Consider the following 57,671-nt stretch of genomic DNA (forward strand, 5'->3'; position numbering starts at 1 on the left):
TATTTTTCTTGGCAAGAAAAACATACTATGGTGCTTTTGCCGTGATAGCAATTGTATCCTTTATCATTGTTGACACTGCCGCTAGGGATCGTTCTGGGAATCTGAAGTTATCGAGAAGGAGATGGAAGCCGGATACCACCATTACAGGTCAAACCAAAATCGATACTACCGGGAAACAAGATACCTTGAAATACCCCCTGAAGGACAGACGCGGCCCCATTTTAACGGATCCGGCGTCCAGGGGAGGTATTGATCTGAAAGACCCTGCAAACATCAACAAAACAGTAGAATACGATCCCGTTACGAAGCAATATACCGTTACCGAAAAAATCGGGAACCAGTATTACCGTAACCCTACCTACATGAACTTCGACGAGTTCTATAAATTACAATCCAAACAAAGCGAACAGGATTACTGGCAAAAAAGAGCCAGCGCCCTCGGTAACCTCAACCAACGCAGCAACGGCCCCGCCCTGTATAATGGCAACAACCTTTTCGACCGCCTCTTTGGTGGCAGCAAAGTAGATATACGCCCCCAGGGTAGCCTGGACCTTACCTTCGGCTACCAGGGCCAGAATATCAAAAACCCCGTACTGGTGGAACAAGCCAGGAAAAACGGCGGGTTCAATTTTGATATGGGCATCAATATGAACGTAGTCGGTAAAATCGGGGATAAACTGAAACTCATCACCAACTACAACACCCAATCCCAGTTTGATTTTGAAAACCAGGTAAAACTCGAATATACCGGCTATCCGGACGAAATCATCAAGAAAATTGAAGCCGGCAACGTGAGCTTCCCCCTGCGTAGCTCCCTCATTTCCGGGATCCAATCCCTCTTCGGGGTAAAAACCCAGTTGCAGTTTGGACGCTTAACCGTTACCAGCGTACTCTCTAACCAAAAATCACAGAAACAAAACCTCATGCTCAAAGGTGGTACCCAGGTACAGGACTACAACCTCCGGGCAGATGAGTATGAAGATAACCGCCACTTCCTGCTGGCGCAGTTTTTCCGGGATACGTTCAACTATGCCATGTCTAACCTGCCTGTTATCAGGTCACTCACCAATATCACCCGCCTCGAAGTATGGGTAACCAACAAAACCGGGGCTACCACACAAACGCGTGATATCGTGGGTTTGATGGACCTGGCAGAACAAGATCCCTACAATAAAACAGCCATCCACGTTAATACAAGTTCCAAACTCCCGGATAGAGGAACGAACGACCTCTATTCCAATTTGATCCGGGACCCGATGAGCCGGAATACCGGAACAGTTGTCAGCCGATTGCTCGCCCTGGGCCTGCAACCGGTTTCTGAGTTTGAAAAAACATTTGCCCGTAAACTCGATTCTACCGAATATATCTACAACAAACAACTGGGTTTCATCTCCCTGAATCAACAATTACAACCCGATGAGGTACTGGCAGTTGCTTACCAGTATACCTACAACGGCAGGGTATACCAGGTAGGTGAATTTTCGCAGGATGTACCGCCAGACCAGAACAACAGCGCCAACCAGCCCGTGTTGTTCCTCAAATTATTGAAAGCTACATCTGCCCGTCCTACTTTGCCAATCTGGGACCTGATGATGAAAAATATTTACGCCACCGGTGCCTTCCAGGTAAATAAGGAAGACTTCCGCATGGACGTATATTATAAAGATCCCGGTGCAGAAGGCCGCCCACCAAGTGATAAACGATATATCCCCGATGCAAAAGGGGATTATGCCGGCGCACCTATTATCACCATCCTGGGACTGGATCGCTTAAATAATCAATTGGATCCACAACCCGATGGCGTATTCGATTACGTGGAAGGCTACACGATTAATTCCCTCACTGGTAAAATCATGTTCCCCACGCTGGAACCATTCTCCGGCGGACTGAAAAAAGCCTTCGGCGGAGATGCAACACTGGAAAAACAATATCTCTATAATGTACTGTATGACTCCATCAAAGTGGTAGCCCAGCAGTTTCCACAACTTAACCGGTATGTAATACGGGGTTCGTATAAATCGGCCAGCTCCTCAGAAATTAACCTCGGCTCTGGTACAACTATCCCACCAGGTTCCGTGACGGTTACCGCCGGCGGCCAGCAATTGAGGGAAAATGTGGATTATATCATTGACTATAACCTGGGCCGGCTGAAAATTATTAACGGTGGCGTATTGAATTCCGGGGTACCTATTAATGTACAGTTTGAAAATAACTCCCTCTTCGGACAGCAGGTCCGTAATTATTTCGGTACCCGCTTCGATTATATGGTCAACGATAAACTAAGTTTAGGCGGTACCGTAGTACGCATGAGTGAACGCCCCTACTACCAAAAAGTGAATTATGGGGAAGATCCGATCAAAAATACCATGGTGGGCCTGGATGCAAACTATGCTTCTGAATGGAAAGGACTGAACCGCTTCCTGGATAAATTGCCTAACTATACCAGTACTTCTCCGGCCAATATATTATTTACTGGTGAGGTAGCCCGCTTGTTCCCAGGTCATAGTAAGCTGGTGAATCAACCTGGCAGCAGGCAGGGAACCGCTTATATCGATGACTTTGAAGGGGTGAAAAGTGGATATGATCTTAAATTCCCGGCTACCAGCTGGGCACTGGCCTCTACGCCAAAAGGTGCTACTGATGCCACCGGCAAAGTGATGTTCCCGGAAGCAGAATTGAATAATGTGCTGGATTACGGAAAAAACAGGGCAAAATTGGCCTGGTATATCATTGAGCCTACCCTGCAGTTGCCGAAATCACCGAACCTGCCAAATGGTATTACCATCGATGATCAATCAGATCCCCGCTCCAGGTTAGTGTATCAAAAAGAAGTATTCAAAAACCGGTCTACCGATTTCGGGCAAAGCCAATTAAGCACCCTTGATCTCGCCTACTATCCTACAGAAAGGGGCCCGTATAACTTTACCAACAGTCCGCTCATGATGAATGGCAACGGATTACTGGCCCGGCCGCAAACCCGTTGGGGTGGTATCATGAGAGCTATTGATAACAGCGACTTTGAAACTGCCAACATCGAATACATCGAGTTCTGGATACAGGATCCTTTCATCAAACAGCCTAACAGCGGCGGTGGTTCCCTGTACTTTAACCTCGGTAACGTATCAGAAGATATCCTTAAAGATTCCAAGAAATTCTTTGAAAATGGAATGCCTGACCCGCGCCAGGATCCAAATAAGATCGATTCTTCCAAATGGGGGCGTCAACCTAAATTCCAGCAACAAATTACCCAGGCGTTCGATAACGATCCGAACATCCGCAGCTACCAGGACGTAGGGTACGATGGTCTGAAATCACAGGATGAAGGTGCTTTTTATCAGACGTATATGGATACACTCCGGATGAATTTCGGCGGTAGCCCCGTATATAACCAGGCGCTGAAAGATCCGGCCAACGATGATTATAAACATTATCGCGATCCTTCGTATAATGGCATGAACATCCTGCAACGCTATAAAAATTATAGTAACCCGGAAGGTAACTCGCCGGTATCTGATCCTAAATCTGTGTTTTCTTCTGCTGCCACCAATATCCCTGAATCAGAAGACCTGAACAGGGATAATACCATGAATGAAACAGAAGAATATTTCCAATACCGGGTGGACCTCAAGCCTAATATGCAGGTAGGCTCCAACTTTATTGTGGATAAGATAGAGGCAGATGTTACCTTACCGAATAACCAGAAAACCACTGAAACCTGGTACCAGTTTAAAGTACCGTTGAACCAGTTCAACGCTAAAGTGGGTAAAATCCCCGACTTTAAATCCATTCGCTTTATGCGTATGTTCCTGACCGGGTTTACAGATTCTGTCATTGTACGTTTTGCCAAACTGGAACTGGTACGTAACCAATGGCGCCGTTATATGTATGAGCTGCGCCCGGGCGATCCAATTCCTTTGGACAACTCTACCACCTTTAATTCTGCCGCTGTTAATATTGAAGAAAACTCTTCCCGCGCACCTATTCCTTATGTGTTGCCGCCAGGAGTAGTAAGACAAAATACCATCAGCACCAATAATACCACGCTGCAGTTGAACGAGCAGTCATTATCTGTACAGGTATGTAACCTGAAAGATGGTGAAATCCGCGCCTTGTATAAAACGCTGAACATGGATCTGCGCCAGTATAAAAAGCTGCAGATGTATATCCACGCAGAAGCTGTAGGTGCTGCCACTGCGCTGAAAGACGGACAAATGCAGGCGGTGATCCGTATCGGTAGCGACTTCGTTAGCAACTATTATGAATACCGCATCCCGCTGAAAGTAACAGATTGGAACGGTCCTAAAACAGCATTTGACATCTGGCCGGAACGTAATAACCTGGACCTGCTCATGTCACAACTCAGTGCGCTGAAACAGAAACGTAATATGTGCGACTCCTGTACGCCGCTGTTACCTTATCCACAAAATCCGGTAGCCGACCAGTATGGTAACTATATGTCTGTAGTGGGTAACCCTAGTTTGGGAGATGCCCGTACAATGATGATCGGTATCCTCAACCCTAAAGATGACGGGCAACCACATTGCGCCGAAGTATGGCTGGATGAATTACGCCTGGCAGACTTTGATGAAAAAGGTGGTTATGCCGCGTTGGCAAGGGTAGATGTGCAGTTATCCGATTTAGGTACTATCTCCGTCTCCGGTAATATGCATACTGCCGGTTTCGGAAATATTGATCAGCGTGTGAATGAGAGGTTCAGGGATAACTTCCTGCAATACGACGCAGCCGCCAACCTGGATCTTGGAAAACTGCTGCCTAAGAAAATGGCTATTTCCATTCCCGTATATGCCGGTTATTCACAGTCGGCCAGCAACCCGGAATATGATCCGTACGACCTGGATATTAAACTGAAAGATAAAATAGCTTTGGCCAGAAACCGCCGGGAAAGAGATTCTATCCGGAAAGATGCGCAGGACTTCACTTCTATCAAAAGTCTGAACTTTACCAACGTCCGGAAATTAAATCTTGGAGGCGGTGGTAAACGACATCTGTGGGATATAGAAAACTTTGATCTCAGTTATTCCTTCTCACAAATTCTGCGGCATAATCCGCTGATTCTAAACGACCAGCTCACGAAACATCGGGGAGGGCTGGGGTATAACTTTGCCGGCCAACCGCATTACCTGGAGCCGTTTAAGAAACTGATCAAATCCAAAACGCATTGGCTCGATCTGATCCGCGACTTCAATATCAACTATGTGCCGTCTATTCTCAGCTTCCGGGCAGATATATCCAGGCAGTTTGGCGTCACGCGGGTACGTAATGTGGGTGGGGATGTGAAGTACCAGTTGCCGGAAACCTACAATAAATACTTTACATTCGACCGCTATTATACCGTGAAATGGGACCTGACGAGGAGTATTAACTTTGAGTTCAACGCTGTAAATAATGCACGTATAGATGAGCCTAACGGCCGTATTAATGATGCTGCGAAGAAAGATACTGTACGCAGGAATTTCTTCAAAGGCGGACGTAATACCAATTACATGCATAACGCCAACTTCACGTATACACTGCCTACTTCCAAATTCCCGGCGCTGAGCTGGACCAACGTATCGTTTGGTTACAGCACGGAATACCGGTGGACAGGCGCTTCGCAGCTGGCATTGTATCTCGGTAACGCGATAGAAAACTCCCAGCAGAAAACGCTGACAGCAGAATTTAAATTTGTGGAGTTGTATAATAAGTCGAAGTTCCTGCGGCAAATCAATACCCGCAAATCGCCGAATAATAACAATAATCAAAACAATAAAACAGCCGCTAATCAGCAGAATCAGGCCGCCCAGGAAGAAATAAATCCATGGGTAAAAGGAGCCCTGAAAACACTGATGATGTTGAAACGGGTTGGATTTAATTACAACGAAAACGCAGGCACCCGCTTACCTGGTTATATCGACAGTACCAAGATTATAGGTATGAACTGGGCAACCATGGCACCTGGCCTTAACTTCGTATTCGGTTATCAACCAGATAGGAAGTGGCTGGACAAATTTGCACAGAAAGGACTCATTACACCGGATACCCTGTTTAATATCCAGGCGCAACAACAGTTTACGCAAAGATGGGATTTACAGGCCCAGCTGGAACCTGTAAACGACCTTCGTATAGATATCAATATGACGAAGTCGTTTACCAAAACACATACAGAACTGTTCAAGAATCTGACAGATCCCAGCAACTTCCAGCACCTGAGTCCATACGATGCCGGTGGTTTTGAAATCACGTATATCGCTATCAAAACAATGTTTGGTAAAATCAATGCAACAGATGGTATTTCACAAACCTTCCGCAACTTTGAATCTTACCGTAACGCCATCTCCAAAAGATTAGGTGCCGCCAATCCTTATAATAAGGATCCGGGCGTACCATCCGGAGATCCGAAAGATCCTACTTACGCTTATGGTTATACCCGGTATGCGCAAGACGTGTTGATTCCTGCATTCCTGGCGGCATATACAGGTACTACACCGGATAAGATTGCCCTGTTGAAGCAAGGAAATGATAATGTGAAAAGTAATCCTTTCAGTAATTATTTCCCCAAACCAAACTGGAATATCACTTATAATGGATTGACCAAACTGGAACCGTTTAAATCTTTCCTGACCAACTTCACTGTACGTCATGCTTATACGGGTTCGCTCAGTATGAACTCTTATAATACCTCCATGTACTTTGAAGATCCGCGCCTCACCGGATTCCCGGCATTCAGAGATACAGTATCCGGCAACTACTTCCCGTATTTCCTGGTGCCGAACCTCACGCTGACCGAGTCGTTCTCGCCGTTGTTAGGAGTGGACCTCACATTTGTGAATAGTTTGAATGCGCGCGTGGAGTTCAGGAAAAGCCGTTCGCTCAGTTTGAGTCTGATCGACTATCAACTAACGGAAGTACGTTCCAGCGAGATTATTATCGGTGCCGGCTATCGTGTAAGAGGTGTACAAATGCCATTCTCTTTCAACAGGAATGGTGGCAAGAAAATGCAGAATGATATGAACTTCAGGCTGGACCTGAGCTTCAGAGATGATAAAACTGCCAATAACCGGTTAGATGCCGATCTGTCTATTCCAACCAGCGGACAGAAGGTAATTGGTATATCGCCGTCTATTGATTATGTAGTGAATAACCGGTTGAATCTTCGTTTCTTCTACGACCGGAGACAAACCATACCGGTGATCTCTACTTCGTACCCGATTACCAGTACCAGTGGTGGTATTACATTTAGGTTTGTATTGTCGCAATAGCTGCAATGATAAATAATAAATCACGGGACTTGCATATAGATAGTGAATACAGTAGCTAATATTCACGAATATCTATATACAAGTCCCGTAATTCGTAAGGCGTAATTCATAATTATTTCCTAGGTTTGCGGCGTGAAAGGGTTCGCGATCATATGCATATTTATGGGGTTATTGCTGCAGAATTTCAGCAAAAGCCTTATTGTGATGCAGTTTACAGTGAACCAGTCTTATATTGCCAGCACGCTTTGTGAGAATAAGAACAAGCCGCAAATGCACTGTAACGGTCGTTGCCATCTTAAAAAAGAGCTGAACCGCGACGCCGAGCAAGACCGCAACAATAGCAACAGTAAAGATAAATATGAGGTGATGTTTGTAGAAGCCCTTCAGGCGTTTCATACTGCACCACTGCCCAACCAGGTTACTTTCCTTTCTTTTTATAAGGACCCCTGCTCAAATTCTTCCCTATCTTCCGTTTTCCATCCTCCCCAGTCAGTAGTTTCCTGACATTTCTTTATATATCTGACTAATACTGTTTGCGCACAGCGAACAGGAAACCATTCTACTACATGAAACAATGTTGTTTACTCATCATTGCGTGTATGGCTGCGTATAGCAGTAAGGCACAGCAATTACATGGGCGTGTGGCGGATGTGCAAACCAAGGAAGCTTTACCTGGCGTGAATGTAAGACTGCTGCATGTAGCGGCGGGCTGCCATACCAATGTGCAGGGAAAGTATGAACTGTTGGCCACCGGCACAGACTCTATAGAAATATCTTATATCGGTTATATTACCCGGCAGATACCGGCTGCAGAAGCGGCGCATATGCCGGTGATTTATCTGCAACAGCGGTCTACCAATCTCAATGAAATTGTGGTCTCTACATCCAGGGATAAACAGGAACGCACCGAAGTGCCCGTAGCGATCAGCACCATTTCGGCCCAGACATTAAGCGATACCAAAGCAACATTGCTGAACCAGGTATTGAATAAAGTAAGCGGCGTATATATGGTAGACCTGGGGAATGAACAGCACACCATGACTATCCGTCAGCCTATTGGCTATAAAAGCTTGTTTTTATACCTGGAAGATGGGATACCTATCAGAACAATCGGCGACTTCAATCATAATGCGCTCATTGAAATTAATATGGCCGCGCTGAGGAACATTGAAGTGATCCGTGGCCCCGCTTCTTCTTTATACGGCAGTGAAGCCGTAGGAGGTGCCGTGAATTTTATTACCGCTTCGCCTACATTGGTGCCTACCGCTAAAGTACAGTTGGAAGGCAGTAATTGGGGCTATAAACGTACGGATTTCAGTGTATCCAATACCGTGAAAAAAACTGGTTTTGCCGTGAGTGGTTACTATGCCAATCAAAGCCATGGATACATGGATCACAGCGACTTTCATAAGCTGGCGCTCACTGCAAAAGTAGATTACCAGGTCAACGAAAAAACGAAATGGACCAATGCCGCAACGCTGATCAATTATAAAACGGATCAAACCGGCGGATTGGACAGCACACATTTCTTTGCTAAAGACTATCGCAATTTCCAAACGTTTACTTACCGGGAAGTGAAAGCATTACGTGTTCGCAGCACCCTGGATCACGACTGGAGCAATAGCAGTCATACTACTTTTACCGCCTTCTTCCGTAATAATACCATCGGGCAAAATCCTTTTTATGCGATCAGGGATGTGAGAGGCACCCAAAAAGCAGATGGACAAATCAACAGCGACGGGTTTAACAGTTATGGCATTATTGTGCAGCATAAGAAGCAATTTCATTGGAAGGATGCGGCGCTAATAGCTGGGGTGAGCGCTGATTACAGCCCGGCTACCTATATCGCCAATTATATTGCTATTACGAAAGATGCAGCAGGCTACTATGCCAATTATCGGCAAACAGATTCCGTGCTTACCGACTATCGCGTGGGGCTGCTGAACAGTGCCGCCTATACGCAATTTGAATTTTCTCCTATGGCAAATATGCGCGTAGTGGCAGCTTTGCGCTATGATCGCATGGACTATAATTTCGAAAATCATTTGAAGCCCTCCGCGTACACCGGCGCACCCAGTGAGCGAAATAACTTCAATGCGCTTACCCCTAAACTGGGGCTTACGTATAACCTTGGTAATAATCGGGGCTTATACGCCAACTATAGCGTGGGATTTGCACCTCCTAATATTTCAGAATTATATACCGGCGTAAAAGTGCCAGTGTTGAAATCTGCCACTTACCAGAACTATGAAGCCGGCGGCTGGTTTGGTTTTGCCAACCATAAAGGTTATGCAGACCTGAGTGTGTATCGCATGAATGGCAGCAATGAAATTATCAGTGTGAGAAATGCAGATGGTATGTATGAAAACAGGAATACCGGTGCCACTACGCATAGTGGCATAGAGTGGAATGTGAAGTATGCACCTGTGAATAGTTTACTCATACGAACCAGTGGTACATATGCTGAACATATTTTCAAAGCTTATGCAGATGGGAATAAAGTATACAGCAATAACCAGATGAATGGTGCGCCTAAATGGATCACCAATACAGAAATTACCTGGAAGCCTGCTGTATTAAAGGGTTTCAGGCTGGGAGCAGAATGGCAGCATATCAGTAAATATTTTATGGATGCCGCCAACACATCACTGTACAATGGCTATGATTTATTTAATGCCCGTGCCGGATATGCATTTAAAGGGTTTGAATGTTGGCTGAACTGCCTGAATATAGGAGACCAGTTATATGCTACCACCGCAGAGAAATCTGCTTATGGAAAAACTTACCGCGTAGGCCCACGGCAAACATTCAATTTTGGCGTGGCTTATACATTTACCGGGAAAAATTAAGGTCATGAAATTATTGCTAACTACGTTGCTGTTGTTAATGCTCTGGTCTTGTCACCGTAACGAGGTACAGCCGGAAGCGGTAGTAGTGGTCTCTCACACGGGCCGCGACGCCTCCTGTCCTTATGTAACGAGGGATGCTGCGATGCGTCCGGTAATTAGCTGGGTAGAGAAAGATAGTAGTACTGATACGGGTTTGATGTATTATGCGGTGTCTAACGATAACGGGCATACGTTTTCTGAACCGGTGGTGATTCCCACTACAACCGGCGTTTTTCCGCATGATGAAAACCTTCCTAAATTGTTGTTTAAGCCGGGAGGCAATATGATCGCGATGTTTGGCGTAGAAGCCAACGATCCGCGTAATAAGTATGCCGGAAAGGTGATGTATACACAGTCGTTTGACAGTGGTAAAACCTGGCAGGCTGCGATGCCGCTGGTAACCGATACGGCCGGTTATGATCAGCGTTATTTCGATATGGCGTTGTTACCTGGTGGAGAAGCGGCTGCTATCTGGTTGGATAACCGGAAGGAAACGAACGAGGAAGGTTCTACGCTTTATTTCTCCGTAACAAACGGGCAAAGTGGATTTCAGGCCGCAAAGCCTGTTGCTACTACTATTTGCCAGTGTTGCAGGACGCGGATGTATGTATCGGACAACGGGAACATTCATCTCGCCTATCGCGATATTATCAATGATTCTATCCGTGATATGGTACACCAGGTATCTACAGATGGAGGTAAATCATTTTCGGCGCCGGTACGCATCAGCGCCGATAACTGGGTGGTGAATGGTTGCCCGCATACAGGGCCTGCACTGACCGCTAACAGTACCGGCCTGCACTTCGCCTGGTTTACCATGGGAGGAGGAAAAGGCGCCTTCTATTGCCGCTCTGTTGATAACGGCAACACCTATACGCAGAAAGAGCCCCTCAGCAAGGCACCTATGGCGAAGCATCCACAAATGACTACTGTAAACGACGAAGTAATGGTAGTATGGGACGAGCCGGTGAAATGGAAAAATGATTTTAACAGCAGAATAGGCTTTCAGTATAAATCGGCCGAAGGCCAGACAAAACAGGCAGGCTTTTTTACAACAGACAGTAGTTATGCAAATTTCCCGGTGATCTGTGCTTTGAAAGAAGAAAAGGCCTTGTTGGCGTATAAGCGGCGGAACGGTAACCGGAGTGAAGTAGTAGTGAACAGGATAGCGTTATAGTCTAAAATAAATTTGGGATGTAGATGATTTTTTTGCAAAAAAAATCTACATCCCAAATCAAAAAAGTCTCAGCTGTAGCCCAATGAATAGCCTTTGTCTCCGACCCAGTCTTTACGCGATGCCCAGCGGCCGTAATTGCCTCTCCGGGAATTACCGAAATAAAGACGCCATCCTTCTCTCCATGTTGGATAGTACAGGCGTAGCAAGTACATAGTGATAAATGTAAGCATAGGGATATGGTTTCATGTTTAGGATAGACAGTTAGTTTAGTTGCATTGGCATAAATCTCTTGCAGACACCGGTTTATTGGCAAGAAATATATAAATGTTTCCAAATATAAAAAATTATCCTAAACCATAAAATCACACCTCTGTGTTATTTTTTATCTATGTAGTAGGCATTGGCCTGTTGTAAAGGCGTCAATACCAGGTCATTAATACAAACATGTGGTGGCAGGGATGTGCAGTATAATACCACGTCTGCCACGTCCTGGGCCGTTAAAGGAATAAAACCTTTATATACATCTTTCGCCTTGTCTTCATCGCCTTTAAATCGTACCAGCGAGAACTCCGTTTCTGCTGCACCAGGATGAACGGCAGTTACTTTGATACGATAAGGTAACAGATCAATCCGCATGCCTTGCGTAATAGCGTCTACCGCCGCTTTGGTAGCACAATACACATTGCCCTTTGCATATACCAGTTTAGCCGCTGTGGAGCCTATATTCACAATATGGCCCGTAGTACGGGAACGCATCCACGGAATAACGGTGCGCGATACATAAAGCAATCCTTTTACGTTGGTATCAATCATTGCATTCCAGTCGTCTGTACTGCCTTCATCGATGGTACTTAAACCAGCCGCCAGACCTGCGTTATTAACAAGGATGTCAATCTTCTGCCACTCTTCCGGGATATTACCCAATACGGCTTTAACAGCCGCCTCATCTCTCACATCAAAATTTAATGCCAGTACATTCACACCAAATTCCTGGGTGAGCTGTGTCTGGAGTGCTTCCAGTCTTTCTTTCCGCCGTCCGGTGATAATCACATCATAACCCTTACTGGCATACGTAGTGGCACATGCCTGGCCAAATCCGGCAGTTGCACCTGTGATAAGAACAATACCCATGAGATGAAAATTTTTGTGCAAGGTACGAAAGGATCAGCGGATCAACGTGACGGTTCCTTTTTTCGTTATTTGTTTACCGTTGAAGTCGGTGCCTTCCAGTATCCAGATGTAGGTATCTACCGGCGCCGGCATACCCTTGAAGGTACCATCCCAGCCATTGCGGAAATCAGTAGATGCATAAATTTCCACGCCCCAGCGGTTGTAGATACGGAAGTATTTATAGGTGGTAATACCAACGGGAATAAAACGGAAACGATCATTCAGCCCGTCACCATTGGGCGTAAATGCATTGGGGATATACATTTCAGGACCGGTATAATATTTTACGCTCACTGTTGCATAACCAAAGCATCCCTGCTGGTTGGATACACGCAGTTTAAACGCAATGTCGTGGTTGTAGTTTAATACCGGGTGCGCAATACCAGGATCTGATAAACCATCTGAAGGCGTCCATGAATACATTTCTCCGCCACTGCCCTGCATCACCAGTTGTTGTCCCCTGGCCAGTATAGTGTCGTTACCGGCATATGGATTCACTTCGTAAATCCGGATATTTTTGGTAACGGTTTTTTCACATTGCTTATCGGTGCGCAACGTCAATGAAATCGTATATACGTCACCTTTAGTAAAGGTATGTGCCATGGATTGTTGTATGCCGGGTGTAACAGCACTGTCGTTGGTGCCGAAATCCCACACATGCGAAGTAATGTGGCCATAGTAGTAGGACGATGTATCATTAAACTGTATAGGCTCTCCTTTGCATACGCCGCTGGTCGTAAAACCCGCTTTTAGCCCCGGATAATTATAGACGGTACCTTCTGTGCTGTCGGTACAGGCCAGCCCGGGATTTACAATCAGTTTCACTTTGTATACACCAGTGTCGGGATATTGGTGATAAAACAGGGTTTTGTTGTTGGTAAGGGTGTCTGTACCATCTCCAAATGTCCAGTAATAGGCAGATGAATAACCGGCAACGCTGGAATTAGGAATAGGCACATGTAAGGCGGGGTCTTCTGTACAATTGGCGAGCACCGATGGGAAGGTAGCGGTGATGTTGGTTTGACAGTTGAATACCGTGAGTAAGATGTCCTTGCTATGGGTACCCAGGAATTGTTTGGTGTATGGATCGTATTCATTCACGCACACAGTTACCACATATTTACCGGGTTGATTTGGTGTACAGGTGATAAGTCCTTTGGATGATATGGAAATGCCTGGTGCTCCGTTCATCGGGTTGCTGCCCGAATAAGGCGGAATATAGCGTACAGTAGTATTGTAGGGCGGTGGCGTGGTAGATGTATTTTCATTGTTGACAGAACCATCTGTTAATGCGCTGCAAAGATTATAGGTAAGACTATCACCATCTTCATCATATGCGGCATAATCCAATGTAAATGGCATGGAGCCGCAAATAACAATAGAGGTGTCTTTATTGAAATAAGCGCTGTTATTAAAAGGTCTTGATTCGGTACCGGGAATAACGGTGTAGTAAGTAGATCCTTCGTGTTCTGAATCATAAATATTACTCAGTCTTTCGCCACGGCAGCAACGTTGTGACGATACATAGTAGCCACCGGGAATAGGCGCCAGTTCTATTACTGCAGTATAAAAGGCTACTTCCAGGTGCTGTGCCTGTGGTGCCAGGCAGGGATTTCTCAGTGTATCAATCAGGGGACGTGTTTCGGAAATATAGAGATATACGGAAGATAAAACTTTGGAACCGCTGGAAGTGAATACATTAGCTGTAACGGGGTTTTCAAATCTGTCGATACACCCTTGTCTGTCGCCGCAGGTAAAATCTGCGTCGCGGTATAGCTTGAGGGTGATGAGATAACGGTAGCGTGTATTATCTCCACTCCTACCCAATGTTTTATAATAAATTTCGCCACCAATGATGTGATATCCAGCTGCGAAAATAGGGAACAAACAGCAGCTCAATACCAATAAAACCGCTCTCTTCATGATGGGGGATACTGCTCTCTGAATTTAACAAAAAAAAAGCAGATCCGGTTCATTTCCGGGAACTTTATCTTATCAGTGTAACGGTGCCTTTGCGTTGTACGGTGTTGTTGTTAATATCTTTTCCCTGTACTACCCAAACATAGGTAGCGATAGCGGCAGGTTGTCCGTTGACAGTACCATCCCATCCCTGCAAATAGGCCGTGGATGAGTAAACCAGCTTACCCCAGCGATCAAATACGCGGAAGAATTCTGTTTGCACAATGCCTACTGGAAGTGGACGGAAAATATCATTTACGCCATCGCCGTTGGGAGAGAATGCGTTAGGTATATAAATCTCCGGCCCTTTCATGAAGCGAACGAAAATGTTGTCGGTACCGGAACAACCTTCCTGCGTATAGGCGGTAACGGTATATGTAATGTCATGGTTATACGTAGTAACCGGATTATAAATGCTGCGGCTATTTAATCCGTCTGGCGGCGTCCAGGTATAACGTACGCCCCCGGTAGCATGCAACTGGAAAGGCGTGTTCAACATAATAATGGTATCGTTGCCGGCAAAGGCGCGGACTTTTGGTACTACTTTTACTAACGCAGTGGCAGTCACAGGTTTAGGGCATCCGAGTGTATCCGTTACGGTTACAGTGAATAAAGTGGTATCTACCGGCCTGGCTACCGTTATGCGGGAGGAAGGGCTATCTACATAATAAGCTGGCGACCAGCGGTAATAAGCACCGCCAGTGGCCCGCAGTGTTAAAGGCACGCCGAAGCAAACAGTGGTATCCGGCGCAGCGGTAGGCTTCGGTGGGTCCACTACTTTCAGGGTAACGGTATCGGCAGAACGACATTTTCCCAACGCTACCTGTACTTCATAAGATTGTTTGGGTGGCGCCGGAGTTACATATGCATCCGGGTTGGTTGATACTACCTTATGCTGGTCCAGGTCCGTCCAGCGGTAAGTATACAGCCCGTCGGCCATGGATTCCAGGTGAATTTCATCATTGGTACACACCGTACTGTCTGAAATGGTTTTTACATGAATAGTATCTCTTACATCTACCATTACATTTTTATCATTCACACATCCCTGGTTATCTGTAAAGGTTACTTTATAAATAGTTGTACGCGGTGGAAATACAATAGCACCAGGCGTATTCGGGTTCAGGATAAAATAGTTATCCGGCGTCCAGTTAAATTTACCGGGCGCGGTGCTCGTAGCCCACATTTGTAAACTGTCTTTCGAACAAAGTAGTGTATCTGAAGAGGCATTGAAGGGCGGCTTATCGTAAATCGTTACGGTGTTGGAAATCGTTTGTTCGCAACCGTTATTATCGCGCACATATAACTTTACATTATATGTACCGGTCGTTTTATAAGCGTAGTTAGGGTTGGTTACATTGGAGGTATCGCCATTACCGAAATCCCATTTAGAATAAGCAATGGTGCCACCGGTAGTGGTAGAGGTAGAGGTGAACCTGGTTTCTTTATTGGCGCAGAAACCGGCGGCGGTATACCCGGCTTTTAATACCGGGAATGCATATACGAGCGCAGTAGCGCTGTCACCGCAGTTGCTGGCTTTATCCACCCACATTTTTACAGTATACAATCCTTTTTTCGTGTAGGTATGTGTGATAGGGGCCGTACTGTTGGTGGTAAGCGTGGTGCCATCTCCAAAGTCCCAGGTATATGGCTTGCCGAGTGTACTGTTATTGGTGAAAGTGATGGTAAAATCTTTACAGTCGTTGTATTTATCTGGCATCGACGCGGTTACCTGTTTCACACAGGTCGTAATGTTGATATGAAAATCTTTTCGGAGCGTCCCTATTTTTTTCCCGTTGCGATATTCGTTTACACATACCGTTACTACGTATTTGCCGGCAGCAGGAGCAATACCGGAAATAATGCCCGTTTTGGGATCTATCTGTACATTTAATCCTAATGGACTACTGCCGGAAAAAGGTGAGGTATAGGTCACAAATTGATACGGCGGATTAGCAGAAGCTGGTGGTGTATTATCTCTGCCATCTGTTAAGCCACCACCTTTGTAAGCATCACAGAATTCATAAGTCAATGCGTCGCCATCGGGATCTGTAGCGGAGAAATCGTAAGTGAATTTTTTATCTGCGCATACCAGGGTGGCTTCTTCCTTGTTAAAAGTAGGGCTGGAGTTGTTTTGTGCGCCCAGGTTACTACCAGGAATGTCCGTATAGTAAGTGGCTCCGGTACCGAGGTCGCCGCTGCCATCATTGATAGGCTCCGCCACAATGTTTAACATAAAAGGATCCCGGCAACAGCTCTGGAAGGCAATCGTATAGCCGTCTTTGTTATCCGGAACGGTAATAGTAGTAGTATAGGTGCCTATCTGGTAGCAGATGGTAGGCGGATTAACAATACAGGGATCTATATTTGCGAGATTTTTTTCTTCGAAACCGCTTCTTTTGGTAAGATTGTCACCGACCCTGGCATAGCCATTACTTTTATCAAAAACAGAAAGATATACCGCATCCGGCATTTTGGCAATGCGGGGACCGGTGCCGCATATACGATATAATTTGAGTGTAATGGAATAGGTCAGTGAGTTACCACTGCGGCTAATGAACTTATAATATACCTGCCCGCCTATAATATGGCTGGCTTGCGCCACCAGGGCACACACCATGCATATCAGGATGGCAAATAGTTTTTTCACAACAGGTGATTTTTACGATTATAGTTGACAAAATGCTATAAACTGCTCTAATATCACATTACTTTCTGTTCCTACTTCCCACATACCCATGTGGCCCACATTTTCGAATATATGAATGCTGCTTACCCGCGGCAAAGTTAGCTGAGGTAAGATGTTATCCAGCGGCACAGCATTATCATCTTTCCCGATCATAAACAATACTGGTACGGGACAGGTTTTCAACACCGATGTGCGATCCGGCCGCGCTGCCATCGCTTCATAATAAGCTATCAACGCAGGTAATTCGCATTCCATGCCCATTTTTATATACGCATCCACCTCTGCAGGCAGGGCGCTTTTGGTGGCAGGACTAAACATATTGGGCAATGTTTGCCGTAAAAATGTTTCAGGGCCGTATTGTTCCATTAATTTAATGGATTTACGCCTGCCTTCTTTTTTTTCTTCACTATCTGCTTTGGCGGTGGAATGAAAAAGTCCCAGCCCCTTTAACAAAGCGGGGTATTTTTCTGCTAATGCCAGCGCCACGTACCCACCCATTGAGTGACCAATGATCACTGCTTCTTTAATATTTTCTGCTAACAGGATCGCATATACGTACTCCGCCATACTATTGATAGTCAGGGGAGTAGTTAATGGAGATACTGCGGTTCCGGGTAAATCCGGTACAATAACGCGGTATTGACTTTTAAGCTGCGAAGTTTGTATGTTCCAGATACCTGAGTTTTCTGCAAAGCCGTGGATAAGCACTACTGTTGTGCCCTGGCCTTCATCCAACCAGGTGATGTTTCCGTTATTGATTGATTTCCGCATGTCTTAACCCGGGAATAAATCGTGAAATAAAAGCATGTACCAGGAACAAGATACAAAATATTAATGCGGCTTTCGATACCAGATCGCCATTTTTTACATAGAACGTAAGACCCGTCCTCGGTGTTACAGTTGCTTTAAAAACTGCCTGTTGCCAATAGGGTTGCGGTTGATACACATTGCCTGCAGGATCAATAACAGCGGATATCCCGGTATTGGCGCAGCGGGCTACCCAGCGCCGGGTTTCAATGGCACGGATCCGGGCATATTGCAGATGCTGCCGGTGTCCTTCTGTATTACCCCACCATCCATCGTTTGTGATAATGACTAATAAATTGGCACCTGGTTTAATATGCGTGGCGATATAGTTGCTAAATACTGATTCATAACAGATTACCGGAAAAACGTTGATGCTGTCTGCCGGATTTGTAAATAATTCCACGCCGGGCATACGGCCATAACTGCCGGAAATACCGCCAAAATCGAGCGCTACACTTTGCATGAAAGACAAATACCCCACATAAGGTACCAGCTCCGCGCCAGGCACCAGCTCATATTTGTGATACACCTGAATGCTCCGGGTGGTATCTATTTGTACGGCGCTGTTATAGGCATCCCAGCGGGTTCCATCATTCATTGTTCTGGCAGTAGCGGGAGTTTCATCTGTACTGTTGTAACGCTTCATGGTAACGGCACCGCTGATCAGCCTGGCTTTAGGGTATTTCTGCAACATCTCCCGGATAGCCATTACTTCGGGTTGATAATTCAGGTCATGCTCCCAGGCACCCTGCGGAAACAGTGCTGTTTCCGGCCAGATAATATAACGGGTATTGCTATCCGCTTTTTCTGCTGTGAGACGCATCATTTTTCCCAATTGCTCCATCACAGAACCTGCGGTGAATTTTTCATCGTAAGGGTCAATGTTGGGCTGTACTACTACCACTTCTGTTTTGCGTGCGGGATCATCCGGGGTAGGAGCAATGAAAGCGGAAATAACCAGGGGGACAATAATTGCCGCGGCGGGCTTCCATATTTCACGTAATAGCTGTTGCCGGGAGAAATCGTATATGCGGGCACGTTTCCAAACATTATATATCAACACGTTCACGCTTAATACCCAGAATGAACCACCGCTGGTGCCGGTAAATTCATACCATTGTATCCATCCCGGACGAAGGGCGAAGGCATGTCCCAGCACCAGCCAGGGCCAGCTAAATTCCCAGGTCTGATGAATATATTCAAACGTTAACCAATATACGATCAGGGCAAAGTAAGCCACGGGTTCCGGTAATCTTCTCCGGCTGTTTTTATAGGCCAGCCAGGGAATGCTCATCAGTAAAGCATTGAAGCAGTTGGCAAATACCCCGCTCATTGGCAGGGTAGTATTGCCTACCCACCAGGTAGAAGCTACATTCCATACCAGGAACGCACTAACAACAAGTCCGAAATATTTTCCGCGATGCTGCACTTTTTCGCTGATATACAACAACGGTGTAAACGCAACGAAAATAAGCGGCGTAAGCGGCATGGTAGGCCAGGCGAGCCAGAAAATCAATCCACTTAAAATGCTTAGGAGCAGGTAAGGCTTCTTCATTGAAGAATTACGAATTAGAAATTACGAATTACGGATATAGGCGAAGATAAGCGGCGGATGCCTGAAAACAAAAACGCCCCGTACTTTAGTACGAGGCGTTCTGTTATATTATTGTGATTATCTGCTATAGTTAGGTGCTTCCTTGGTGATAACCACATCATGCGGATGGTTTTCTTTTACGGTAGCAGCTGTAATTTTTACAAATTGTGCACCTTGTAAGGCCTTGATATCTTTAGAGCCTGTCAGACCCATACCTGCACGTAAGCCACCTACAAATTGTTGTACAATTTCAGAGAGCATACCTTTGTACGGAACGCGGCCAACAATACCTTCCGGTACCAGTTTCTTGATATCATCTTCATCCTGGAAGTAACGGTCTTTACTACCTTCCTGCATGGCTTCAATAGAACCCATACCACGGTAAGATTTGAATTTACGTCCTTCGTAGATGATGGTTTCTCCGGGGCTTTCTTCCACACCTGCAAAGATAGATCCTGCCATGATAGTAGAAGCACCTGCTGCCAAGGCTTTCACCATATCACCGGTGTAACGGATACCACCATCTGCAATCACCGGGATACCCAGTTTTTTCAGTGCATCTGCTGCTTCCATTACGGCGGAGAGCTGAGGGAATCCGGCACCTGTTACGATACGTGTAGTACAGATAGAACCAGGTCCTACCCCTACTTTCACCGCATCCGCACCTGCTTGTGCCAATGCCAGCGCACCTTCTGCAGTAGCTACGTTACCCGCAATTACCTGCAGTTTAGGGAAGGTTTTCTTTAATTTTTTCAGGTTGTTTAATACCGCGATAGAGTGACCATGAGAGCTATCCAGGCAAACTACGTCTACACCTACATTGATCAATGCCTGTGCGCGGTCCAGCAGGTCTGCGGTAATACCCAGTGCAGCACCTACGAGTAAACGACCAAATTCGTCTTTTACCGCATTAGGGTAGCTGGTCAACTGCAAAATATCACGGTAAGTGATCAGTCCTGCCAGTTTACCTTGTTTATTAACAACCGGTAATTTTTCGATTTTATATTGCTGGAGAATTTTTTCTGCCTTTTTCAGGTCAGTGCCTTCCGGTGCGGTGATGAGGTTTTCGCTGGTCATCACATCTTTCACCAGGCGTTTTTTATTCTTTTCAAACCGTAAGTCTCTGTTAGTGAGGATACCTACCAGTTTGTTGTTATCGTCAACAATGGGAATACCACCAATGCCGTTTTCCTTCATGAGTCTCAACGCTTCACCGATGGTAGCGTCGCCTTTCAGGGTAACGGGATCCATGATCATTCCGCTTTCACTACGCTTAACGCGTCTAACCATTTCGGCCTGGCGTTCGATGCTCATGTTTTTGTGGAGAATACCTATTCCACCTTCTCTCGCCAGTGCAATCGCCAAAGTGGCTTCAGTAACAGTATCCATCGCTGCCGATACCATTGGTATGTTCAGACGTATGTTTTTTGTTAATTGCGTAGAGAGATTTACTTCTTTAGGCAGAACTTCAGAGTAGGCCGGTACCAGGAGCACATCATCGAATGTTAGTCCGTCAGCTACAAATTTGGGTTTAGATTTTCCCGCAGGCATGATGCAACTATTAATCAGTTAAAAAATAATTGCACGCAAATGTACAGATTATTACCCAATAAATAAAATAATCGCCGGATGCCCTGTTAATAAATGATTAACAAGTTTCCGTCAAATCAGCTCGTAGAGCTGCCCTGGCAGGCTGCGGAGCACACTTTGCATCTCCAGGTTAAACACGGCGGTAGCCACCTGGCTCCCCGATAAATGACTTTGCAGGTACAATTCTTCCAGGTGGCGCCGCGACTTTTCCCGGAAAAGCGTCAGAATGAGCTGCTCATCAGGGCTTAGGTCGGGAAACAGCGCTGGTGGCTTGTTGGCGGGCGAGTGAGCAGCTGGAGCATTTCCCCAGCCCATCAGCTCCAGTACATCGGAGGCACCCGTGAGCAGCATGGCCTTATTTTGCCGGATCAGGTAATTACAGCCGGCGGATTGTGGATCCTCCAGCCGGCCGGGTACACAGAATACATCGCGGTTGTAGCCGTTAGCCAGATCGGCGGTGATGAGGGAACCACCGCGTATCCCGCTTTCTATCACAATAGTAGCATCGCTTATGCCGGCTACTATCCGGTTACGTTTGGGGAAGTTCTGCCGGTCGGGCTGCGTTTGACTCATAAAGTCGGTGAGTAAGCCTCCCTGTTCCAGCATCTCCACGGCCAGTTGTTTGTGCGCCGGCGGATAAATCCGGTCCAGCCCATGTGCCAGCACCCCAATGGTGGGCGTATGTACTTTTAAAGCGGTTTTATGGGCAATCAGGTCAATACCATAGGCTAACCCGCTTACAATGGTAATACCGGCTGCAGCCAGTTCTTTCACCATCATTTCTGTTATCGCCCGCCCATAGGCAGAAGGATTCCGCGTCCCCACAATATTCACTATCCGGGGCGGATTCAGGGTTGCATTGCCTTTATAATATAACATGGCAGGGTTGTCATAGCAATGTAACAGTCGCTGTGGATAAGCCGGATCTGTACAAAACAACGGCTGTATCCTGTATTTTTCCATAAAGGCCATTTCTTTTTCAATAGGCCCAAAGTCCCGGTAGCTACAGAGCGCAGCAGCACGCACAGCACCTACCGTTTCAATTCTCTCCAGTTCATATTTTTTCGCTTTGAATATGTTGCCGGCGCTGCCAAAATGTTCCAGCAGCTTTTTAATAATCACATCACCTATCAGGGGAATACGGGTTAATGCGATCTGGTACATTAATTCCTGGGGCATAACAAACAATATTTCCGCATAATTTACAATTTTCCCACGGCACTTTTTGTGCGGCACATGAATTATTTTTGCAGCCACTAACGGATAATTTTATGAAGATGAAATGGATATGGACAGGAGTACTGATGATGGCATTGTTTGCGTGTAAAACAACGCAGCCGGTAGCAGAAAAAACAAAAGCTACCACCCTGATTCCGGGTGGACCAGCATGGGCTGCTTTATGGCAGCAACAGTCCGGTGAATACAAAGCCTTGTGCCTGCAGGCATATCAACTCGCTGCATTACGACTGGATCAATATCTCGCCAATAAAGGTGATAAGCCATTGGCAGTAGTAACAGATATTGATGAAACGGTGCTGGACAACAGTCCTTATTCCGTACACCAGGCGCTGGCAGGTAAAAGTTATGATGATAAAAGCTGGATGGAATGGACCGCTAAAGCCGCTGCTGACACCGTTCCCGGTGCACCGGCTTTTTTTAAATATGCCGCTTCTAAAGGCGTGAAAGTATTTTATATCACCAATCGCGCAGAAAGTGAAAGAGCCGTTACGCTGAAAAACCTGCAGCAGTACCAGTTTCCAGATGCAGATGATCAACACCTGCTACTGAAAACAACTACTTCCGGGAAAGAATCACGCAGGCAACAGGTATTACAACAATACGATATAGCACTGCTATTTGGTGATAACCTCAGCGACTTTGCTGCTATCTTCGATAGAAAGCCAACAACCGAAAGAAATGCTGCTACCTTACAAGCTGCTGCCAGCTTCGGTAGCCGGTTCATTGTATTGCCCAATCCAATGTATGGCGACTGGGAAGGCGCATTGTATAATTTCCAGTATAAACTTACTACGCAGCAGAAGGACTCCGTTATGCAAAGCAGGTTAAGAAATTACTAAGAGCAGAAAGCAGAAAGCAAAAAGCTATTGAAGCGGATGATAAAAGTATAAGAGTAACTTAAACACTCGCTTTTATCATCCGCTTCAATAGCTTTTTGCTTTCTGCTTTCTGCTTTCCGCTCTTTATAAAATGCCGAATTGCTTAAAATGATGCAGGAAATGTTTGCGATGAAACAACTGCCATTCTTCATAATTCAGTTTTCCAAAAATATGATGCACGGTTGTTGCTGCCGGATGTTGTTGAAAGTAAACATTAAAATCATCGATTTCTTCCAGTAAATATTGCCTCGCCATCGCAATGGAAACAGCCCGCGGGGACGGCGGCTCATCGCCCTGGAGCGGAGAAGGAAGGCTATGCTGCATTTCCATCTCACTATATAAAAATTGTTTATAACGCGCTATTTTATCTGGAGGTGTTACAACAGTCAGCTCTCCATGCTTATTACTGGAAAATGCAAGCCCCACACCCAGGTGTTCCAGCATTTGAAGGGCATTCATTTTTCCCCACTCCGGCAACGTGTTTTCGTGTAGCCGTGAGAGATAGTTATCCAGCGTGGCTGGTGTTAAGAATGTTGCTGCGTCCATATTTATAAGCTGATAATTTTAAATACAGTACGACGGTTCGCGGCGCGTCCTTCCTCTGTGTCATTGGTGGCAATCGGATTGCTTTCGCCATAGCCTTTTGCAGTAAGACGAGAAGCGGCGATACCTTTTTCTGTCAGGTATTTCACCACTGATTTAGCGCGGTTTTCGGACAGCACCTGGTTGTCTTTATCGGTACCTACATTATCCGTATACCCTTCAATGGCGATCTTCACGCCCGGGTTGTCCAGTAATAAGTTCACCAGTTTATTCAGCTCTAGAACAGAGGCAGGTTTCAGTGTATATTCTTTGCTGTCGAAGAAGATATTATGCAGCACTATGCTGGCATTGGCCGCGAGTGGTTGCAGTGGAATATTTTTTTCGAAAGGCACACCCGGGTTATGATCTTTCAGGGAGAAATTATCGGAGTAAAACAGGTAGCCTTTCCGGTTTACGTGAAAAGCATAATCTCTGCCCACAGGCAATGGTGCCAGGTAATCGCCATTATCGTTGGTTTTTACGGTGGCAATGCTATAGCCGCCCTGCAGGTCTGTTACGTCGATGGTAGTGGCCAGGCGGGCATGTGTGAGAGTGTCATATACAAAGCCTTTTACGTACAACGTTTGTAGTGGCCTTGCTTCAGGATACAGTTCAAAGCGGTAGATATCAAGTGCACCACGGGTATCTGAACGATCCGATGCAAAATAAGCGGTTTTACCATCGGCTTCTACCACCAGTGATGCATCTTCGTCGATGGTATTGATGGGATAACCCAGGTTGGTAGCGGGTCCCCAACTGCCATCCGGTTGACGGCGGGAATAAAAGATATCCAGCCCGCCATAACCCGGATGACCATTGGACGCAAAATAAAGCGTTTGTCCGTCTGCGTGAATAAACGGCGTTGTTTCCCTGCCGGGCGTGTTAATATTAGGTCCCAGGCGTTGCGGAACGCTCCATTGACCATTTACCAGCCGGTTACTCACAAATATATCTGCACCATTATCTGGTGTTTCACGTGCAAAATAAAGCGTTTGTTTGTCGGTGCTGAGACAGGGTTGTGATTCCCAGTCACGGGTGTTGATAGGGGCTCCAAAGTTCTTTGGTTCGGTCCACCCCTGAGCAGTTTTTTCCGAGTAGTAGAGATCGCAGCTGCCTTTACCTTCCGGAAATTCGCAGCCGGTGAATACCAACATGGTACCATCTTGTGAAATGTTCTGTGCGCCTTCATTGAAAGAGGAATTTACGGGTTCACCCATGTTTTGGGCTGGAGACCAGGTATTATTTTCCCGGTGTGTGATGTAAAAATCTTCATTACGGCCATTTACGCGCCTGGTGAAGATCAGTGTTTTACTGTCGATGGTAAGGGAAGGGAAGTATTCCGGATCTTTACTGTTTACCGGGTCTCCAAGGTTTTCCGGATGAAAAGGTACGGTTTGGCGGTGATTGTTTACGGCAAATTCATAATTGACTTTTAGCTTTTCTGCTGTAGGACTTTTAGACTTTGCATTTGCCAGATACTGGTTGATTAACTGTAACGCCCCTACGAAATTTCCTGTACCGGCCATTGCCCTGGAATAGGCTACAGATACAGGCCGCATACCATTACTATCCAGCTCTTTGAGTTTTTCAAAGGCGGTAACGGCGGCTGCATAATTTTTCAGCTCTACATAGCAGAGTCCTATTTGTCCGTAAGCATCCGTAAAATTGGGCGCGGCTTTGATAGCTTCCTGCAGCAGTCCGATAGCGGCCGGCGTTTGATAAAGCCTGACAGCATCTATAGCACGGTCGAAAGCAGCTTTTGCTTTTTTAGGAGCAGTTTCATAAGTGACTGTCTGGGCCTGCATTTGCAGCCCAAAGCCCAACAGGCAAGCCAGTATGAACAGAGAGGTGTTTTTCATAGAATATATTCGCTCCCTAAGTAACGAAATTCTAATGAAAAATAGTGTAGCAGATTTTTGTCCTGTTAAGGATTAGACTGATTATACTGATTTTTTATTTTTGATTTTGTAAAATGAAAAAAGCACGAAGACGGACATCATATCCACATCATTCTTCGTGCTTTTAATTTTCTAAATATAATTAGTCTAATCCTGAACAAGATAAGCATCCGCCCTAGGGGACATTAATATACTTGTGGATCTGGAGAGACATGGTCCACTGTGGGTGGTCCTTGATATAGTCTGTAATCAAAGGTGTCATTTCTGCACTGCGTTCCCATTCCGGTTGCAGGTACAGCTTACAGTGTTTACCTGCAAGTGCAGCATATTTTTCTGCCCAGGCAAAGTCTGTTTTGTTGAAGATGACTACTTTCAATTCGTGGGCTACTTTACAAATTTCAGGTAAAGGTGCTTTGAATTTTTTTGGAGATAAAGTAATCCAGTCCCAACTTCCGCTGAGAGGAGAAGATCCGGAGGTCTCTATATGTGTTTGAAAGCCTTGCTTGTGCAATGATTTGGTGAGTGCATCCAGGTTATGGAGGAGTGGCTCTCCACCGGTAATTACTGCAATACGGCCAGGATGGCTGGCTGCTTCGGATACAATCTCATTTATTTCCACCTGCGGGTGCTTGTCGGCGTCCCAGCTATCTTTTACATCACACCATACACAGCCTACATCACAGCCGCCCAGCCTGATAAAATAGGCTGCTCTGCCCTGATGAAAGCCTTCTCCCTGGATGGTATAAAATTGCTCCATCAACGGGAGAGTGGTCGTTTTAATATTTGTTATTACTGACATGACTTCACAAAGGTCTGATTTTTTTTAGCTACTAGCTACTAGCAGCTAAAAAGCTAACAGCTATTTTAGTTCATACTACCTCTCAGGCCAATAGCGGCATGGTAGGTGTTTTTGAGTAAAGCGGCTATGGTCATAGGTCCTACGCCACCGGGAACGGGGCTGATATAACTACATTTCGGTGCTACTTCATCAAATTTAACATCCCCTTTCAGGCGGAAACCGCTCTTTTTGCTGGCATCTTCTACGCGGTTAATACCTACATCCACAATCACTGCGCCTTCTTTTACCATATTTGCTGTTACAAAGTCGGGCTTGCCGATAGCAGCAATGATAATATCTGCCTGCCGGCAGATGTCGGCCAGGTTGTGGGTCTGTGAATGTGTGAGCGTTACCGTGCAGTTTCCCGGATTGGTATTGCGGCTTAGTAAAATGCTCATCGGTGTACCTACAATATGGCTGCGACCAATCACTACGGCATGTTTACCTTTGGTTGGAATGTTATAATATTCCAGTAGCAACATGATACCATATGGGGTGGCCGGGATGAAAGCAGGCAATCCGCTGACCATTTTACCCACATTCATGGGATGGAAACCGTCTACATCTTTGCTGGGATCAATGGTATTGATCACCAGTTCTTCATTAATATGTTTAGGTAAAGGCAATTGAACGAGGATACCATCAATATCCGGATTTTCATTCAACAGAATGATCTGGTCCAGCAGGTGTTTTTCTGAAATCTGTGCATCAAAACGAAGGAGGGTGGAATTATACCCGCATTCGGCGCATGATTTTACTTTGGAGGCCACGTAGGTTTCACTTGCCGGGTTATTGCCTACTAAGATGGCTGCCAGGTGAGGGATTTTTTTTCCAGCGGCCTTTAAATCAGCCACCTGTGCGGCTAATTGGGCCTTAATAGCCTCAGAAACTAGTTTACCGTCTAAAATTTGCATGTGCAAAGGTAAGGAAAACTAGGATTGGATAATATTGATTTGGGAAGGAAAGGGGAAAGAGGTACCGAAGTCCAGCCAAACAAGCTCCGGCAAGGGAACTTGTTTGGCTCAGGCATTGCGCCCGTCAGGAGCTTTCGTTTATCAGTGGAAATTATAAGGCAAACTTACATATACATCTTCCTGCTGATATTGTCAGCAAAAAAACAGATCACAGGTATTTTCATTAAATTTTTGGTGCGGCATCCAGTATTTCTTTGTCGGCTGCGGCAGCATATTTTTCAAAGTTGCGGATAAATTGTCCGGCCAGGTTGGTTAACTGGGCATCATACGCACCTTTATCTTCCCACGTATTGCGTGGGTCCAGGATGTTGTCCGGTACACCAGGGCAATTATCAGGAATTTCGAAGCCAAATACAGGATGAGCGTGGAAGCCTGCATTATTCAGTTGCCCGTTTAAAGCGGCAGTGATCATGGCGCGGGTATAACCGAGTTTAATACGGTTGCCGGTACCATAAGCGCCACCCGTCCAGCCGGTATTAATCAGCCATACGTTCACATTATGCTGACGCATTCTTTCACCCAGCATCTGTGCATATTGCGCCGGATGCAGTGGCAGGAAAGGTGCGCCGAAACAAGCACTGAAAGTAGATTTAGGCTCGGTGATACCTGCTTCCGTACCTGCTACTTTAGCCGTGTAACCAGAAATGAACTGGTACATGGCCTGCCCGGGTGAAAGCCTGGAAATAGGCGGCAATACACCATAAGCATCGCAGGTGAGGAAAAATATATTCTTCGGAATACCTCCTACAGAAGGTTCCTGTGCATTTTCTATGTAGTGCAGCGGGTAAGAAACACGGGTGTTTTCTGTGATGGAGCTATCCGCATAGTTCACGGTATTGGTACCCGGGAAGAAGGTAATATTCTCCAGCAGGGCGCCTTCGCGAACAGCATGGAATATTTGTGGTTCCTTTTCTTCAGAGAGGTCAATACATTTTGCATAGCAACCACCTTCAAAATTGAATACGCCGGTAGCTGTCCAGCCGTGTTCATCGTCACCTATCAGCTTGCGGCCGGGATCCGCACTCAACGTGGTTTTACCAGTACCGCTCAGTCCAAAAAATACAGCAGTATCGCCCTGTGCACCGATATTGGCGGAGCAGTGCATACTCAGTACGTTTTTGTTGTGCGGTAATACGTAGTTCAGAATAGTGAAGATGCCCTTTTTAATTTCTCCGGTATAAGCACTACCACCAATAAGGATCATCTTTTTGGTGAAGTTTACAACAGAGAAATTTTGTTGACGGGTACCATCAGTAGCCGGATCAGCCAAACAGCCGGGAGCCTGTATAATGGTCCAGTCGTTGAGCATATAATCCAGTTCTTCTTCAGTAGGGCGAAGGAACATGTTATAGGCAAACAAACTTGACCATGGCAGTTCACTGATTACTTTGATGTTGACCCGGTAATCCTGGTCAGCACAGGCGTAGCAGTCACGTACCCATACATCTTTTCCGGTGAAATAACGCGTGATTTTACTGTATAAACGATCAAAATTTTCTTCAGAGATAGGGAGGTTGAAATCGTTCCAGTTTACAGTGTCCGTTGTGATGTTGTCTTTTACGATGAATTTGTCTTTCGGGGAGCGGCCGGTAAATTGTCCGGTATTAACAGCTAATGCCCCGCTGTCAGCATAAACCCCTTGTTTACGGGCGACAGTTTGTTCCGCCAGTTTTTCGGGTGAAAGTTGGTAATAAACGTTAGCTACGTTCTCTATGCCAAGTCCCCGTAAGTCAGCAATAGGATTCCTTACGCTACTCATTTGCATAAAAGCAAGATTGTTTTGGTGTAAAAGCAAAACTAGCGATTTTTTGATATTGTCAAATTTTATCGGTGTTATACCATTAAAATTTAGAAATTAGTCACTATTTTCCGGGTGGTTATTGCAATATCTTCAATAGGAGGGTGTTTCATTGCAGGATTGTCAAACTAAAAAACAGGATAATATAGCATTAAGTATTTGCAAAGAAATATTAGTACGATTTTGTCATTTTACGCTGCAGATATTAACCAATTTGCTGATTCCCGATTTCTACCTCCGAAATTTTACCTAGGTTTGGACCCTCATTTGAAATTAAGAGATATGAAGAATTTGCCCTTAGATCCGCAGGTGTTTGTAAAGAACCGCCAGCGTTTTGTGGCTAAAATGAAGCCACAGTCTATAGCTATTATCAACTCCAATGATGAACTGCCCACCAATGGTGATGCCCTGCACAAGTTCAAACAGAATTCCGATTTGTACTGGCTGACCGGTATTGACCAGGAAGACACAATGGTGGTGTTGTTTCCAGATAATCCAGATCCTAAATACCGCGAGGTATTAGTACTGGTGCGACCTAACGAGTTAAAAGAAAAGTGGGATGGTCACAGGTTGCGCAAAGACGAAGCTTTCGCCGTTTCCGGCATGGCTACCGTAGTATGGTTAGATAGCCTTGATGCATTATTGCAGCAATGGATCAACGATGCGGCAAATATCTACCTGAATTCCAATGAAAATAACCGTAAGTCAAACCTGGTACCGGTAAGAGATTATCGTTATGCACAGGAAATGAAAGTGCGTTATCCACTGCATAACTACCTGCGTGCTGCTGTTATCTTTAAGGAACTACGTGCAGTAAAAACACCGGAAGAAATTAAGGTAATGCAGGAAGCGATGGATATTACTGAAAAAGCATTCCGCCGCTTATTGAAATTCATTAAACCAGGTGTATGGGAACATGAAATTCATGCAGAAATTCTGCACGAATTCCTGCGCAACCGCTCTGCCGGGGAAGCTTATGGTTCTATCATTGCTTCCGGGGATAGTGCCCGCACACTGCACTATGTATCCAATAACCAGGAATGTAAAGACGGAGACCTGATCCTGATGGATTTCGGTGCGGAATACGGTGGTTACAATGCCGACCTTACCCGTACTGTACCTGTAAACGGTAAGTTTACGCCGCGTCAGCGCGAGGTATATAATGCCTGCCTGCACCTGCATAACTACGCTAAATCTATTCTGCGTCCGGGTATCACCATCGCCAAATACCATGAAATGGTTGGCGAAGAAGCTACCAAAGAATTTATTAAACTGGGACTGCTCACAGAAGAGGAAGTGAAGAACCAGGATCCGGAAACGCCGGCGTACCGCAAATACCTGTACCATGGTATTTCTCACCACCTGGGAGTAGATGTACATGACCTCGGACCTTCCCTTCATCAGCCTATTCCGGAAGGAGCAGTGATGACTGTTGAGCCGGGGATTTATATTGAGCAGGAGAAAATGGGGGTCCGTATTGAAAATAACATCTGGCTTACTGCCAATGGCAATGTGGACCTGATGAAGAATATTCCGATCACGGCCGATGAAATTGAAGCCCTGATGAAATAAGACAATTACGAATTACGAATTACGGATTACGGATTACGGATTTGTGAGAAGATAATAGCGAAGTTAATCTTCGCGTTTACAATCTTCCCACAAATCCGTAATTCGTAATTCGTAATTCGTAATTTGCATTGAATAAACTTATTAGATGAAACAACTACCAAATATTCTTACCCTATGTAACCTTTTTTGTGGGGCGCTGGCTATTATCTGCATCTTACATGCACCGGAGTATCGCGCGGAAATTAACGGTGCTGACTATACGATTATCACGCCGGAACCGGTTTACTGGGCTTCTGCATTAGTAGTGCTGGCCGGCATATTCGACTTTTTCGATGGTATGGTAGCCCGCCTGCTGAAAGTATCCGGCCCCATGGGTAAGGAGCTGGATTCCCTGGCAGATGTGGTAACTTTTGGGGTAGTACCCGGCATGATGCTATACCGGCTGCTCCGCAGTGCCTACTTCCAGCAACCGGATGTTTTTGATGTTTCTCTCCTGAACCTGGCGCCGGCCTTACTGGTGCCTTGCTTTGCAGCTTACCGCCTGGCCAAATTTAATATAGACACCCGCCAGTCTGAAAACTTTATCGGTGTGCCTACCCCTGCAGTAGCCTTGCTGGTGGCATCTTTCCCATTAATTCTACTATTTAATCCTTTTAACCTGGCGCATTGGTTCCAAAATATCTGGGTACTGTATATCACCATCGGTTTGCTGTGCTACCTGATGATTGCAGAGATTCCGATGATTAGCCTGAAATTTAAAAATAAAAGCCTGGCAGATAACTGGCCTCGCTTCTTACTGATCGCTTTAACCATACTCAGCATACCTTTCCTGAAATTTGCGGCCGTACCATTTATATTCATTTGTTACGTAATATTATCTGTTGCTGTACCGCCTAAAATACAAGCGGTTTAACATTCTGGATTTTTTGATGTAGGTTTGCGGCAAAATTTCTAGCACAATGACTTTTACTGCACATATCAATGTGATGCCACTGAAAGAATTATTAGATCCGCAAGGTAAAGCGGTAATGGGTGGTCTCAAGAACCTCGGCCTGGGCCAGGTACAAGATGTACGTATTGGTAAACACATTACTCTGCAAATTGAAGCCGCCAGCCAGGAAGAAGCAAGGCAGATCGCTGAGAATGCCTGCCAGAAGCTGTTGGCAAACCAGGTAATGGAATCTTTTGAAGTACAAATACAATAATTAATTACGCAAGGAAGTAAAGGAGTAAAGACGCAAAGATTATTTTCCTTTGCATCTTTGCTCCTTTGTTTCTTTGTGTGACACAATACGGGCCTGAATTATGAAATTATACCTCGTTCCATCTCCTATTGGCAACCTCGCCGATATCACCTACAGGGCTGTAAAAGTACTGGAGGAAGCAGATTTGATCCTGGCGGAAGATACCCGTACCTCCAGCGTATTACTCCGGCATTATAATATCAGCAAGCCCGTTACGGCCTATCATCAACACAATGAGCATAAAATAGTACAGCACCTGCTGCAACAAATGCAGAGTGGTAAAACCATGGCCTTACTCACAGATGCCGGCACTCCCGGTATATCTGATCCCGGTTTTTTACTGGTGAGAGAATGCAGCCGCAACGGCGTTCCGGTAGAATGTTTGCCGGGTGCCACCGCCTTTGTACCTGCCCTGGTCAACAGCGGTATCCCTATGAACCGCTTCGCTTTTGAAGGCTTTCCCCCACTCAAGAAAGGTCGTCATACCCTCTTCACCAAACTGGCTACAGAAGAGCGTACCATCGTATTTTACGAATCACCTATGAGGTTGGTAAGAACCCTGTCAGATCTTATTCAATACTTCGGCCCGGACCGCCCCTGTAGCGTAAGCCGCGAACTAACCAAGGTATTCGAGGAAAATAAACGCGGTACCCTGCAGGAAGTACACGATTACTACGCTGAAAAAGGCGTGAAAGGAGAAATTGTACTCGTGGTACAGGGAGTCGAATAAATTTTTAAAAGCGTTGAAAATTGCTGACATACTGTTGTCACATTGGTACTGTTGTTTTGTGTTACAAATCATTTAGCCATGTTACTGACCGATATTGCTGCTCAACGATTACTTCATCAGCAACTGCTTCACACCCGTTTTAAACAGCCACACCAAATCGTCGCTTTCTTTGGCGCCATGCAGGCCCAGGAACATGCTCACAGCAAGTGGGGGATCGGCGTACGCCTGCCCGGCAGCACAGATGCTGCTATTGAAAAAGCAATCAGTAATAAATCAATTATCCGCACTACCGCTTTCAGGGGGACCCTTCATCTCGTAGCGCCCGCAGATGTACGCTGGATGCTGCAGTTGATTGCACCCGGTATGAAAGTACGCATGAGCAGCATGCGGAAAAAACTGGGGATGGATGACGCCTCCATTAAACGGGCCTGTCAACTGATCACCAAAGCGCTGAAAGGTGGTAATCACCTCACGCGTAAAGCGTTGGATACATATCTGCAGGAAAATGGTATTGCTACCGACGACCATCGCATGAACCACATCATTTACCATGCAGCACTGGATGGATTGATCTGCAACGGTCCGCTGAGTGGCAAGCTGTTTACCTATACACTCCTGGATGAGTGGTTGCCGGCATCCGCCAGCACGAAGCTTGAACGACAAGCCGCCCTGGTAACACTGGCCCACCGCTATTTTACCAGTCATGGCCCGGCCACACTGCCCGATTTTGCCAACTGGTCCGGGTTATCGCTGACCGACGCCCGTGCAGGGCTCGATGGCGCCCAGGCAGATCTCAAAGCCATCACCATCCATAATACTACTTACTGGATGGCGCCTGGCAGTATGAAAACGCCGCCTGATACGCATTTGCTATTACCCGGATTTGATGAATATTTTATTGGTTATAAAGACCGCAGCGCTATCATAGATCCCTCTTTCGCCAAAAAGGTGATGACGATCAACGGTATTTTTAATCCGATCATGGTCCATAACGGCGAGATAATAGGCACCTGGAAACGCACTTTTAAAAAGGATACAGTAGCGATTACAGTGGAGCCATTTAAACCTCTGAAAAAGTCCGCCCTGAAAGCTTTTGAGCCTGCTGCAGAGCAATATGCCCGGTTTCTTGGTAATACCCTTACAGCATTCACGGATACGACTGCGAAATAACCCGTGTCAAAACATCAAAATACCCCAAATGATGTTTATTTTAGCTGTTTAAACAAAAAGAAACGGAATGAATCATCGGGTTACAACAGGGTGCTGTCTGGCCATTGCTATGCTGGCAGGCAGTTGGTTACAACTAAGCGCACAGTCGGATCGCTGGCAACAGCGCGTGAAATATGCCATGGATGTAAAAGTAGATGCGCCAGCTAATCAATTCAAAGGTCAGCAACATCTGGAATATTTTAATAACTCTCCTGATACATTAAAGAAAGTCTTTTATCACCTCTACTGGAACGCTTTTCAGCCTAACAGCATGATGGATGTCCGCAGCCGTGAACTGGGGAAAATCGTGATCGGAAAAGACCGGAAAGGCAATGAACGCCGCGACTGGGACAACCGCGTACGTGATCGTATTTCCCAGTTGAAACCAGATGAAATAGGCTACCAGAAAGTGATTTCCTTAAAGAGAGATGGTAAACCACAGGATTTCAAAGTAGTGGAAACCATCCTGGAAGTGCCGCTGGATAAGCCTATCCTGCCACATTCAACAGCTGTATTTGATATGGAATTTGAAGCACAGGTGCCAGTGCAGATCCGTCGTAGTGGCCGCAATAATTCCGAAGGCGTGGATTTTTCCATGGCGCAATGGTATCCTAAAATGTGTGAATACGATTATGAAGGATGGCATGCAACGCCTTACGTCGCCCGGGAATTCTATGGAGTATGGGGCGACTATGATGTGAAAATAACCATCGATAAAAAGTATGTACTGGGTGGAACCGGTTACCTGCAAAATCCTAATGAAATTGGTCATGGGTACGAAGCACCGGGTGTGAAAGTGAAACAGCCGGCGGGTAATACACTGACCTGGCATTTCATTGCACCGAATGTACACGATTTCATGTGGGCTGCGGATCCTGACTACAAACACATCACGCAGAAAGTGGATGGATTTACTGCTCACTTTTTCTACATCGATAATGAAAACACGTATAACACCTGGCCTCAACTGGCAAAAATGATTCCTGCCGCTTATGCCTATATTAAAGCGCATTATGGTGCTTATCCATATGAGCAATACTCTTTTATTCAAGGTGGCGATGGGGGTATGGAATATCCCATGGGTACTTTGATTATGGGTAATGGAAAGATGGATGGCCTCTATGGTGTTGCGATGCACGAATGGATGCACAGTTGGTACCAGGGTATGCTGGCTACCAATGAAAGCCTGTATCCGTGGATGGATGAGGGTTTCACCACTTTCGCCGAAAACAATGTAATTCACAATACCATTGATTCGCTGAAGGGTACTAATGCTATGGAAAGTTCTTATGCAGGTTATTTTGCACTGGCCAGCAGCCCTTTTGAAGAACCAGCCACTACACATTCCGATCACTATAATACTAACTACGGTTACAGCCTCACCGCTTATTCCAAAGGCGCGGTATTCCTGGAGCAATTGGGATATGTGATTGGCGCTGCTAATCGTGATGCAGGCCTGCTGCGTTACTACCATGAATGGCGTTTCAAACATCCAAATGCAAATGATTTTATTCGTGTAATGGAGAAGCAAAGTGGCATTGAGCTGGATTGGTATAAACAATACTTTATCAATTCTGTGAAGCACATCGACTATGGTATCGACAGTGTGTATGAAAAAGGCAATAAAACGATAGTACGCCTGCGTAAGGTAGGATACATGCCAATGCCAATAGATTTTATGGTTACCGATAAAAATGGCACTAAGGAACTGCATTATATTCCGTTGTCTATCATGTATGGAGAGAAGCCAAATGAAACACCTGCTATAAAGCGTGTAGTCGAGCCCGTTTGGTACTGGACACATCCAACGTATGAAGTAGAACTGAATGTTCCGCTCTCTAACATTAAAGAGCTGGAAATCGATCCCAGTCAGCGTATGGCGGATGTTGACAGAAGTAACAACAAAGCAGTATCCTAAAAGCATAAAGCTGAAAGCATAAAGCATAAAGCTATTGAGGCGAATGATCATTGCGGATATTAACCTGCTTTGATCATTCGCCTCAATAGCTTTATGCTTTATGCTTTCAGCTTTATGCTCTAAAATATCAGTTGTTGTAATTGATTTTCCCAGGTATGGCCTTGCAGCTCCTGGTTTTTTAAGCTGTTCAGGTGGTGCTGATTATGATGTGCGATAAAATACAACATTTCCCTGAGGGTGATTTTTCCCAGCAAAGGATGTGGTAAACGATATTTATCCAGGTCAGCTTCTGACCATTGAGGAAGCCTGTCTGCTAATTTTTTCTTCTGGAGAAGAAAACCTTGTAGTAGTGTTGGACGCTGCGCAGGGTAAATTACGCCGGGTTGATAGGCGTGGCCTGCTTTACGGCCGGTATTAAGTACGCGTTCGTAATCTTCCACCAGTTTATCGTAGGGGCGTGAAGGTGATTGGCTCACCCCAAAGTAGCGCAAGGTCACTTTCGGAAATGCCAGTGCACTGCTAATAGGCCGGATAGATTTGGTAAGATGATCGAGTTGCTGACCAGCGGACCATTTACCGTAAGGGGATGCGGTAAAACGTATATCCGGCAACGTGTTGACAAAATCAACGAAGTTGTCAAAGCTTTCATTGAGTAGAGATTGAATCTCGTGCTGGTTCAGGTACATAGGAATGAAGTTTTAGAGGATTCAAAAACACAATACCTGGCTTTTTATTCAATATACCCGGGCCACTGCATATCCCTGAAGTTACATCAGATTTGCGAGGCGGCCAAGATTTTGATACATATAAATTAATTAAATGTATATAAAAATGGGTAATTGGCCCGGGAATATTGATGTACTGTTAATAAAAACTAAGAATTATTCCAGTACCTGGCATAAAAAGCCTTGTTTTTGAACGAATTCAATAATAATATTCTCTTCCACCTGTAAGTCTGCAATGCGCAATACCTTATCGCAGTCGTCCAGGTCTACATGACAGGATCCAACGGAAAAGCTGGAAGCTATGGCCTGGATCATTTGTTGGCGCGCATCCGGGTTGTCTATATTGGTTTTGAATATACCTATCATCGCACAATGTTTTAGTGTGATTCGTTTGCTTCGCTGTTTGGTTTTCCTGGCTCTTTTGGAAAATCGTCTTCCCAGTATCTTTCCCAGGCTTCGCGTCTGCCTCTGCCAAAGCCGGGCCTGCAACGGTTACGGAGTGCTTCCCGCATTCTTTCCTGTTCTTCCGGCGTCATATGGGCCATTTTCTCTTTCAGTCGTGATTTCCATTCTCTTCCGCGGTTCCACTTATCATGATGACTATGCCATCCAAAAAGCAGCTTGCCTAACAGGAGTAATCCCAATGCCTGCCAGAAGGTAATAACAGGGCCATGAAACAGTTCGGGAATTAATAAGTTCCACAGGTACATGGTGGCAAATCCTATTACGGCGATAAATATCACACCGAGTACTAAGAATTTGGCGACTTTAGCGCCTTTCCCTCTGCCATATTCGTTTCTCATATCTTTAATAATTTAAAATCAGTCGTTTAATAATTCGTTGTACAGCTCTGCCAGGCGTTCCCGAAGAAATAGCACGGCGTAGCGCTTCCTTGACAGCAGGGTATTTACCCCGATGCCGGTTTCTTCACTCATTTCCTTAAAGGATTTGCCTTCCAGTTCATGTTGTAAAAACACCTGTCTTTGATCCGCCGGCAGCTCATCGATAGCTTGCATAATGGCTTCAGACATGATTTTTTTCATCATGGGCGTATCAGCTTCCTGGCTTTTGTCGGAAAGTAATTCAGGTAGAAATAATACTTCTTCGCCTTCTATCTCGCGCGTGTAGTCAGCAAACGGGGTTTCTTTCTTTTTGCGGAACCAGTCGGTAATTCTGTTGCGGGTTACCGCAAAAAGCCATCCGGTAATAGAGTCTACCTGGCTTCCCAACCTTAAATATTCAGTAAATTGATAGAAAACGTCCTGTAAAATATCCTCAGCATCCGACGCATTATTTACCCGTTGACGGATAAAATGGAGCAACCGCTTGCGTTCCTGCTTTACGGTAGCCTGTATGCGTTCGTTTTGCTCTATGGCCATAATGTTATTTGTAAGGACCAGTTGTTTCATCTTAATAAGGATGACGAAACAACAAAGAGGATATTTTATGCGGGCAAAAAAAAATCAGGGGAGGGGTGAAAACAGCAGAGGCACAAAGGAACTTTTCTTGTATCTCCCTTGCGCCTCTCTTGCTTTACTCCCTGGTATCACTAGCTCTTCGCCAGTACTACAAACTTCTCCAGGAAGCTTTCTTCCGGGAATATATCATATACTTTTACCAATCTTGGTTTCACACCGCTATCGGAAATTTCCTGTGCCAGGTCGCCACCTTTCAGGCATATCAGTCCCTTTTCGAATTGTTTGCCGGGTACGGTTGATTTCTTTAATACGGGCTTGCTCCAGCGCCATAAATCGCCCAACGGGGCCACAGCACGGGATACTACGATATCAAATTTACGGTTCTTCACATCTTCTACGCGGCTGTGTGCAGCCGTCACGTTTTTCAGTTGCAGGGCTTCTGCCACTCCCTGTACTACTTTGATCTTTTTGCCGATGGAATCTACCAGGTGAAATTGCACTTCCGGAAAGAAGATCGCCAGCGGAATCCCGGGGAATCCGCCACCTGTACCCAGATCGAGGATCTGGGTGCCGGGCTGAAAGTCCGCAATAGCGGCTATGGCAAGAGAATGTAATACATGCCTTTCATATAAGGACTCAATGTCTTTGCGGGAGATGACATTGATTTTTTCATTCCATTCCTCATATAATCCCTTCAGGGCTTCAAACTGCGATAACTGCGCTGGTGTAAAGTCGCTGAAATACTTTAAAATAATTTCCATAGCGCAAAAGTAGGCAGGATTTGCGAGAGCAGAAAGCAAAAAGCAGAAAGCAAAAAGCTATTAAAGCGAATGACATAAGTGGTAGATAATTAATATACCCGCTTATGTCATTCGCTTTAATAGCTTTTTGCTTTCTGCTTTCCGCTTTTGGCTACCATTTATTGGCTTTGCCCTTGAACAGCAATGCAGGCGTAAATATGATATAATACAATACCATGAAGATATCCATCAGCCAGCTGAATTTAAACAGGTCGCTTTCATCGAGCCTGCGCATGGCGGCATAGGTGATAATGGATTGGACCAATACTTTCAGGCCAAAGATTCCCAGCACATACCAAAGGATGGGTGGCGGGAAAAACAGCCCGATGATAAAGGCCGGATAAAACAGGAAATGAGTCAGGGAAAACAGGCCCAGCACAAACTTATGGCCGAAACGGTAATGTTTACCGGTGGACATATGCCGGGTTTTCTGCCTGAACCAGCTTTTCCAGCTTTGTTTAGGCTCCGAGTAAGTGAATGCCTGTTTATCGATCACCACACCCACATTTTTCCGGGTGGCGGCGGTATTTACAAACAGGTCATCGTCGCCACTGGCAATATGTTGATGGCTGGTGAAGCCTTTATGCTTGAAGAAGAGCTCTCTTTTGTAAGCCAGGTTACGGCCTACGCCCATATAAGGCATGCCGCTCATGGCAAACGATAAGTGTTGCAGGGCGCTGAAGAAAGTTTCGTAGCGGATAATTTTATTGAGGAAGCCAGGCTTTTTATAGTAAGCACCGTAGCCGAGTACAATTTCTTTGTCGTTGGAAAATCCCTGGCTCATGAAGGACAACCAATACGTGCTGCCGGGTTTGCAATCCGCATCTGTTAATAACACCGTATCAAACTGGGCGCCTTTCAGGCCAATAGACAGCGGATATTTTTTACCGGGAATGAACTTGGCAGCCTGTTTAATTTCAATGTGCCGGTAATGTGGATAACCCGGCTCAATAGAGCGGAGATAGTATTTGGTGTCGTCTTCAGAATTATCATTTACCACAATCACCTCGTATTCCGGTTTCAGGTGGTGATGATAGCGCTGCTGCAATACTCCCGGAAGATTTTTTTGCAGGTTTAACTCTTCATCCTTCGCGCAGATGATCACTGAAAACGGACCGTCCGGTGCCTGGTCCTGGTCAAATTTACGTCTATAAAAAGCTACCCGGGAGAAGATAAACAGGTAATAAAAGATCTGTATTCCCGCTACGGCAGCAAAAAAGTATAAGGCATATTCACCTAGATGTTCCTGCATAATGCTGGCAAAAATATAATATTTTTATTATCTGTAAAAGAAAATAATTAAGGGGAAAGTGTTCACGCAAAGACGCAAAAGAGCAAAGAAGCAGGGGGAATTAGTCTTTACTTATTTACTTCTTTGCTCCTTTGCGTCTTTGCGTGAACTCCTTTCTGCTTATCTTCGCGCCTCAAATACAGAATGAGTGAATTTTGAACTGATAACTACAGACAATGGCAGTAACGCCAGGGCAGGGAAAATTACCACTGCCCACGGGGAAATTGAAACGCCCATCTTTATGCCGGTTGGTACCGTGGGCAGCGTAAAAGCTGTTACACAGGAGCAATTGAAGGAGGCGGTGCAGGCACAGATTATCCTGGGCAATACCTATCACTTATATTTAAGACCCGGCCTCGAAGTATTATCCGCGGCGGGTGGATTACATAAATTCAATGGCTGGGATCGCCCTATCTTAACAGATAGCGGCGGATACCAGGTATTTTCCCTGGCAGCCAACCGCAAGATTAAAGAAGAAGGAGTTGTTTTCCAGTCACATATAGATGGCTCCCGTCACCTTTTTACACCAGAAAATGTGATGGATATTCAGCGTACTATCGGCGCTGATATTATCATGGCGTTTGATGAGTGTCCGCCTTATCCGTCTGATTACCGCTATGCGCGCAAATCGATGGACCTTACCCACCGCTGGCTGGACCGCTGTATTCAACGTTTGGCCGATACACAGCCTGCCTACGGTCACGAACAAACGTTGTTCCCGATTGTACAAGGTAGTACCTACAAGGATCTTCGTAAAGCTTCCGCTGAATTCATTGCCTCCCGCAACTGCGCCGGCAACGCTATTGGTGGCCTCAGTGTAGGAGAGCCCGAACAAGATATGTATGAAATGTGCGGACTGGTATGCGAAGTGCTGCCTGCCGATAAACCCCGCTACCTGATGGGCGTAGGTACTCCATGGAATATCCTTGAAAACATTGCGCTGGGCGTAGATATGTTCGACTGCGTAATGCCAACCCGTAATGGTCGCAATGGTATGTTGTTCACCTGGAATGGGGTGATGAACATCCGTAATAAGAAATGGGCCACCGACTTTGAGCCAATAGATAAGAATAGTCCCTGCTTCGCTACCAGTCAATATTCCAGGGCTTACCTGCGTCATTTGTTTGTAGCCGGGGAAATATTAGGCATGACATTGGCCAGTATCCACAACCTGGCATTTTACCTGGAGCTGGTACAGGAAGCCCGTAAACAAATACTGGCAGGTACTTTTTCTACCTGGAAAACCAGCATGGTAAATCAGTTGAAAACACGCCTGTAAAAGTTCGGACTATAAAATAAACTAATATCTTTGGGGCCATGATGACTAAAATTGACTGGTACATTTTACGCAAGCTCATAGGTACTTTCATTTACTCCCTGATGATATTCCTATTGATTTCTGTGGTGATAGACACCACGGAAAAGGTGGATGATTTCATGAAGAATCATCTGTCGCTGCATGAAATTATAGTAGATTATTACTTTGGTTTTATTCCGCACATCCTGGCTTTACTATTTCCGTTATTTATCTTCTTATCAGTCATATTCTTTACTTCCAAGATGGCGTATCGCTCAGAGATCATCGCCATCCTGGCAGCGGGCGTGAGCTTCCGCCGTTTTCTCCGTCCTTACTGGATGGGGGCTTTCCTGTTTGGAGGTATACTTTGGTTTGCCAACTATTGGGTGGTACCCAATGCAAACCGCATCCGTACCGGGTTTGAGAACAAATACCTTCATAGTCATGACGATGAAAAATCGCAATATAACCGGACTACCCGCATAGATAGCTTTACCTACGTGACTTTCGGTACTTATGACCCCAATTATCAGAGCGGGAGCAATTTTACCTTGTCTATTGTAGATAAGCAGAACATGTCTTTCAAAATGAAGGCGGACCGTATCAGTTGGGATTCTACCCAAAAGAAATGGCGGCTGGATTATGTGAGTATGCGTACCATGGACGGGTTGAAAGAGCATTGGAGCAGCAAGCAGGACACGATGCTGAAGCTGGCGCTGGTACCGAAAGACCTGGTAGATGAAAAGAATTTGCAGGAAGCCATGACTACGCCTGCACTGAGAAGATATATACAGCGGGAAAGTATCCGTGGTGCGGAGGGGCTCAACACTTATTGGGTAGAATATTATCGTAGAACAGCAGCAGCTTTTGCGGTGGTGGTGCTGACGTTGATTGGAGGTATTATTGCTGCCAAAAAAGTAAGAGGTGGTAGCGGTTTACACCTGGCACTGGGCATTGTGATCAGCGCCAGCTATATTATATTCCTGCAGTTTGCAACCGTATTTTCCGTGAAGGCCGACCTGAATCCTTTGCTGGCCGTATGGATACCCAATTTCATATTCGGGGGACTGGCATTTTATTTATATCGCCGGGCGCCGAAATGAGGTAACATTAAGAAATTGCGAAAGCGGTATCCGGTCATGGATACCGCTTTTTTTATGTTTGCCGGGTAAAATAATTTGCTGCGGGGAACTCATTTTTCGAAGATTTTTCTTTCAAAATTTTCAATTCATTCTGAAAAATTTACATTTCTTTAACGTCTATATAAATAGTAATTATTTATATTGTTTAGTGAGATGAAAATAACTTAATTATAGTGCGCTACTGCGATCTGGTGACCGTACTTTTTCACCCGCGGATCGTTGTTAATTTGGCATTAAATACCATGAAATGGTGGTAACTTCGTTAACAAATCATTACTTTTGACTATTGATCGATTTTGTTTTCATTAATATACAATAGCAGTAAAATGGGGTACATAAAAGAGAAATTCAAGGTTAAAGCAGATGAACTTAACATTGAAGTAAAAGACCTGGTAAAGAATCACGGCACCAAAAAAATTGAAGATGTTACATTGGCGCAGGTTTATCAGGGTATGCGCGGTATTACCGGCCTGGTAACCGAAACGTCTCTGTTGGACGCCAATGAAGGGATTCGTTTTCGTGGATATTCTATTCCTGAATTGAGGGATCATTTACCTAAAGTGCCAGGTGGTGCAGAACCGCTGCCGGAAGGTTTATTTTACCTGATGCTGATTGGTGAATTGCCAACAGAAGCAGATGTACAATACCTGTCCAGCATGTGGGGCCGTCGTTCTCATGTACCCAACCACGTATTTGATGCTATTGAAGCGTTGCCTATTACCGCTCACCCGATGACCATGTTCAATGTGGGTATTATGGCACTGCAAACCGAATCTTCTTTTGCCCACGCATACGCAGAAGGCATGAATAAGAAAGATTACTGGAGCTATACTTATGAGGACACCATGAACCTCATTGCCCGCCTGCCACGTATTGCAGCGTATGTATATCGCCGTAAATATAAAGGTGGACAGCATATCCAGCCTAATGGCATGCTGGACTGGGCAGGTAACTTCGCACACATGCTGGGTTATTCTGACGAAGGATTCAAAGAACTGATGCGTCTTTATATGGTGATTCACGCTGACCACGAAGGTGGTAACGTGAGTGCACACACTACTCACCTGGTAGGTTCTGCACTGAGCGATGCCTACTTATCTTTCGCCGCTGGTATGAATGGTTTGGCAGGTCCGTTGCACGGTCTGGCTAACCAGGAAGTAATTAAGTGGATCCTGCAGATGCGCGAAGAACTGGGTGGTGGTACACCAACCAAAGAACAAATCGAAGCATATGTACGCAAAACATTGTCTGAAGGTAAAGTAGTACCGGGTTACGGTCACGCCGTACTGCGTAAAACAGATCCCCGCTTTACCGCACAGATGGAGTTTGCTAAAAAACATCTCCCGAACGATGAACTGGTGAAAATTGTATGGATGGTATATGAAACTGTGCCGCCAATTCTGCAGGACCTGGGCAAAGTGAAAAACCCGTGGCCTAACGTAGACGCACACTCCGGTGCATTACTGGTACACTACGGTCTTGTTGAATATGAATTCTATACTGTATTGTTTGGTGTTTCCCGTGCACTGGGTGTACTGGCTTCCCTCTGCTGGGACAGAGCATTAGGACTTTCCCTGGAAAGACCAAAATCTGTTACCACCGAGTGGATGAAACAGTTCGTGGAAGGTAAAGTGGATGCTATAGCCGAATAGTTATAATTGTTTTTTACTAAAAAAGGCAAGTGGTGAATTTTTACCATTTGCCTTTTTTATTTTTGTCTTTCATAAAAAATAAAATAGCCATCTCTACTTTTACTGCCATATTATCCAATCCGATAGAATACCTGAAGGGCGTAGGTCCACAGAAAGGTGAATTGCTACGCAAAGAAATCAAGATCTACACCTTCGGTGACCTGCTGCAATATTTTCCTTTCCGTTATGTAGATCGTACCCGGATAGATAAAATTGCCTCCCTTAGCGGGTATGAAGATTTTGTACAAATCCGTGGCAAAATCATCAATATGGTAGTGATGGGAGAAAACAGGTCGAAAAGACTGGTAGCCACTTTCAAAGATGAAACCGGCACGATTGACCTGGTATGGTTTCAGGGCTGGCAGTGGATGCAGAAATCATTGCGCGAAAATGTAGGTTACCTGGTATTTGGCCGTATCTCTGTGTTTAATGGGGTCACCCAGTTGGCACATCCGGAACTGGATTTACTTACAGAAGAAATTGCCACCGGCAAACAATTCCTGGAACCGGTATATTATACTACCGAAAAACTAAAAGCCCGCGGACTAACGGCCAAGGCTATAGGAAAATTAACCAAAAACTTACTGGAGCAATTATCTCCCCTGGAAATCAGGGAAAATATTCCGTTGGAAGTATTACAGCAGTATCGCCTCATGCCCCGGTCTATGGCATATTTCAAGATACACCAACCGGCAAATGAAGATGATGCCAAACTGGCCCAGCGCCGCCTGAAATTTGAGGAACTGTTTATTGCACAGATACGCATATGCCGGTTAAAACTGAAAAGACATAAGCAGTCGCATGGTTATGTGTTCGGCGCCGTAGGCGAATCTTTTAATGAATTCTATAATCACCATCTCCCATTCTCTTTAACAGGTGCACAAAAAAGGGTGCTGAAAGAAATCAGGACGGATACTGTACACGGACGTCAGATGAACCGCCTATTGCAGGGAGATGTAGGGAGTGGTAAAACCATGGTAGCGCTGCTATCCATGTTGCTGGCCAAAGACAATGGTTTTCAGGCTTGTTTGATGGCACCAACGGAAATCCTCTCGCAGCAGCACTATAAGGGCATCGCTGAATTGGTGGAAAAAATGGATGTGAAAGTAGCGCTGCTCACCGGCAGCATTAAAGGAAAGGCCCGGCGTAAAATACTGGAAGAAGCACTGGACGGTTCTATTGATATACTGGTAGGTACTCATGCACTCCTGGAAAAAGAAGTACAGTTCAAAAACCTGGGCATGGCCATCGTGGATGAACAGCATCGTTTTGGTGTGGCACAACGGGCACGGCTATGGGAAAAAAACAATATACCTCCGCATATATTGGTTATGACGGCAACGCCTATACCAAGAACGCTGGCAATGACTATCTACGGCGACCTGGATGTATCCGTTATCGATGAAATGCCGCCTGGGCGTAAACCGATTACTACCGTACATCGTACGGAATACCAGCGTCCGCAGGTAATGGATTTTATTAAGGAAGAAGTGAGAAAAGGACGGCAGGCCTACATCGTGTATCCGTTGATTGAAGATTCGGAAAAGCTGGATTATGAAAACCTGATGAAAGGGTATGAGGAAGTGAAGGCATTCTTCCCTGAACCGCAGTTCTATATCAGTATGGTACATGGCCGGCAGCCGGCAGAACAGCGGCAAACCAATATGCAACGTTTCGTTTCCGGCGATACTCATATCATGGTGGCTACCACCGTTATTGAAGTAGGGGTGAATGTGCCCAATGCTTCCGTGATGGTGATAGAAAGTACAGAGCGCTTTGGCCTGTCGCAACTGCACCAGTTACGCGGCAGGGTAGGCCGCGGGGCCGAGCAGTCGTTTTGTATCCTCATGACTGGCAATAAGCTCAGTCAGGATTCCAAAGAGCGTATTAACGTAATGGTACAAACCAATGATGGTTTTATTATTTCTGAGAAGGACATGGAACTCAGAGGTCCCGGCGATATTGAAGGTACCCGGCAAAGCGGGGTGCTGGACTTTAAGCTGGCCGATATTGTTGCAGATAAACCCATCCTGGACGCCGCCCGTGCCAGCGCAGAAAAGATACTGGAAGAAGACACCGATTTATTGTTGCCTGAAAATCAGGCACTAAAAGAATTCCTGGCAGCCCAGCGAAGTAAATCTGTCTGGAGTAAAATTTCCTGAGGATTTTAACGTTTATTAATTGATGAGTTGATAAGTAAACAACTTCTGAAGCCGGAGTTTCTCCATGTTTCCCATTTAACCTATTTTTCTTCGCATCAGAAGTTTTGTGTTTCTCCCGACCGTAACAATTTGACAGGCTTCTGCGTTTATAATGGTATATTAGTTATTCAGTATAAAAAATAAATCTAATCCCGTTGAAATTTACCTTCCCGATTGGCCTTATTGCATGGATGATTTGCTTTTTCTTACCAGGACGTGACGCCCAGGCACAGCAGCAATATGCCAATTATACTCCGCTGAATTTTATAGAAAACAAAGGACAGTGGGACAAAGACGTAATCTATAAAACAACGCTGGATGGTGCCTCCGTTTTCCTGCGGAAAACAAGCTTTACTTTCCTCCTGCTAAATAAAGACGATATGTATGCGCTGGAAGAAGCCGCCCACGGACATTCCGGTAATTACCAGCCACATGATAGCCTGGTGCAGAAATCGCGTAAGGGTATCAATGCCAGCGCGCTGCCTACGCATCCTAATCCGCGGGAAGGTGGTCTGCCTTCGCCACCAAGACCGGGCCGCATGCCGGCTGTAAGAGGACATGCCTACAATGTTAACTTCCTGAATACTGCTGCCGGTTTGCAGATTGTACCCGAAAAAGAACAGGAAGGGTATGCCAATTATATCATCGGCAATGATCGCAGCAAATGGGCATCCGATGTGAAATCCTTCCAGGGCGTAAATTATAATGGTCTCTACGCTGGGATAGATGCACATGTGTACTCAGAAGCGTCGCAACTGAAATACGACCTGATCGTACATCCCGGGGCCAACCCCAATGATATTCAGCTGGAATATGAAGGCGCCACCAGTATGGAACTAAAGAAGGGGCAACTTTATGTGCATACTTCTGTAGGAGATGCCATAGAACAATTACCTTATGCTTATCAGTATATCAACAATCAGCGTGTAGCCGTGAAGGTATCTTACAGGCTGACAGGCAATAAAATAGGTTTTAAAGTATCCGGGGAATACAATCCTGCCTATACGCTGGTGATAGATCCGATATATGTTTTTTCCACCGTATCCGGTTCACGCGCAGATAACTGGGGCTTTACCGCCACTTACGACGAGGCCGGTAATTTCTACGGCGGTGGTATTGTATTTAATAATGGTTATCCAACCACCCCCGGCTCCATACAGGATGTTTACCAGGGTGGAGAATTTGATATAGGTATTTCAAAATTCAATCAAAATGGTACCCAGCTCGTGTATGCTACCTATGTGGGTGGAAGCGGCGCCGAGCAGCCACATAGCCTGTTTGTAGATCCGCAGGGTAACCTGGTGATTTCCGGCAGAACAACTTCAGCTAATTATCCCAATACAAAAGTGGTGGGAACCGCCAGAGGTGGATGGGATATTGTGGTGACCAAATTAAATGCGCGTGGTTCTGCACTCATCGGTTCCCTGATCATTGGCGGTAGCTCGGACGATGGCGTAAACATGCGGGTAGACCGCAGGCAGGGAGCTACGGTGTTACTACGTAATTATGGCGACGATGCCCGTAGTGAAGTGGTGATAGACAATGCCGGTTATATCTATGTAGCCAGTTGTACCAACTCCTCCGATTTCCCAGCCACTAAGGGCCAGGTTTTCCAGGATGCATTTGGCGGCGCACAGGATGGTGTGGTGATGAAAATAAACCCAATGTGCGGGGATGTAATATGGGCCAGCTTCCTGGGAGGAAAGAGAGAAGACGCGGCATACGTAATTGCGTTAAATGGCCTCAATAGTCTCTATGTAGCCGGTGGAACTGCCAGCGATGATTTTCCTATGAAGGGAAAAGGATTGTATCCAAAATACCGGGGGGGAGTATGTGATGGCTTTATTGCGCACATTACCAATGATGGTAAAAGCATCACAGAAAGTACTTTCCTGGGATCCGACAATCCCGCTGCAGACCAGGTGTATGGTATTCAACTGGATAAAAACGGGTTTGTATATGTAACCGGTACTACTGAAGGAAACTGGCCTATCAAAATTTCTCCTGGTTATTACAATGATAACAGCTTCCAGTTTATTTGCAAGCTACAACCCGACCTTTCTGATTTCATATATTCCACCACTTTCGGTCGTGGTAAAAACATGATCAATACACCCAATATTTCACCCACTGCATTCCTCGTTGACCGCTGCGAAAACGTGTATGTATCAGGTTGGGGTGGTGGTATCAATATTGATCTACGCTATCCCAACTCAGGTACCGGCGGATTGCGTACCACACCGGATGCCCTGCAACGTACCACGGATGGTAAGGACTTTTATTTCTTTGTATTGAAACGCGATGGTACGCAACAACTGTATGGTAGCTTCTTTGGGGGGAATGGTTTGTATGAACACGTAGATGGTGGTACCAGTCGCTTCGACAGGAACGGTATCATTTACCAGGGAATTTGTGCGTGGTGTAATGTAAGCAATGGTCCGTTTAAGCCTACGTATCCAACTACCCCGGGCGCCTACTCCAGTACACCTCCACCAGGATGTAACTTTGGTGCGCTGAAAATTGCCTTTAACCTCGATGGTATAAAAGCAGGTATAAAAACCCTGGACCGCCGTGTGAATTACTGCGCGCCGGAAACCATCACCTTTGTGGATACCACTTATATTCCCGGTAAAATCTATGAATGGAATTTTGATGACGGCACCACGCAAACAGGAGGACCAGAGCTGGATACCGTGACACATACTTTTACCAAAGTTGGCTATTACAGAGTACGACTGGTAAAGATTGATCCCAACAGTTGTAATGTGTCTGATACCGCATATATCACTGTTAAGCTGGGAAATAATAAAGCAGACTTTAATTTTGATGCTAAAAGACAGGATCCCTGCGACAGCCTGAAGTACCTGTTTACTAATATTTCTACAACACCTGCCAATCAATTTAAAGATAGCTCCTTTATTATGGACTTTGGAGATGGTACACCACCATTCTACACCGGATTGGATACCTTCCCGCTGGTTCACTACTACAAGGCCGCTGGTGTGTATAATGCGTCTCTGACCCTCATAGATACTGCGTTCTGTAACGCTCCACAAACACAAACGAAGGCGTTGCGTGTAGCCATTAACGTGGTAGCCGCATTTACGCTGCCGGATACCGTGTGCGCAGGTACTACATTGAAAATGGTGAATAATACCCTCGGTGGTGAATCTTTTACATGGACATTTGAAGACGACCCAACCGCGACGTCTTCAGATCCTTATCCGATACATACTTTCAAAAGATCCGGCAGATGGAAAGTTTCTTTGCTGGTATTGGATCCAAATACCTGTAACAAGAAGGACAGTATCTCCAAGTATATACTGGTAGCTGATCCACCGGTGGCAGACTTTGAATTTTCACCGGTAAAACCGATAGAGAATACGCCGGTACAGTTTGTGAATACTTCCTCCGCAGACGCGGTACATTTTCTCTGGAACTTCGGAGATGGCGACACGACAACCGCACGTTCGCCATCACATCAATACCTGAGAACCGGTACTTATAATGTATGTTTAACTACGTATAACCGCGAAGGTTGCTCTTCTACCATTTGTAAAGATGTGGCGACTATTGTAGTGCCATTGTTTGATGTACCGAATGCCTTTGCACCTACCGGGAAGAATAATATATTTTATGTGAAAGCTTTTGGCGCCGTTAAATTCAATCTCAAAATATTTAATCGCTGGGGACAATTGGTTTTTGAAAGTTCTGATCCTCAGATTGGTTGGGACGGCCGGTTTAAAGGAAATCTTCAGCCCATGGATGCTTACGCTTATATCGTAAACATGGAGTTTACAGACGGTACAAAAGGCAGCAGATCAGGAAGTGTAACTTTGTTAAGATGATGAGCCATGAATCAGATTGTTAAATTATCAACATGCCTGGCAATATTGTTAATGATTGCAATAGAAGGTTACTCACAGGACCTTCACTTTTCGCAATTCTTCAATTCGCCATTGACAACTAACCCTGCCAATACCGGTTTTATTCCTGATGGAAATTACCGTATTGGTCTTAACTACCGCGATCAGTGGACCAGTATTCCTGTGCCTTATAAAACAATGTCGGTTTATGGCGATTTTCAACTATTCCGTGATCGGCTGGAATATGGTTGGGTAGGTATTGGCGGCGTGTTGCTCCGGGATGTGGCAGGTGCCGGGAATTTAACATCTACCAAAGGATATGCTTCTATTGCTTATCACCAATTGTTGGGACAAAGTAGTTTGTTATCGTTAGGATTTAATGCTGGTTCGGCTGGCAAACGGGTAGACGTGACGAAACTCATTTTCAGTGATCAGTGGAATGGAAAATTCTTTGATTCCCAGATTCCTACCGGTGAGCCTATTACCCAGAGCAGTGTGAACTATTTCGACTTGCAGGCAGGGATGAACTATGCTTATTTTCCCACTGAAAATATTTATGTGAATGCAGGATTTTCTGTACAGCATATCAATACACCGAGGGAAACTTTCTTTGACGGTAATAACGTGATCCCACGGCGCTATATCGGATTCCTGAATGCCAGCATCAAAATGAGTGATAAAGTGATCCTGAACCCCGCTGCGTATTATGCTACTCAGGCGGGCGCCCGGGAACTGATGCTGGGAGCAAATGCTGCCTATAATCTCTCCGGCGATGGTGTACAGCAGTTGTATGGTGGATTATACTACCGGGGCAATGATGCTGCGATCTTCCTGGTAGGCTATCAGTTGAATGGCATTAAGCTGATGTTTAACTACGATATTACTACTTCCGGGTTGTCGGCTGCAAACAATCGCCGGGGAGCCTATGAGCTGGGTATTGTATACTCCGGTTTATATTTCAATCGTACTTTCAGTAACGCCAGGAAATCTACGATCTGCCCTTCTTTTTAATCTGCTGGAAATTACCACCTAACCGGCATTATGATTATTTTTGTTTCATGACAACGTTTAATAAAGTAACTGCCGCTCACGTAGCGGCATTGCGGGAAATAGCCGGAGTGCAATATGTGTTGGTGGACGAGGAAAGTATGAATCGTTATGCCCAGGATGAAACCGAAGATCTGCATTATTTACCGGAAGTGGTAGTCAAACCCGATACCACAGAACAGGTAAGCCGCATTATGCGCTTATGTAACCAGGAATTGTTGCCGGTAACGCCCCGTGGAGGCGGCACCGGGCTTAGTGGCGGCGCTTTACCCCAATTTGGCGGCGTGCTGATTTCTATGGAGCGCTTTAACCGCATTACCCAGATCGACGAAAGAAATTTACAGGTCACTACTGAGCCGGGCGTGATCACCGAAGAACTACAGAATGCTGTGAAGGAAAAAGGATTGTTTTATCCGCCTGATCCCAGCAGCCGGGGTACCTGTTTCATTGGTGGCAACATCGCTGAAAATTCCGGCGGCCCTAAAGCAGTGAAATACGGTGTGGTAAAGGATTATGTACTCAACCTGGAAATGGTGCTGCCCAATGGAGAAGTTATCTGGACGGGTGCTAACGTACTGAAAAACGCAACCGGCTACAATCTTACACAGTTGGTAGTAGGTAGCGAAGGCACGCTGGGTATTGTTACCAAAATAGTGCTGCGACTCATCCCATTACCTAAAAATGATTTGTTGATGCTGGTACCTTTCCGCTCTGCTGAAAGTGCCTGTGCAGCAGTAAGTGCCATTTTCCGCGCCGGGTATACCCCGTCAGCCATGGAGTTTATGGAAAGAGATGCGTTGGAATGGGTGACCCAATATGTACAAAGCGGGGCTGTTAAAATTGAAGACGATATACAGGCACATTTGCTGATAGAAGTAGATGGTAACTATCCCGAAGTGCTGATGCAGGAAATGGAGGGAATCGCTGGAGTGGTAGAAAACTTCGACATCGGAGAAATATTGTTTGCCGAAGACGCCCAGCAGAAAGATGAATTGTGGAAACTGCGTCGTCGCGTAGCAGAGGCGGTAAAGGCCAATTCAGTATATAAAGAAGAAGATACCGTAGTACCCCGCGCCGAATTACCGGTGTTGCTGAAAGGCGTGAAAGACATTGGCCGCAAATATGGTTTCCATTCAGTATGTTATGGCCATGCCGGTGATGGTAATTTGCATGTAAATATCATCAGGGGTACGTTAACAGAAGAGCAGTGGAACGGTACCCTCACGGAAGGAATACGTGAAATTTTTGAGCTGGTGAAACAATTGGGTGGTACCATCTCCGGTGAGCATGGTATTGGTTTGGTGCAGAAAAATTATATGGATATTATTTTTGATCAGACTTCGATGCAGTTGATGAAGCAAATAAAACAGATCTTTGATCCGAAGAATATTTTGAACCGGGGGAAAATCTTTGATTGTTAAACTTTTTTCCCGGTATTTAGTTTAACTAAATAAATCTGCGCATGAAACATTTATTAGTATGTTTTTTCTTCCTGGCTACTGTGCAAATAGCACATGCCCAGTACTATAAAACAGATACGCTGACGCATAAAGGATTTGACCGCTCAAAGCTGATATTAGGAGGCTCTGTGGGATTGGTGTTTGGAGACTATACCAATGTAGATGTTTCACCTATGGTAGGTTATCGTTTTTCAGAATACATAGCTGCTGGTGTCAACGTGAATGCACAATACGGACAATTTACATCCAGGTATAACGGTAATATCACGCAGCGGGATAAATACACCATTTTCGGCGGTGGCGTGTGGGGCCGTGTATACCCTTTGCCAATGCTGTTTGTACATATCCAGCCGGAGTATAACTTTATCTCACAAAACTCTACTGTTTATAATACAAATGATCAGAAGCAAACATTCAAAAGCAATTATGGGGTGCCTAGTTTGTTGGTAGGTGCTGGTTATACACAGGGTGTAGGTGGCAGGGTAGGCATTGGTATCTCCATTCTGTATGATGTGATACAGGACAATCGTTCTCCTTATAACAATGGCCTGATATATAGGGCAGGTGTTGGTTTAGGTTTCTAAAACTTTTTTTCAACAAACATATTATTGCAGCCGGATCATTTGTACAACAGATGATCCGGCTTTCTTTTTTGGCGGCGGGTTTCCCGGAGCAATATTATCCGCATGTTAAATGTTTATAAATGCTAAACTTTATTTTACATAGTACATATCTTTGCGGATATTAATAATTCAGGAAAGATGGGAATAGCATTAGTTGTTTTTGACATTGCAGGTACTACCCTGCATGATGAGTCCAATGTGGCTAAAGTATTACAGCAAACCATTTCACTGGCGGGAGTTTCCGTAACGGTGGAGGAAGTAAATGAAGTAATGGGATATGCCAAGCCATATGCCATCCGTTACCTGTTACAGCAGAAACAGGATAGCCGTTACAGTGATGAGGCCTTTATCAGCCAGTTACATGAGCGTTTTGTAGCAGACATGAAAACGCATTATGCTACCCATCCGGCAGTACGCGAAAAAGAGGGCGTATCGGCAGTATTCGCTGCCTTAAAGGCAAAAGGCATCAAAGTGGCGCTGGACACAGGCTTTGATCGTGACATTACCAATGTTATCCTGGAAAGGGTAGGCTGGCAGAAGAACGGGTTAATAGATGCCGTAGCTACCAGCGACGAAGTACCTTATGGCCGTCCATATCCATATATGATATACCGTATTATGGAAGAACTGGAAATCCGCAGTATCCAATCAGTGGCTAAAACCGGCGATACTATTTCCGACCTGGAAGAAGGTACCAATGCGGGTTGTCGTTATGTGATCGGCGTTACTACCGGTGCATATACCCGTGAAGAGCTGGAGAAAGGTCCTCACACTCACCTGGTGGCCAGTTTAGACGAACTGTTGACTATTTTTTAATATTGAAGACTTGATCATAAGATGCAACAACAACAGGCAGATGTAGCGGTCATTGGAGCCGGCATTGTAGGTTTAGCCACGGCTTATCACCTGGCAGCCCAGGGAAAAAAAGTAGTTTTATTTGAGAGAAATAGTAAAGCCATTAGCGCATCTATCCGCAACTTTGGCCTGGTATGGCCTATTGGTCAAACCGCCGGAAAGATGTATCAGCGGGCAATGCGGAGCCGTGCTACGTGGAAAGAACTGGCGGCGGCTACCGGCTTGCAATGCCAGGAAACGGGGTCCATACACCTGGCTTATGCAAATGATGAACTGGCGGTACTGGAAGAATTTGCACAGGCTGCACCTGGCAACGGATACGACTGTACCCTGGTGACGCCATCACAGATAGGAAAGTATACATCTGCTATCAAAACTGATGGATTGAAAGGTGCCTTATGGAGCCCCACTGAAATGACGGTGAACCCACGCCAGGCCAGTGCTGCCATTGCAAAGCACCTGGAGGAGAAAATGAATGTTACCGTGCGTTTTGGAACTGCGGTAAATGGTATCAGCATGCCTTATATCGAAACCCGCGCGGAAAAATGGAAAGTGGAAGAGGTATTTGTATGCAGTGGTGCTGATTTTGAAACACTTTACCCCGCTGAGTTTGCAGCGGCTCCTTTGAAAAAATGTAAACTGCAGATGATGCGTACCATCCCGCAGCCAGGCAATTGGCAACTGGGACCTGCGCTGTGTGCAGGATTAACACTGGCGCATTATTCATCGTTTGATAGCTGCAAAACACTGGTGCCATTGAAAGAACGCTTCGCAGCGGAAATGCCGGAGTATGTGAAATGGGGTATCCACTTGCTCATTTCCCAGAATGGGGCAGGAGAGCTCACCATCGGGGATTCACATGAATATGGTCCGGATTTCGAACCTTTTGATAAAGCGTTTATCAATGACCTGATCCTGGAATATATGCATACCTTCCTGCAGGCGCCCACCTATACTATACAGGAACAGTGGCATGGCATTTATCCTAAACTCACCAATGGCCAAACGGACCTGGTGTTTTCACCGGAAAAGCATGTCACTATTGTAAATGGATTGGGCGGAGCCGGCATGACTTTATCATTCGGTTTAGCACAGGAAGTAACGGGTGCCTTGTAGTGGATGGCTGTCGATAAAATGCAGCAAAAAGCAGGACATCCTTTTCCACGGCCCTGCTGCATAGCAATCGATTTCTACTTTGCGTAATCTGGATAAATTTAAATTAGGTTATTGGGCAAATAATCGATAAATTAAATTCAGATTAAGCGTTATGAGAACACCTGTTGAATAAAACGATAGTAACATTCGAATCAATTTCAACAATATTTATTGCCAGCATTAGCAACGTTTCTGCAGCGATGTTTTTTTAAACATCGCTGCACGTTCATAACGTGTTAAATGTAAAGCAGGTTTCTTTATAGTTACCTGCTTTTTTTGTTTATAATGCGGTGTGCGTAAGCTAATTATTATATAAATTACATTGTTCTGTCTGCATGCAGATGGAAAGTGATTTATGGTATAATAAAAAGCAATCGCATGAACAGTAGTATAAAGAATTTGAAAGAAAGAGACTGGACGGAGACAAGAGCACATTCGAGCTGGCAGATATTCAAAATTATGGCGGAGTTTGTTGAAGGGTTTGAGAAGCTGGCAAAAATAGGACCCTGCATATCCATATTTGGCTCGGCCCGTACCAAACCGGGCAACCGCTATTATGACCTGGCCCAGGAAATAGCCACCAAGCTCGCAGACGAAGGATTTGGTATTATTACCGGTGGTGGCCCCGGAGTAATGGAAGCCGCTAATAAAGGAGCACAGGCCGCTCACGGAAAATCAGTGGGCGCTAACATTACCCTGCCACATGAGCAACACCCCAATGTATACATTGATCCCGAAAATAGCCTGAACTTCGATTACTTCTTTGTCCGCAAAGTAATGTTCACCAAATATTCCCAGGGTTTCGTGATGATGCCCGGAGGTTTTGGTACTATGGATGAATTTTTCGAAGTAGCTACCCTGATACAAACCAGGAAAATGGAAGAAACCCCTATGGTACTGGTTGGACGCGAATACTGGAGCGGCCTGCTGGAATGGATCCGCACTGTGATGATGGAGAAAGAAAGTAATATCAACCCACAGGACCTGGATCTCCTCCAATTATTTGATACCGCCGACGAAGTAGTAGAATACTTCCGTGTGTTTTATACCACCAATAAATTACGGCCAAACTTCTAGTGGAGCCGAAAGCATAAAGCACAAAGCAAAAAGCTATTGCAGCGAATCATCAAAGCGTATTAATATCCGCCATAGTCATTCGCTGCAATAGCTTTTTGCTTTGTGCTTTATGCTTTCAGCTTCAATAAATACAGGAAAACAACGTTTATGTATATATCAAAACGTGGTCTTCCCGGCTTTCCGCCTTCTGCTTACCGGTTTTTCCTTAGCTTTGCAGAAATTTTAATACATGGAGCTCATCCTGGCAGCAGCGGAAGCTTATTCAGAAAAATATACCAGTGCAGAAAGTGAATTGATGTATCGGTTGAACCGGGAAACACACCTGAAGGTGGAACTGCCGCATATGCTAAGTGGACAGGTGCAGGGAAGATTTTTGAGTATGGTGAGCCATATGATCCGCCCCCGGCGTATCCTGGAACTGGGTACATATACCGGGTATTCCGCAATTTGCCTGGCAGAAGGATTGACTGCCGATGGCATTTTGCATACTGTGGATATCAATGAAGAATTGGAAACCCTTTGCCATCAGTATTTTGAGGCAAGTGGTTATGCAGATAAAATAAAAATGCATATAGGCAAGGCTGCCGATGTCATTGAACAACTGGATGAAGTTTTTGACCTGGTTTTCATTGATGCCGACAAATCCGGCTATGAGCACTATTACGACCTGGTGTGGGACAAATTACGTCCCGGTGGTTTTATCCTGGCAGACAATGTACTCTATCACGGACAGGTGCTGGCACCTGAAAATGAACAGGGACGCCAGGCTAAAGCAATGATCAGTTTTTGTGAGAAGGTGTTGGCAGATGATCGCGCCGAACAGGTATTACTCACCATCCGCGATGGTGTCCTGATGATCAGGAAGAAATAACATGCCCATTAAATCCGAAAATACATGCAAGTAAGAAAATTCTTATTGGTAGTCAGTTTTCTTATTGGCTTCGTTTCCATGCTGCAGGGGCAAACCATGACCACCCCGCAGTATATTGCCACCTATAAAAACTTAGCCA

General features: G+C 45.4%; 43 protein-coding genes (1 of these 43 cut by a window edge). 24 read left to right on the forward strand and 19 right to left on the reverse strand.

Features of this window, described 5'->3' with window-relative positions; translation table 11 throughout:
• Positions 1-8 precede the first annotated feature (8 nt).
• The 4 genes from sprA to J7623_RS17875 all read left to right on the forward strand — a co-directional run bounded on the left by sprA (position 9) and on the right by J7623_RS17875 (position 11,324).
• Positions 9-7,259, forward strand: a complete 7,251-nt coding sequence (gene sprA / locus J7623_RS17860; RefSeq protein ID WP_291922829.1) for a cell surface protein SprA — start codon at positions 9-11, stop codon at positions 7,257-7,259.
• 162 nt (positions 7,260-7,421) lie between these two features.
• Positions 7,422-7,763: a hypothetical protein gene (locus J7623_RS17865; RefSeq protein WP_291922831.1), complete on the forward strand. Its 342-nt coding sequence runs from the start codon at positions 7,422-7,424 to the stop codon at positions 7,761-7,763.
• A 62-nt stretch (positions 7,764-7,825) separates the two neighbouring features.
• The gene (locus tag J7623_RS17870) at positions 7,826-10,108 is read left to right on the forward strand and encodes a TonB-dependent receptor (RefSeq protein ID WP_291922833.1); all 2,283 of its coding nucleotides are present in this window, start codon (positions 7,826-7,828) and stop codon (positions 10,106-10,108) included.
• Positions 10,109-10,112: 4 nt separating this feature from the next.
• Positions 10,113-11,324: a sialidase family protein gene (locus J7623_RS17875; RefSeq protein ID WP_291922835.1), complete on the forward strand. Its 1,212-nt coding sequence runs from the start codon at positions 10,113-10,115 to the stop codon at positions 11,322-11,324.
• A gap of 68 nt (positions 11,325-11,392) precedes the next feature.
• Here J7623_RS17875 and J7623_RS17880 read toward each other — a convergent pair whose 3' ends face one another.
• The 8 genes from J7623_RS17880 to dprA all read right to left on the reverse strand — a co-directional run bounded on the left by J7623_RS17880 (position 11,393) and on the right by dprA (position 22,312).
• Positions 11,393-11,554 (reverse strand): hypothetical protein, encoded by a 162-nt coding sequence (locus J7623_RS17880; RefSeq protein WP_291922837.1) that lies wholly within the window; start codon positions 11,552-11,554, stop codon positions 11,393-11,395.
• A gap of 145 nt (positions 11,555-11,699) precedes the next feature.
• Entirely contained in the window at positions 11,700-12,455 is a 756-nt protein-coding gene (locus J7623_RS17885) for an SDR family NAD(P)-dependent oxidoreductase (protein WP_291922839.1), read from the reverse strand.
• 33 nt (positions 12,456-12,488) lie between these two features.
• On the reverse strand, positions 12,489-14,417 hold the full coding sequence (locus J7623_RS17890) for a gliding motility-associated C-terminal domain-containing protein (protein ID WP_291922842.1): 1,929 nt from the start codon (positions 14,415-14,417) through the stop codon (positions 12,489-12,491).
• 64 nt (positions 14,418-14,481) lie between these two features.
• Positions 14,482-17,103: a PKD domain-containing protein gene (locus J7623_RS17895; RefSeq protein WP_291922843.1), complete on the reverse strand. Its 2,622-nt coding sequence runs from the start codon at positions 17,101-17,103 to the stop codon at positions 14,482-14,484.
• A gap of 18 nt (positions 17,104-17,121) precedes the next feature.
• Positions 17,122-17,913, reverse strand: a complete 792-nt coding sequence (locus J7623_RS17900; RefSeq protein ID WP_291922845.1) for an alpha/beta hydrolase — start codon at positions 17,911-17,913, stop codon at positions 17,122-17,124.
• Positions 17,894-19,504, reverse strand: a complete 1,611-nt coding sequence (gene lnt, locus J7623_RS17905) for an apolipoprotein N-acyltransferase (RefSeq protein WP_291922847.1) — start codon at positions 19,502-19,504, stop codon at positions 17,894-17,896. The genes J7623_RS17900 and lnt overlap by 20 nt, the downstream gene beginning before the upstream one ends.
• Before the next feature lie 117 nt (positions 19,505-19,621).
• Complete coding sequence (gene guaB / locus J7623_RS17910) at positions 19,622-21,094, reverse strand: IMP dehydrogenase (protein WP_291922848.1); 1,473 nt, start codon at positions 21,092-21,094, stop codon at positions 19,622-19,624.
• Positions 21,095-21,205: 111 nt separating this feature from the next.
• On the reverse strand, positions 21,206-22,312 hold the full coding sequence (gene dprA, locus J7623_RS17915; RefSeq protein WP_291922850.1) for a DNA-processing protein DprA: 1,107 nt from the start codon (positions 22,310-22,312) through the stop codon (positions 21,206-21,208).
• A 92-nt stretch (positions 22,313-22,404) separates the two neighbouring features.
• On the opposite strand from dprA, the gene J7623_RS17920 reads away from it, so the two are divergent.
• A complete protein-coding gene (locus tag J7623_RS17920) occupies positions 22,405-23,211 on the forward strand; it encodes a 5'-nucleotidase, lipoprotein e(P4) family (RefSeq protein WP_291922852.1) in 807 nt (268 codons plus the stop codon).
• A 123-nt stretch (positions 23,212-23,334) separates the two neighbouring features.
• Here J7623_RS17920 and J7623_RS17925 read toward each other — a convergent pair whose 3' ends face one another.
• The 5 genes from J7623_RS17925 to pckA form a co-directional block, all read right to left on the reverse strand.
• On the reverse strand, positions 23,335-23,796 hold the full coding sequence (locus J7623_RS17925; protein ID WP_291922854.1) for a DUF1569 domain-containing protein: 462 nt from the start codon (positions 23,794-23,796) through the stop codon (positions 23,335-23,337).
• A 2-nt stretch (positions 23,797-23,798) separates the two neighbouring features.
• Positions 23,799-25,691, reverse strand: coding sequence for an OmpA family protein (locus J7623_RS17930; RefSeq protein ID WP_291922857.1), 1,893 nt, complete (start codon positions 25,689-25,691; stop codon positions 23,799-23,801).
• A 214-nt stretch (positions 25,692-25,905) separates the two neighbouring features.
• Positions 25,906-26,529: a 7-carboxy-7-deazaguanine synthase QueE gene (locus tag J7623_RS17935; RefSeq protein WP_291922858.1), complete on the reverse strand. Its 624-nt coding sequence runs from the start codon at positions 26,527-26,529 to the stop codon at positions 25,906-25,908.
• Between the two features lie 65 nt (positions 26,530-26,594).
• Positions 26,595-27,482 carry a bifunctional methylenetetrahydrofolate dehydrogenase/methenyltetrahydrofolate cyclohydrolase FolD gene (gene folD, locus J7623_RS17940; protein WP_291922860.1) on the reverse strand — a complete coding sequence of 296 codons (888 nt, stop codon included), beginning with the start codon at positions 27,480-27,482 and terminating at the stop codon, positions 26,595-26,597.
• 223 nt (positions 27,483-27,705) lie between these two features.
• The gene (gene pckA, locus J7623_RS17945; RefSeq protein ID WP_291922862.1) at positions 27,706-29,307 is read right to left on the reverse strand and encodes a phosphoenolpyruvate carboxykinase (ATP); all 1,602 of its coding nucleotides are present in this window, start codon (positions 29,305-29,307) and stop codon (positions 27,706-27,708) included.
• A 315-nt stretch (positions 29,308-29,622) separates the two neighbouring features.
• On the opposite strand from pckA, the gene J7623_RS17950 reads away from it, so the two are divergent.
• From J7623_RS17950 to J7623_RS17975, 6 genes are all read left to right on the forward strand, one after another.
• The gene (locus J7623_RS17950) at positions 29,623-30,912 is read left to right on the forward strand and encodes an aminopeptidase P N-terminal domain-containing protein (RefSeq protein ID WP_291922864.1); all 1,290 of its coding nucleotides are present in this window, start codon (positions 29,623-29,625) and stop codon (positions 30,910-30,912) included.
• A gap of 145 nt (positions 30,913-31,057) precedes the next feature.
• Entirely contained in the window at positions 31,058-31,825 is a 768-nt protein-coding gene (locus tag J7623_RS17955) for a CDP-alcohol phosphatidyltransferase family protein (RefSeq protein ID WP_291922866.1), read from the forward strand.
• Positions 31,826-31,871: 46 nt separating this feature from the next.
• Positions 31,872-32,117, forward strand: coding sequence for a phosphoribosylformylglycinamidine synthase subunit PurS (gene purS, locus J7623_RS17960; RefSeq protein ID WP_291922868.1), 246 nt, complete (start codon positions 31,872-31,874; stop codon positions 32,115-32,117).
• Between the two features lie 100 nt (positions 32,118-32,217).
• The gene (gene rsmI, locus J7623_RS17965; RefSeq protein ID WP_291922871.1) at positions 32,218-32,886 is read left to right on the forward strand and encodes a 16S rRNA (cytidine(1402)-2'-O)-methyltransferase; all 669 of its coding nucleotides are present in this window, start codon (positions 32,218-32,220) and stop codon (positions 32,884-32,886) included.
• A gap of 78 nt (positions 32,887-32,964) precedes the next feature.
• Positions 32,965-34,056 carry a winged helix DNA-binding domain-containing protein gene (locus tag J7623_RS17970; protein ID WP_291922872.1) on the forward strand — a complete coding sequence of 364 codons (1,092 nt, stop codon included), beginning with the start codon at positions 32,965-32,967 and terminating at the stop codon, positions 34,054-34,056.
• Between the two features lie 67 nt (positions 34,057-34,123).
• Entirely contained in the window at positions 34,124-36,013 is a 1,890-nt protein-coding gene (locus J7623_RS17975; protein WP_291922874.1) for a M1 family metallopeptidase, read from the forward strand.
• 119 nt (positions 36,014-36,132) lie between these two features.
• Here the strand turns inward: J7623_RS17975 and J7623_RS17980 are convergent, their stop codons facing one another.
• The 6 genes from J7623_RS17980 to J7623_RS18005 all read right to left on the reverse strand — a co-directional run bounded on the left by J7623_RS17980 (position 36,133) and on the right by J7623_RS18005 (position 40,208).
• Complete coding sequence (locus J7623_RS17980; RefSeq protein WP_291922876.1) at positions 36,133-36,699, reverse strand: DinB family protein; 567 nt, start codon at positions 36,697-36,699, stop codon at positions 36,133-36,135.
• 195 nt (positions 36,700-36,894) lie between these two features.
• Entirely contained in the window at positions 36,895-37,104 is a 210-nt protein-coding gene (locus J7623_RS17985; RefSeq protein WP_291922878.1) for a hypothetical protein, read from the reverse strand.
• Between the two features lie 11 nt (positions 37,105-37,115).
• Positions 37,116-37,541, reverse strand: coding sequence for a hypothetical protein (locus J7623_RS17990; protein ID WP_291922880.1), 426 nt, complete (start codon positions 37,539-37,541; stop codon positions 37,116-37,118).
• An 18-nt stretch (positions 37,542-37,559) separates the two neighbouring features.
• The gene (locus tag J7623_RS17995) at positions 37,560-38,147 is read right to left on the reverse strand and encodes an RNA polymerase sigma factor (protein WP_291922882.1); all 588 of its coding nucleotides are present in this window, start codon (positions 38,145-38,147) and stop codon (positions 37,560-37,562) included.
• A gap of 140 nt (positions 38,148-38,287) precedes the next feature.
• The gene (gene rsmG, locus J7623_RS18000; protein ID WP_291922884.1) at positions 38,288-38,917 is read right to left on the reverse strand and encodes a 16S rRNA (guanine(527)-N(7))-methyltransferase RsmG; all 630 of its coding nucleotides are present in this window, start codon (positions 38,915-38,917) and stop codon (positions 38,288-38,290) included.
• Positions 38,918-39,068: 151 nt separating this feature from the next.
• Positions 39,069-40,208: a glycosyltransferase gene (locus tag J7623_RS18005; RefSeq protein WP_291922886.1), complete on the reverse strand. Its 1,140-nt coding sequence runs from the start codon at positions 40,206-40,208 to the stop codon at positions 39,069-39,071.
• Between the two features lie 187 nt (positions 40,209-40,395).
• Here J7623_RS18005 and tgt point away from each other — a divergent pair, with 187 nt between their 5' ends.
• From tgt to J7623_RS18070, 13 genes are all read left to right on the forward strand, one after another.
• Positions 40,396-41,526, forward strand: a complete 1,131-nt coding sequence (tgt, locus tag J7623_RS18010; protein ID WP_291922889.1) for a tRNA guanosine(34) transglycosylase Tgt — start codon at positions 40,396-40,398, stop codon at positions 41,524-41,526.
• Positions 41,527-41,564: 38 nt separating this feature from the next.
• Complete coding sequence (locus J7623_RS18015; protein WP_291922891.1) at positions 41,565-42,647, forward strand: LptF/LptG family permease; 1,083 nt, start codon at positions 41,565-41,567, stop codon at positions 42,645-42,647.
• Between the two features lie 365 nt (positions 42,648-43,012).
• A complete protein-coding gene (locus J7623_RS18020) occupies positions 43,013-44,338 on the forward strand; it encodes a citrate (Si)-synthase, eukaryotic (RefSeq protein WP_291922893.1) in 1,326 nt (441 codons plus the stop codon).
• Positions 44,339-44,400: 62 nt separating this feature from the next.
• Positions 44,401-46,539: an ATP-dependent DNA helicase RecG gene (gene recG / locus J7623_RS18025; protein ID WP_291922895.1), complete on the forward strand. Its 2,139-nt coding sequence runs from the start codon at positions 44,401-44,403 to the stop codon at positions 46,537-46,539.
• Positions 46,540-46,733: 194 nt separating this feature from the next.
• On the forward strand, positions 46,734-50,426 hold the full coding sequence (locus J7623_RS18030) for a PKD domain-containing protein (protein WP_291922897.1): 3,693 nt from the start codon (positions 46,734-46,736) through the stop codon (positions 50,424-50,426).
• A gap of 6 nt (positions 50,427-50,432) precedes the next feature.
• Positions 50,433-51,455, forward strand: coding sequence for a PorP/SprF family type IX secretion system membrane protein (locus J7623_RS18035; RefSeq protein WP_291922899.1), 1,023 nt, complete (start codon positions 50,433-50,435; stop codon positions 51,453-51,455).
• 47 nt (positions 51,456-51,502) lie between these two features.
• The gene (locus J7623_RS18040) at positions 51,503-52,912 is read left to right on the forward strand and encodes an FAD-linked oxidase C-terminal domain-containing protein (RefSeq protein ID WP_291922901.1); all 1,410 of its coding nucleotides are present in this window, start codon (positions 51,503-51,505) and stop codon (positions 52,910-52,912) included.
• 41 nt (positions 52,913-52,953) lie between these two features.
• Entirely contained in the window at positions 52,954-53,535 is a 582-nt protein-coding gene (locus J7623_RS18045) for a hypothetical protein (RefSeq protein ID WP_291922902.1), read from the forward strand.
• A gap of 177 nt (positions 53,536-53,712) precedes the next feature.
• Positions 53,713-54,390 carry a phosphonatase-like hydrolase gene (locus J7623_RS18050; protein ID WP_291922904.1) on the forward strand — a complete coding sequence of 226 codons (678 nt, stop codon included), beginning with the start codon at positions 53,713-53,715 and terminating at the stop codon, positions 54,388-54,390.
• A gap of 21 nt (positions 54,391-54,411) precedes the next feature.
• A complete protein-coding gene (locus J7623_RS18055) occupies positions 54,412-55,545 on the forward strand; it encodes a TIGR03364 family FAD-dependent oxidoreductase (protein WP_291922906.1) in 1,134 nt (377 codons plus the stop codon).
• 417 nt (positions 55,546-55,962) lie between these two features.
• A complete protein-coding gene (locus J7623_RS18060) occupies positions 55,963-56,661 on the forward strand; it encodes a TIGR00730 family Rossman fold protein (protein WP_291922908.1) in 699 nt (232 codons plus the stop codon).
• 229 nt (positions 56,662-56,890) lie between these two features.
• Positions 56,891-57,532 (forward strand): O-methyltransferase, encoded by a 642-nt coding sequence (locus J7623_RS18065; RefSeq protein ID WP_291922909.1) that lies wholly within the window; start codon positions 56,891-56,893, stop codon positions 57,530-57,532.
• A gap of 24 nt (positions 57,533-57,556) precedes the next feature.
• Positions 57,557-57,671 carry the 5' portion of a glucosaminidase domain-containing protein gene (locus tag J7623_RS18070; RefSeq protein WP_291922911.1) on the forward strand. The gene runs 1,346 nt beyond the window's last position, so only the first 115 of its 1,461 coding nucleotides appear in the window; the start codon lies at positions 57,557-57,559; its stop codon lies off the right edge, out of view.

It is taken from the genome of Chitinophaga sp., assembly GCF_017745275.1.
Lineage (GTDB): Bacteria > Bacteroidota > Bacteroidia > Chitinophagales > Chitinophagaceae > Chitinophaga.

Coding starts and splice junctions, on each gene's coding strand:
- J7623_RS17865 (WP_291922831.1), top strand. CDS start 7,422: ATGGGGTTATTGCTGCAGAATTTCAGCAAAAGCCTTATTGTGATGCAG.
- J7623_RS17870 (WP_291922833.1), top strand. CDS start 7,826: ATGAAACAATGTTGTTTACTCATCATTGCGTGTATGGCTGCGTATAGC.
- J7623_RS17875 (WP_291922835.1), top strand. CDS start 10,113: ATGAAATTATTGCTAACTACGTTGCTGTTGTTAATGCTCTGGTCTTGT.
- J7623_RS17880 (WP_291922837.1), bottom strand. CDS start 11,554: ATGCTTACATTTATCACTATGTACTTGCTACGCCTGTACTATCCAACA.
- J7623_RS17885 (WP_291922839.1), bottom strand. CDS start 12,455: ATGGGTATTGTTCTTATCACAGGTGCAACTGCCGGATTTGGCCAGGCA.
- J7623_RS17890 (WP_291922842.1), bottom strand. CDS start 14,417: ATGAAGAGAGCGGTTTTATTGGTATTGAGCTGCTGTTTGTTCCCTATT.
- J7623_RS17900 (WP_291922845.1), bottom strand. CDS start 17,913: ATGCGGAAATCAATCAATAACGGAAACATCACCTGGTTGGATGAAGGC.
- lnt (WP_291922847.1), bottom strand. CDS start 19,504: ATGAAGAAGCCTTACCTGCTCCTAAGCATTTTAAGTGGATTGATTTTC.
- guaB (WP_291922848.1), bottom strand. CDS start 21,094: ATGCCTGCGGGAAAATCTAAACCCAAATTTGTAGCTGACGGACTAACA.
- dprA (WP_291922850.1), bottom strand. CDS start 22,312: ATGCCCCAGGAATTAATGTACCAGATCGCATTAACCCGTATTCCCCTG.
- J7623_RS17920 (WP_291922852.1), top strand. CDS start 22,405: ATGAAGATGAAATGGATATGGACAGGAGTACTGATGATGGCATTGTTT.
- J7623_RS17925 (WP_291922854.1), bottom strand. CDS start 23,796: ATGGACGCAGCAACATTCTTAACACCAGCCACGCTGGATAACTATCTC.
- J7623_RS17930 (WP_291922857.1), bottom strand. CDS start 25,691: ATGAAAAACACCTCTCTGTTCATACTGGCTTGCCTGTTGGGCTTTGGG.
- J7623_RS17935 (WP_291922858.1), bottom strand. CDS start 26,529: ATGTCAGTAATAACAAATATTAAAACGACCACTCTCCCGTTGATGGAG.
- folD (WP_291922860.1), bottom strand. CDS start 27,482: ATGCAAATTTTAGACGGTAAACTAGTTTCTGAGGCTATTAAGGCCCAA.
- pckA (WP_291922862.1), bottom strand. CDS start 29,307: ATGCAAATGAGTAGCGTAAGGAATCCTATTGCTGACTTACGGGGACTT.
- J7623_RS17950 (WP_291922864.1), top strand. CDS start 29,623: ATGAAGAATTTGCCCTTAGATCCGCAGGTGTTTGTAAAGAACCGCCAG.
- J7623_RS17955 (WP_291922866.1), top strand. CDS start 31,058: ATGAAACAACTACCAAATATTCTTACCCTATGTAACCTTTTTTGTGGG.
- purS (WP_291922868.1), top strand. CDS start 31,872: ATGACTTTTACTGCACATATCAATGTGATGCCACTGAAAGAATTATTA.
- rsmI (WP_291922871.1), top strand. CDS start 32,218: ATGAAATTATACCTCGTTCCATCTCCTATTGGCAACCTCGCCGATATC.
- J7623_RS17970 (WP_291922872.1), top strand. CDS start 32,965: ATGTTACTGACCGATATTGCTGCTCAACGATTACTTCATCAGCAACTG.
- J7623_RS17975 (WP_291922874.1), top strand. CDS start 34,124: ATGAATCATCGGGTTACAACAGGGTGCTGTCTGGCCATTGCTATGCTG.
- J7623_RS17980 (WP_291922876.1), bottom strand. CDS start 36,699: ATGTACCTGAACCAGCACGAGATTCAATCTCTACTCAATGAAAGCTTT.
- J7623_RS17985 (WP_291922878.1), bottom strand. CDS start 37,104: ATGATAGGTATATTCAAAACCAATATAGACAACCCGGATGCGCGCCAA.
- J7623_RS17990 (WP_291922880.1), bottom strand. CDS start 37,541: ATGAGAAACGAATATGGCAGAGGGAAAGGCGCTAAAGTCGCCAAATTC.
- J7623_RS17995 (WP_291922882.1), bottom strand. CDS start 38,147: ATGAAACAACTGGTCCTTACAAATAACATTATGGCCATAGAGCAAAAC.
- rsmG (WP_291922884.1), bottom strand. CDS start 38,917: ATGGAAATTATTTTAAAGTATTTCAGCGACTTTACACCAGCGCAGTTA.
- J7623_RS18005 (WP_291922886.1), bottom strand. CDS start 40,208: ATGCAGGAACATCTAGGTGAATATGCCTTATACTTTTTTGCTGCCGTA.
- J7623_RS18015 (WP_291922891.1), top strand. CDS start 41,565: ATGATGACTAAAATTGACTGGTACATTTTACGCAAGCTCATAGGTACT.
- J7623_RS18020 (WP_291922893.1), top strand. CDS start 43,013: ATGGGGTACATAAAAGAGAAATTCAAGGTTAAAGCAGATGAACTTAAC.
- J7623_RS18035 (WP_291922899.1), top strand. CDS start 50,433: ATGAATCAGATTGTTAAATTATCAACATGCCTGGCAATATTGTTAATG.
- J7623_RS18040 (WP_291922901.1), top strand. CDS start 51,503: ATGACAACGTTTAATAAAGTAACTGCCGCTCACGTAGCGGCATTGCGG.
- J7623_RS18045 (WP_291922902.1), top strand. CDS start 52,954: ATGAAACATTTATTAGTATGTTTTTTCTTCCTGGCTACTGTGCAAATA.
- J7623_RS18050 (WP_291922904.1), top strand. CDS start 53,713: ATGGGAATAGCATTAGTTGTTTTTGACATTGCAGGTACTACCCTGCAT.
- J7623_RS18055 (WP_291922906.1), top strand. CDS start 54,412: ATGCAACAACAACAGGCAGATGTAGCGGTCATTGGAGCCGGCATTGTA.
- J7623_RS18060 (WP_291922908.1), top strand. CDS start 55,963: ATGAACAGTAGTATAAAGAATTTGAAAGAAAGAGACTGGACGGAGACA.
- J7623_RS18065 (WP_291922909.1), top strand. CDS start 56,891: ATGGAGCTCATCCTGGCAGCAGCGGAAGCTTATTCAGAAAAATATACC.